At 43.4% G+C, this 56986-nt stretch carries 41 protein-coding genes (1 of these 41 running past the window's edge); 19 read left to right on the forward strand and 22 right to left on the reverse strand.

The genetic code is table 11. The features are described from left to right. The 15 genes from AB5217_RS15400 to AB5217_RS15470 all read right to left on the reverse strand — a co-directional run. Positions 1-1501 carry the start of a DUF4132 domain-containing protein gene (locus AB5217_RS15400; protein WP_368112680.1) on the reverse strand. Its footprint begins 3560 nt before the window's first position, so only the first 1501 of its 5061 coding nucleotides appear in the window; the start codon lies at positions 1499-1501; its stop codon lies off the left edge, out of view. 38 nt (positions 1502-1539) lie between these two features. Continuing rightward, positions 1540-1959: a hypothetical protein gene (locus AB5217_RS15405; RefSeq protein ID WP_004301032.1), complete on the reverse strand. Its 420-nt coding sequence runs from the start codon at positions 1957-1959 to the stop codon at positions 1540-1542. 7 nt (positions 1960-1966) lie between these two features. Next, the gene (locus AB5217_RS15410) at positions 1967-3721 is read right to left on the reverse strand and encodes a rhomboid family intramembrane serine protease (RefSeq protein ID WP_032849089.1); all 1755 of its coding nucleotides are present in this window, start codon (positions 3719-3721) and stop codon (positions 1967-1969) included. A 79-nt stretch (positions 3722-3800) separates the two neighbouring features. Beyond that, on the reverse strand, positions 3801-5507 hold the full coding sequence (locus tag AB5217_RS15415) for an acyl-CoA dehydrogenase family protein (protein WP_004301030.1): 1707 nt from the start codon (positions 5505-5507) through the stop codon (positions 3801-3803). Between the two features lie 6 nt (positions 5508-5513). Continuing rightward, a complete protein-coding gene (locus AB5217_RS15420; RefSeq protein ID WP_004301029.1) occupies positions 5514-6533 on the reverse strand; it encodes an electron transfer flavoprotein subunit alpha/FixB family protein in 1020 nt (339 codons plus the stop codon). Positions 6534-6535: 2 nt separating this feature from the next. Then, entirely contained in the window at positions 6536-7408 is an 873-nt protein-coding gene (locus AB5217_RS15425; protein ID WP_368112679.1) for an electron transfer flavoprotein subunit beta/FixA family protein, read from the reverse strand. A gap of 262 nt (positions 7409-7670) precedes the next feature. Then, positions 7671-8201 carry a GNAT family N-acetyltransferase gene (locus tag AB5217_RS15430; RefSeq protein WP_004327067.1) on the reverse strand — a complete coding sequence of 177 codons (531 nt, stop codon included), beginning with the start codon at positions 8199-8201 and terminating at the stop codon, positions 7671-7673. A gap of 8 nt (positions 8202-8209) precedes the next feature. Continuing rightward, positions 8210-10084 carry an alpha-L-fucosidase gene (locus AB5217_RS15435; protein ID WP_055167429.1) on the reverse strand — a complete coding sequence of 625 codons (1875 nt, stop codon included), beginning with the start codon at positions 10082-10084 and terminating at the stop codon, positions 8210-8212. A 39-nt stretch (positions 10085-10123) separates the two neighbouring features. Beyond that, entirely contained in the window at positions 10124-10804 is a 681-nt protein-coding gene (locus tag AB5217_RS15440; protein ID WP_004307137.1) for a hypothetical protein, read from the reverse strand. 136 nt (positions 10805-10940) lie between these two features. Further along, positions 10941-13787 (reverse strand): TonB-dependent receptor, encoded by a 2847-nt coding sequence (locus tag AB5217_RS15445; protein ID WP_032843858.1) that lies wholly within the window; start codon positions 13785-13787, stop codon positions 10941-10943. A 23-nt stretch (positions 13788-13810) separates the two neighbouring features. After that, positions 13811-15169 (reverse strand): DUF4925 domain-containing protein, encoded by a 1359-nt coding sequence (locus AB5217_RS15450; RefSeq protein ID WP_032843857.1) that lies wholly within the window; start codon positions 15167-15169, stop codon positions 13811-13813. 28 nt (positions 15170-15197) lie between these two features. Continuing rightward, complete coding sequence (locus AB5217_RS15455) at positions 15198-16451, reverse strand: DUF4925 domain-containing protein (RefSeq protein WP_004307134.1); 1254 nt, start codon at positions 16449-16451, stop codon at positions 15198-15200. A gap of 296 nt (positions 16452-16747) precedes the next feature. Beyond that, a complete protein-coding gene (locus AB5217_RS15460) occupies positions 16748-19594 on the reverse strand; it encodes a TonB-dependent receptor (RefSeq protein WP_004321615.1) in 2847 nt (948 codons plus the stop codon). A 39-nt stretch (positions 19595-19633) separates the two neighbouring features. Beyond that, positions 19634-21010 (reverse strand): DUF4925 domain-containing protein, encoded by a 1377-nt coding sequence (locus AB5217_RS15465; protein ID WP_224440854.1) that lies wholly within the window; start codon positions 21008-21010, stop codon positions 19634-19636. Between the two features lie 33 nt (positions 21011-21043). After that, the gene (locus tag AB5217_RS15470; protein WP_004301019.1) at positions 21044-22408 is read right to left on the reverse strand and encodes a DUF4925 domain-containing protein; all 1365 of its coding nucleotides are present in this window, start codon (positions 22406-22408) and stop codon (positions 21044-21046) included. A gap of 237 nt (positions 22409-22645) precedes the next feature. On the opposite strand from AB5217_RS15470, the gene AB5217_RS15475 reads away from it, so the two are divergent. The 7 genes from AB5217_RS15475 (at position 22646) to AB5217_RS15505 (ending at position 30471) form a co-directional block, all read left to right on the forward strand. Further along, entirely contained in the window at positions 22646-23497 is an 852-nt protein-coding gene (locus tag AB5217_RS15475) for a helix-turn-helix domain-containing protein (RefSeq protein WP_004301017.1), read from the forward strand. Positions 23498-24164: 667 nt separating this feature from the next. Beyond that, positions 24165-24944 (forward strand): polyphosphate polymerase domain-containing protein, encoded by a 780-nt coding sequence (locus tag AB5217_RS15480; protein WP_004307130.1) that lies wholly within the window; start codon positions 24165-24167, stop codon positions 24942-24944. A 17-nt stretch (positions 24945-24961) separates the two neighbouring features. Continuing rightward, positions 24962-25636: a DUF4956 domain-containing protein gene (locus AB5217_RS15485; protein ID WP_004301013.1), complete on the forward strand. Its 675-nt coding sequence runs from the start codon at positions 24962-24964 to the stop codon at positions 25634-25636. Between the two features lie 4 nt (positions 25637-25640). Then, positions 25641-26420: a DUF2490 domain-containing protein gene (locus AB5217_RS15490; RefSeq protein ID WP_004307129.1), complete on the forward strand. Its 780-nt coding sequence runs from the start codon at positions 25641-25643 to the stop codon at positions 26418-26420. 18 nt (positions 26421-26438) lie between these two features. Continuing rightward, positions 26439-28433 carry a carbohydrate-binding domain-containing protein gene (locus tag AB5217_RS15495; protein WP_004307128.1) on the forward strand — a complete coding sequence of 665 codons (1995 nt, stop codon included), beginning with the start codon at positions 26439-26441 and terminating at the stop codon, positions 28431-28433. Positions 28434-28531: 98 nt separating this feature from the next. Beyond that, on the forward strand, positions 28532-29746 hold the full coding sequence (locus AB5217_RS15500) for a sensor histidine kinase (RefSeq protein WP_004301009.1): 1215 nt from the start codon (positions 28532-28534) through the stop codon (positions 29744-29746). Next, positions 29743-30471 (forward strand): LytR/AlgR family response regulator transcription factor, encoded by a 729-nt coding sequence (locus tag AB5217_RS15505; protein ID WP_004301008.1) that lies wholly within the window; start codon positions 29743-29745, stop codon positions 30469-30471. Before AB5217_RS15500 ends, AB5217_RS15505 begins: the two co-directional genes overlap by 4 nt. Positions 30472-30475: 4 nt before the next feature. On the opposite strand, the gene AB5217_RS15510 is transcribed toward AB5217_RS15505, so the two are convergent. The 3 genes from AB5217_RS15510 to AB5217_RS15520 form a co-directional block, all read right to left on the reverse strand. Beyond that, positions 30476-31660, reverse strand: a complete 1185-nt coding sequence (locus tag AB5217_RS15510) for an aminopeptidase C (RefSeq protein ID WP_004301007.1) — start codon at positions 31658-31660, stop codon at positions 30476-30478. A 134-nt stretch (positions 31661-31794) separates the two neighbouring features. Then, complete coding sequence (locus tag AB5217_RS15515; RefSeq protein WP_004307127.1) at positions 31795-33000, reverse strand: hypothetical protein; 1206 nt, start codon at positions 32998-33000, stop codon at positions 31795-31797. After that, positions 32997-34322, reverse strand: a complete 1326-nt coding sequence (locus AB5217_RS15520) for a DUF4270 family protein (RefSeq protein WP_004301005.1) — start codon at positions 34320-34322, stop codon at positions 32997-32999. Before AB5217_RS15520 ends, AB5217_RS15515 begins: the two co-directional genes overlap by 4 nt. A gap of 191 nt (positions 34323-34513) precedes the next feature. On the opposite strand from AB5217_RS15520, the gene AB5217_RS15525 reads away from it, so the two are divergent. Both AB5217_RS15525 and AB5217_RS15530 read left to right on the forward strand, forming a co-directional pair. Beyond that, entirely contained in the window at positions 34514-35572 is a 1059-nt protein-coding gene (locus AB5217_RS15525) for a Kelch repeat-containing protein (RefSeq protein WP_004301004.1), read from the forward strand. After that, a complete protein-coding gene (locus AB5217_RS15530; protein ID WP_004301003.1) occupies positions 35553-35882 on the forward strand; it encodes a DUF4907 domain-containing protein in 330 nt (109 codons plus the stop codon). The genes AB5217_RS15525 and AB5217_RS15530 overlap by 20 nt, the downstream gene beginning before the upstream one ends. A gap of 105 nt (positions 35883-35987) precedes the next feature. Here the strand turns inward: AB5217_RS15530 and AB5217_RS15535 are convergent, their stop codons facing one another. Next, positions 35988-36515, reverse strand: a complete 528-nt coding sequence (locus tag AB5217_RS15535) for a hypothetical protein (RefSeq protein WP_004301002.1) — start codon at positions 36513-36515, stop codon at positions 35988-35990. 184 nt (positions 36516-36699) lie between these two features. On the opposite strand from AB5217_RS15535, the gene AB5217_RS15540 reads away from it, so the two are divergent. Both AB5217_RS15540 and AB5217_RS15545 read left to right on the forward strand, forming a co-directional pair. Further along, the gene (locus tag AB5217_RS15540; RefSeq protein ID WP_032854767.1) at positions 36700-38922 is read left to right on the forward strand and encodes a cation:proton antiporter; all 2223 of its coding nucleotides are present in this window, start codon (positions 36700-36702) and stop codon (positions 38920-38922) included. After that, positions 38903-39748, forward strand: coding sequence for a patatin family protein (locus tag AB5217_RS15545; protein ID WP_004321607.1), 846 nt, complete (start codon positions 38903-38905; stop codon positions 39746-39748). Before AB5217_RS15540 ends, AB5217_RS15545 begins: the two co-directional genes overlap by 20 nt. A gap of 87 nt (positions 39749-39835) precedes the next feature. On the opposite strand, the gene AB5217_RS15550 is transcribed toward AB5217_RS15545, so the two are convergent. Then, on the reverse strand, positions 39836-40858 hold the full coding sequence (locus tag AB5217_RS15550) for a helix-turn-helix transcriptional regulator (protein ID WP_032843854.1): 1023 nt from the start codon (positions 40856-40858) through the stop codon (positions 39836-39838). Between the two features lie 212 nt (positions 40859-41070). Between AB5217_RS15550 and AB5217_RS15555 the strand changes: the two genes are divergently transcribed. Then, positions 41071-42951 carry a DUF4980 domain-containing protein gene (locus AB5217_RS15555; RefSeq protein ID WP_032843852.1) on the forward strand — a complete coding sequence of 627 codons (1881 nt, stop codon included), beginning with the start codon at positions 41071-41073 and terminating at the stop codon, positions 42949-42951. A 170-nt stretch (positions 42952-43121) separates the two neighbouring features. On the opposite strand, the gene AB5217_RS15560 is transcribed toward AB5217_RS15555, so the two are convergent. Together AB5217_RS15560 and AB5217_RS15565 are read right to left on the reverse strand one after the other, a co-directional pair. Further along, positions 43122-43994, reverse strand: a complete 873-nt coding sequence (locus tag AB5217_RS15560) for an aldose 1-epimerase family protein (RefSeq protein ID WP_032843851.1) — start codon at positions 43992-43994, stop codon at positions 43122-43124. Between the two features lie 36 nt (positions 43995-44030). Continuing rightward, positions 44031-44906 (reverse strand): Bro-N domain-containing protein, encoded by an 876-nt coding sequence (locus AB5217_RS15565; protein WP_032843849.1) that lies wholly within the window; start codon positions 44904-44906, stop codon positions 44031-44033. Between the two features lie 304 nt (positions 44907-45210). Here AB5217_RS15565 and AB5217_RS15570 point away from each other — a divergent pair, with 304 nt between their 5' ends. The 7 genes from AB5217_RS15570 to AB5217_RS15600 form a co-directional block, all read left to right on the forward strand. Next, a complete protein-coding gene (locus AB5217_RS15570; protein ID WP_032843874.1) occupies positions 45211-48324 on the forward strand; it encodes a SusC/RagA family TonB-linked outer membrane protein in 3114 nt (1037 codons plus the stop codon). 27 nt (positions 48325-48351) lie between these two features. Then, a complete protein-coding gene (locus tag AB5217_RS15575) occupies positions 48352-50064 on the forward strand; it encodes a RagB/SusD family nutrient uptake outer membrane protein (RefSeq protein ID WP_032843848.1) in 1713 nt (570 codons plus the stop codon). A 26-nt stretch (positions 50065-50090) separates the two neighbouring features. Beyond that, positions 50091-51476 (forward strand): DUF4960 domain-containing protein, encoded by a 1386-nt coding sequence (locus AB5217_RS15580; protein WP_032843846.1) that lies wholly within the window; start codon positions 50091-50093, stop codon positions 51474-51476. Positions 51477-51493: 17 nt separating this feature from the next. Then, positions 51494-53062, forward strand: a complete 1569-nt coding sequence (locus tag AB5217_RS15585; protein ID WP_032843845.1) for a glycoside hydrolase family 32 protein — start codon at positions 51494-51496, stop codon at positions 53060-53062. Between the two features lie 100 nt (positions 53063-53162). Next, positions 53163-54998, forward strand: coding sequence for a DUF4980 domain-containing protein (locus tag AB5217_RS15590; protein ID WP_032843843.1), 1836 nt, complete (start codon positions 53163-53165; stop codon positions 54996-54998). 318 nt (positions 54999-55316) lie between these two features. Beyond that, entirely contained in the window at positions 55317-56486 is a 1170-nt protein-coding gene (locus AB5217_RS15595; RefSeq protein ID WP_004307083.1) for an MFS transporter, read from the forward strand. Positions 56487-56521: 35 nt separating this feature from the next. Further along, on the forward strand, positions 56522-56986 hold a 465-nt coding region (locus AB5217_RS15600), incomplete at its 3' end, for a PfkB family carbohydrate kinase (protein WP_368117368.1).

Raw genomic sequence — 56986 nt, forward strand, 5'->3', positions numbered from 1 at the left:
CCTGTAGCGGACTGGTCGGTGGAGCTAATACAACACCGATATAGCCTGCCCGCATATAAGTATCCAGAGAGGGCAGATAGCTGCAAAGATCGTCTTTCAATGCAGAATTATTAGTCATCCAGGTGATATATGCCATTTTGAGAACGATTTCCGAACGGGTGAGTTCTGTGCTTTCCCAAGGGAATACATAAGGAGAATAAATCTCTTTGGCAGAGATGGACTGATAGATTTGCTTCAGATATTCATAATGGCGGACCGCCTCTTCTTTGCTATCAAAATAGTCGTGGAGTGACGGGGCGTCTTTGTGCCCTCCGTACCGGCTAAGATAGAGACCGGACAGATACAACGGTAAGATAGCCGCCACCACCGACGGTTCCTTATACCATCTTTCAAAGGCATTTTTACTGATGCGGTGGTTCATGCCGGAGTATTGCGTACAGCGTAAGAAATAAAGTAATGTCTGTACCTGGTATTTAGCACCTTTCTTGATAATTTCCGGTACGAGCGTCTGAATCTCTTCCGTATTATAGAATCCGATGCTCCATAAAGCCAGATAGAGTTCGACTGTATCTTTGCTTTGAAGAGCACTGTGTGCTTGTTTCCGGTCGTTCAGAAAACGATGGATCAGTTCTACATATTTATTGGTGATACGTTCGCTGCTGTCTTGTTCTCCGATACCCGTACTGACTGCAATACCGCGTTTCACGGAAGCAAATCGTTGCAGGCCGTTGTCGCAGATGACCGAGAAAAGATGGAGATAACTTTCGGGACAACCTTCGTCCATCGTTTCCACGATAGCTTGGCGGAGACCCTCCTGTAACTTGGCTGCCAGAAGTAACTTCCCTTCCAGTTCCAGCAAGGGGCGGTATCCACTTACTGCGATAGCCTGGAGATGTCCCTGGTTGAGGCGGTTGGCGTTATTCTCACTGGTCAGCACATTGTTGAGGTATTCAATGACAGTCTGGTTGCCTTCTGCTATTTGGGCGGCCATCCAGTTTTGGCAGTTCATCGAATCCTTGTATGCTTCTATTTCTTCCGGAGTGTTTCCTCCGTTCAGTATGGCTTGAACCGTAAATCCGGTGGCGCGCAGTTTCAGAAACTGGGTCAGTGCATCTATAACGTGGCCGATATGCAGAAGAGGATTTGCCGACCGTTGTGACCGGCGCGAGTATCCGTGAGTGTACGGGCACCGTGCTTTGAGCTTCAGATAGGTGTGGAACAGGTGGGCGTACTCGTCTCCCAATAGATAGCGGAGTAGCTTGTTCAATTTACCATCGAAAAGATTGGCAACGCTTTTAATCTTCTCTTCTTGGATAATATAGATGATGCAAGGCTCTAATTTATCGCTGTATGCACCATACCGGGTATCCATGTTGAAGTATTGCATAAATACATCCAACAGTGCCATTGTCTCTTTGTCTAAACTGGTTCTCTTTTTCGTTAACCTTTCCAGGTACGGAGCAATCCGTTTATTTAATGCGTCATTGTAAATCAGTCTCATGATTCTTTTCGTTTTAAATGTGTTTTATAGGATAATGATTACCATAATCTTCCCGACAGCATAGCGAGCCGGATGAAGGTTAAGGTAGATTCTTCTTTAAGTTGGATGGGAGAGGATAGGTCTCCGGTTTCCGTATCATCCATGAAGATACGGAAAATTCCGTCCTCATAGGATTGCAAAGCATTGGTGATGGCTTCGACTTCTGCGGCAGGTTTGCCATTATAGTTTACTGCAAACCCTACTTTGCCGGAAGCTGTTTTATTTTCCACTTCTTCCTGTGTGAGGTATTTCAGCACTTCGCTCTGTTGCAAGCGTTCATTGTATTCGCAGACTTGCCAACTGACGATGGCTTCGATCAACCCCTGTACATTGACAGGCGGAACAGGAAAATCGATAGGAATCTTTTCGATACTGCACTTTCGCTTTCCTAACTGTTTGATTTGGATATATACTCTCATATTCTCTTTATTGGGTGATCTGGATACTTGATGTAATGGCATTCAGATCGGTTTCAGCTTCTTCGTCATAGACAAGCATGACAATGGCAAAAGATCGTTTCTTGCTCTCTTGAAAGTAATGCAACGCTATTTGTTTTACATCCTCTCCCGGTTCATCAGGAGCCCCGATGTGCAGGGGATTCGTGATCTTTGTCATGGGGAGTCCGTTGATGTTGACATTGCTTAGTTGGTAATCTTCTGACGGTTCCCCTTGTGCATTTCTTGGGAGAGTGAGTGATAACTCTTTCATGTGTTCAAACTCCTTCTGCGTGTCGTAGGTGAGGGCGGTAATCGTTAATTGATTCCCTCCGTTGACCAGCATGAGTAATGGAGGTTCCGCACCATCAATAATTCCTTTTGCTCCTGCTATTTTTATCCAGTTGGTAGGATACTGGCAACTGAATTTGGTGGCTGCATCATAATAAGATAGCCACGTATCGTCATTGCCGACAGGCGTATATGCCGGAACTTTCCTACTGGAAAGATTGTCCGTAGCATTCACAGCGGAATGATTACTGTTCTCGTTTTCCTCTTCCAGTTCACCATTCAGATAGGCTTCCACAATGCCGCTTTCCCATTCATTGCGTATCTCCGGGTAAAGAGGAGGAACGTTTTTGCACAGGATCATGAAGCTGAACAGGAATATACAGAATATACCAAGCTCCCCGATGATGGAGACAGTCCGCTGTGCATCGGGTTTCTCGAACTTGTAGCCGACCACGTATATAATTCCCAGAACAAACCCGCTTAACAACCCGCCAATATGGGCGGCATTATCAATGCCGGCTTTCATCCCGTAAACCAGATTATACCCCACAAAAATGAGGATGCTGGTTAACAATGCCTTTCGTTGTTCTTTGGCGATGCGATGAAAGAGGAGGAATGCAAGGAATATACCGTAAAGTCCGAAGATAGATCCGGAAGCTCCGGCGCTGATTGTCTCACCGTGCATATACAGGCTGAATGCAGCCGAACATAATCCGGTTAGCAGGTATGAAACGAACATACGGCGTCCTCCTATCAGTTCTTCCAACAGAAGTCCTACATACATGAAAGCATACATGTTCATCAGGAGATGGAAAGCTCCGATATGTATGAAGTTGCAAGTCACTGTGCGCCACCAGTCACCGGTCAGAGTCAGCGGTCCGAAGTCGGCTCCCCATTTCAGTAGTGACAGAGTGGAAGGAGACATAATACCCACTCCGGAAGCAATCATTACAATGAATACAAGAATATTGATGTCTATCAGGATGGGAGTTGCTATAAATCCTTTGCGGGGAATGAAGAAAGACAGGAAAGAGTTCCTCTTCTTTTCTTCCTCTATGTAGGCTTTTTCTTCTTCTGTGAGCGGGCGGTTGAACTCTTCTTCGAAATCTTTGGCCCTTTGGGCTAGTTCTTCCGGAGTGAGTGAGGCTTTTATTTCTTCCATTGTTTCCCGTAACTTCTGGATATTTTTTCTGTTCTTTCCATAATCAACAAATTGTACGGAAGAAGACTGACTGCGAACGGATACTTCCCCGTCACTTCCCTTTTCTATGGTAAAGGTTATTGCCTCTCCATGGGAGTGTATACTGAACGGGACTTCAAACCGGATTCCTTCCGGAGTTACTTCCTCGATATTCCACTCAAGTTTTTGAGAGGCTTCGAGAGCCAATATAAGGATTTCCGTGTTTGATAAACCTGGCAAATACAGTTTGTCATTATATGAAGGTTTGAGTGCCATATTTCTATCTCTATCTACATTCATCAATTAAAAAATTACTTATCTCACTGACAAATGTATAGAATTAGTCGATTATTTGTTACTTTTTGTAGAACGCCAAATCTTCTTTGTCGAAGTTTTCGATGAAATTTGTATGCTTTTCTACTTCCGCTTCTGCATAGTTCAAATATACGTGTGCAGATTTGGAGAACAGTTCAGAAGACTTGCTGGCATCTTGAATCAGTAAGTGACACATGATAATATCAGCAGCCATTTCCACCAGTTTGCGAGCGGTGAAGTCAAGCAATTCCTGATCCTGTACTTCTTTCACAGCGTTGGTACTTGCTTCAAATTTGTCAGCCATCTTCTTCAGGCGAGACATCAGCGGTTCCATTTCCGGTGAACAAGGAATGGCCTCAAACTCGCGGATAGTAGCGATGTAAGAACCATTAGTCACGTAACGGATAGCGGCTACAGTCTGCAACTGGGTAGTTCCTTCGTAGATGCTGGTGATACGTGCGTCGCGATAGATGCGTTGGCAAGCATATTCCATCATGAATCCTGAACCACCGTGAATCTGGATACAGTCATAAGCGTTCTGGTTAGCATATTCAGAGTTCATACCCTTAGCCAGCGGAGTAAAGCTGTCTGCTAGTTTGGCGTATTTTTTCTGTTCCTGACGTTCTTCCGGAGTCAGTTTACGTTCGCGGGAAATATCATCCAATGCTTTGTAAATGTCTACGTAGCGAGCTGTTTGATACAGCAAAGCACGTCCGGCATCCAACTTACCTTTCATGATAGCCAGCATATCGTATACTGCCGGGAATTCGATGATTGCTTTACCGAATTGCTTACGGTCTTTAGCATAAGCCAATCCCTCATTGTAAGCAGCTTGGCTCAATCCTACGGACTGCGCAGCAATACCCAGACGGGCACCGTTCATTAAAGCCATAACGTATTTAATCAAACCGAGTTTGCGGTCACCGCAAAGTTCAGCTTTAGCATTCTTGTACACCAGTTCGCAAGTAGGAGAACCGTGGATACCGAGTTTGTTTTCGATACGACGTACGTTCACACCACCCTCATTCTTGTCATAGATGAACATAGAAAGACCACGACCGTCTCTTGTACCTTCTTCCGAACGAGCCAATACCAAGTGAAGATTAGCATCACCGTTTGTAATAAAACGTTTTACACCGTTCAGCAACCAGCAACCGTCTTTTTCGCTATAAGTTGCTTTCAGCATAACTGCCTGTAAGTCGGAACCTGCATCCGGTTCGGTCAAGTCCATAGACATCGTTTCACCTTGGCATACGCGAGGAATGAAACGGCTGTGTTGGTCAGCGTTACCGAATTCGTACAGTGTTTCAATACAGTCCTGCAAAGACCAGATATTTCCGAAACCGGCGTCGGCAGCAGCCACGATTTCTGCACACATGGTGTACGGAGTGATCGGGAAGTTCAAACCGCCGAATCTGCGTGGCATGGTCATACCGTTCAGGCCGGCTTTCACCATAGCGTCCAGGTTCTGTTTGGTTCCGGAAGCATATTCTACGCGACCGTTAGCACAGTGAGGACCTTCTTCGTCTACACCTTCTGCGTTAGCAGCAATGATTTCTCCTGTGATTTCTCCTGTAATCTCCAATACTTTGTCGTAAGAGTCTACAGCATCTTCGAAGTCCAGCGGAGCGTAGTCGAATTCATCTTTATCTCTGTAATTGCGTTCTTTGAGTTCGCAAATACGTTTCATCATCGGATTGTTCAAGTGAAACTTGAGTTCCGGTATGTCTGTATAATAATTAGCCATCTTTCCTTACTTGCTATTTTGTTTATAATACTTAATCATCTTCGGCACAACTTCTTCGATACTTCCGTTGATTACGTAATCGGCAATCGTATTGATCGGAGCATCCGGATCGTTGTTAATGGAGATGATGATACCACTTTCCTGCATACCGGCGATATGCTGAATCTGTCCGGAGATACCGCAAGCGATGTAGAGTTTTGGACGAACCGTAACACCAGTCTGACCGATCTGACGATCATGGTCTGCGAAACCAGCGTCAACAGCAGCACGGCTGGCACCTACTTCTGCGTGAAGTTCTTTAGCGAGGTCGAACAATAGGTTGAAGTTTTCTTTCGAACCTACACCGTAACCACCGGCTATGATGATCGGAGAACCTTTCAGGTTGTTCTTTGCCTTTTCTACATGGCGTTCGATGACTTTCACTACATAGTCCGTGTCGGCTACATACTTTTTCACGTCGTGACGGATTACTTCTCCCTGATAAGTCGGAGAGAGGATTTCTTTCTTCATCACACCTTCGCGAACGGTTGCCATCTGCGGGCGGTGTTCCGGGTTCACAATCGTAGCAACGATGTTACCACCGAATGCCGGACGGATTTGATATAACAGGTTCTTATAAGTCTTACCTTCTTTTTTGTCTTCGTGGTCACCGATTTCAAGTGAAGTACAGTCGGCAGTCAATCCGCTGGTCAGAGCAGAAGAAACGCGCGGACCGAGGTCACGACCGATAACGGTAGCACCCATCAAACAGATTTGCGGTTGCTCTTCTTTGAAGAGGTTCACCAGGATAGCTGTGTGAGGAAGTGATGTATAAGGGTAAAGGCCTTCACCGTCGAAAACGTGAAGTTTATCTACTCCGTAAGGAAGGATTTGTTTTTCAATATCTTTGAGGCCGCTTCCGGCAACTACAGCTTCGAGCTGACAGTTCAACTGGTTGGCTAACGAACGACCTTTGGTCAGAAGTTCGAGGCTAACGTCTGCAACGTTACCTTCTTCTATTTCGCAATATACAAATAAGTTATTCATGATTATCCGATGGTGTGGTTAGCTAATAGTTCAACAATCAGGTCTTCCACGTCACGGTCGCTGCCGCTGATGGTTTTGCTCTCTTTAGCCTGGAACACGATGTTCTGGATGGCTTTCACTTTTGTCGGCGAACCGGACAGACCGCATTGTGCAAGGTCACCGTTTACGTCGGCTACACTCCATTCTACCAGATTCAAATAATCACGCTTGTCATACAAATCGGTATAATCAAGGTTACCTTGTTGTTTTTCGGTAACTGTTTTGGCGTGTTTGTATTTCTGAACCAGTTTCGCATTGCGCGGACGGCAAGGAGCGGCAGAACCGTTTATGGTAATCACGATAGGCAGCGGACCCTCTACAGTTTCTACACCACCGTCGATATGACGTTTCACCTTGATTTTACCATCGCCCACTTCCAGAATTTCTTCTGCGTATGTGATTTGCGTCAATCCTAGCTTCTCTGCTACCTGCGGACCTACTTGTGCCGTGTCACCGTCGATAGCCTGACGACCACCAATGATAATGTCGCAATCACCGATTTTGCGGATGGCAGTAGCCAATGCGTAAGACGTAGCCAGTGTATCTGCACCAGCGAAAGCACGGTCGGTCAGCAAGTAACCGTTATCTGCGCCACGGAAAAGTCCTTCACGAATAATGTCGGCTGCCCGTCCCGGTCCCATGGTCAGGATGGTTACGGTAGAGCCTGGATGAGCATCTTTCAGTCGAAGAGCTTGCTCGAGAGCATTCAGGTCTTCGGGGTTGAAGATAGCGGGAAGTGCCGCGCGGTTAATCGTCCCGTCGGCTTTCATGGCATCTTTCCCAACATTACGTGTGTCAGGAACTTGTTTTGCCAATACAACAATTTTCAAACTCATGCTATAAATTTTAGTATTAGTATTTCTACAAGTTAGCAGCCAGTAGTCAAGTAGTAATATCTTGCTATCCAAACTATCCGGTTAACTATCAGCGTGCAAATTTACTCAAACGCTTGGTTCTGACAAGAAATCCGAGTAAAAAATGCACAGGTTTAAGATTTTTGAGCAAAAGAGGAGGGTTTTTATAGATTTAATTCAGGGTTGACAAAGCGTTTATGGGCAGTCTGCCGGATTGTCCGGCAGACTGTTGATGAATTCCGGATTATTTGATAAGTTCGTAATAATGTGCATTCGTGAAATTATCATTCTTGAAAATAGCCTTTTGCATAATTCCTACTTTCGTGAATCCCACTTTCTCTAATACCCGCATGGATGGGGAGTTATGCTCAAATACGACTGCGAATACACGTACCTTATCAGTGTGTTCGAAATAATAGTTTATGGCTTCTTTCAGGGCGTCAGTAACGATTCCCTGGTTCCAGAAAGGTTCTCCAATCCAGTAGCCTACTTCTGCACTAAAACGTTCTACATCCGTAGCGGGTACAAAACCGATACTTCCGACTGCTTCTCCGTTTACCTCAATGCAGAAATCTTGAATGTTTTCTTTCGCTTGTACCATAGCGAGAAAAACATTAGCATCTTCCTGACTATAAGGATAGGGGAGACCGTCACGGCAGTTATCCCAAATATTCTTGTTATTGAGATATTGGGCTAATGATGCTGCATCTTCGGTTTGCCAGGTACGGAGAGTATAGTTTTTCTTCTGCACGATAATTCCTGTTTTCTGTACCATATCATCTTTTATTGTATACCAATTTCAGCTAACCCCATCGGTTCACCGTCATGTATCATCCGTGTTGCTTTCAACTGAATATAGCGAGCCTTGACCGGAGTAAAGTAAACCGATTGCAAAATCGGATTGCTCTTTATATTGGAAAATTCATCTTTGGCTACTACCTGGTTGACTGCATTGCTATCCATACCTACAGATATTTCGTAGGCCGCGATCAACCCTTTATTATATTCACTCTGGTCGGGGAGATAGTGGAATGAGGTAATCGTGCGTTCTTCTCCCAAGTCAATCAATAGTGTATTTCCATTGATGAAACAGGTGGTCTGGTCGTTTTTATCCATGCCTTTCTGTGCTTCCTCTACATCTACTCCAACAAGGGTGAACGGGTAACTTTTCAGTTCTGCAGCTTTCGCTGTGTATGTATCCGAAGTCTCTCCTGCATAATATGCTTCAATGTTATTAATACAGAGACAAGCCCGTGAATCCGTGAAGCGGACACGAATCTTATCCGTAGTGATTGTTTCGAAACGAAGGAGCCGTTTATATCCGATAGTGGTAGTCTCCTCATTGAGCTTCACAGGGATCCATTCGCCTGCCTGGTTATATTCTACAACGAATGATTTGACACGTTGTCCGAGAGGAATATATTCCTGCAACATCATACGGTTGATCTTTTCTGCCTGAGGTAAATCGAATTCAATAGTGGCTGAAATGACATCATCATTGGTAGCCCAATAAGTATCATAATCACCGTCGGTCACAGCTTTGGCGGAGAATGTTCTTCCGCGTTCGTCCGATGCTTTGGGAGAGAGTCCTGCCAGCAGATTGTGTGCCAGTTGTTTTTGTACATTCTGGTGGAAGTTTACGGCATTGGCAGAGTCAGTAGGGTGAATCAATCCGTCACGGTCTACCGGGAAGTTTAATAATAGCGTTGCGTTATGTCCTACGCTGCGGTAATATAAATCAGTCAGTTCGTCTACTGTTTTCACACGGTCGTCTTCTTCCGGATGATAAAACCATCCCGGACGGATGGAAACATCACACTCAGCAGCTACCCATTGGTTACCATCGGCATGACCATATTGCAGTTCACGATACTTGGGATAGCCCGGATAAACTTCTCCTGCACGAAGAAAAGACCAGTTAGTAGCTCCGGCAAATCCGTGTTCGTTGCCTACCCAACGACAGCCCGGACCTCCATCCGAGAAGATGACAGCTTGTGGCTGTAACTCATCAATCATCTTGTAAGCTCGCGGATAGTTATAATAAGTCTTGCGGTCGATTGTACGGCTGTCTTTTGCTCCGCCATACCAGCCGTCTCCACCGTTGGCACCGTCAAACCAGATTTCAAATACATCACCGTAGTTGGTCAGTAGTTCGTTGAGTTGTTTATAGAAGTATTCTACATATTCGGGAGAGCCATAATTGGCCTGATGCCTGTCCCAGGGCGAGAGATAGACTGCGAATTTAATGCCATACTTTTTGCAGGCATCCGACAGTTCGCGGACAATGTCTCCTTTTCCGTCTTTGTACGGAGTATTGCGGATACAGTACTCTGTCAGTTGCGTAGGCCACAGACAGAATCCATCGTGATGTTTCGCTGTCAGGATCACTCCTTTCATGCCGGATTTGACAAATGTCTGTACCCATTGCTCACAGTCCAGACGGGTAGGGTTGAATGTTTTAGGATCGGAGTCTCCATATCCCCATTCACGGTCGTTGAATGTGTTAAGTCCGAAGTGTACAAACGCATACGTTTCCATTTTTTGCCATTCCACCTGTTTGGCTTCGGGAATGGGTAAGATAGCTTCCGGTGCTTTTACCGAATTACAGGCACTTAGTAGAAAAAGACCTGTTGCGAAGATAAGAAAGTGTTTTTTCATGGGGGTGTTTATTAGTTAATAATTGAATGTAAGAATCATCTACAATGTAATTCCAACTACAAAATAAAGTTGCTCTTCATAAGGGTTGGCTATTAGCTTTCCGAAGATGGGTAAAGAGAAATTGGACGTTATTTTAATATCTTTTGTTGCAGATAATCCGATATTGACTACATTGAATTTGTCGGAGTACATACTTTCCCAAGGAGTGAAACCTGCTTCGATATTCATATTTACATCCTTCACGCTGAACGGGTAACTCAACTCGCAGTAACTGGACCAGGCACGTTTCCCGTTTTCCCGGTAATCGTTTCCGGCAAAGGTAGTGTACCAGCTTACTGACAATGGGAACTTTTCGCTAAGCATATAGCCGGCTCCTACCTCGAAAGTGTGCCCGGTAGAGTGCGAACTGTAATTGAAGTATTTAAAAGGTTCCTCTTCTGTCTGGGTAAAATAGTTATTGGCGTAAAGAGTCAGGTTTTTGTATTCGTACTCTAGTGATAAATCTATTTCATTGTTCTTTTCGCGAAATTCGGTAGAACCCCATGCGTAAACGGTCAGTCCTTTCCAGTTGAGGCCGAGTGAAGGCTGCACACTTGCATTGCCGCTATCCATACCGCGCCAAATATAACTGCTTACAAAATCAGCAGTTACAAAAACTTCTTGTGCCTGTGCAAAGGCCGTACAAAACAGGATGGCAATAAGTAGGATTTGTTTTTTCATTTTATCGGTTATTTCTTCTCGTTTTCGGGGGGTAAAGATACGCAATATATAGATAAATGATGACAGATGAGGAGAAAAAAGAAAACGGCTGCATTGAGCAGCCGTTTCTTAAGTAATTGTGAATCTTGAAAGTTAGTTAGAAAGTGACGTCCATTTTCAGTACGAAAGTACGTGGAGCAGCAACTGCCATTGGGCGGTAGCTGTATTCTTTATTCAACAGGTTATTCACCATAAACTGGAAAGCTACTTCTTTTGTGGCTTTTACTCCGAAGCGCACGTCAACAGTGGCATAGTCCGTATTATGTTTTTTCCAGTAAGTAGCCAGTGTCTCTCCTTTTGAATAACCGAAAAGGATGCCACGTACATAATCCATCAGGTCTTTCTGCTGTTTCTCGCGTTCGTCCAACATCAGATAGTCAACTGCCAGAATTTTGCTCTTCCATGCTACATTGGCACCGACATTGATACGTTTCCACTGGAAATCTACCGTAGCTTTAAAACTGTGCTTCGGGCGATATTTAAGGTACTTACCTGTGTTCGATTTCTCTTTCATCTGAAGAGGATCGGTATAAAGCCCCTCTACTGCATTACGTTCCTGATAGTCAGCATCGCATGGCTCCGTGTATACATATCCCAAGTTATAGAACAACTTCGTGTTCTTATTGAAATTATACACGCCGTTCGTTGAGATTTCTACTCCGTAAATCTGGGCTTTCGATACATTGTGGAACTGGGCTCCGATACCGAACCCTTTGCCATCTGTCAGCATCTGGAATGCATCGCCTATGCTATTAATCATCGTGTAATTGGCATTGTTGAACAGCCCGAACTGGAATTCAACCATGTCTTTATATTGTGTATAGAATCCTGCAACATCCACAAAACCCTGGAAATTACCAACTTTATATCCTTGCTTAATTCCTAATTCCGCATTAAATCCTTTCTCCGGTTTGATGTCCAGATTAGGATAAACGCCAACTCCACCAATATCCTTGCGCAGGTATTTTTCATTGATAGACGGATTACGGTAACCCTGTCCGAAGCTGGCACGGATAAAACTGTAATCAGCCAACTGATAATTTAACCCTGCACGGAAGACCGGACGGAACGGAACTTTGGTTCCGAAGATTTTAGTTTCGGCTTCACGGTGATGATTATTCACCCGATAATATTCGGCACGTACACCGGCAGATACACTCAAACGATCCCAGAAGCGCTGATCGTATTGGAAGAAAGCAGCTATATTATCACTTTTGTATACCTCATCCATTACAGCGGAGTCATAGCGGATATGTTCCAGGGTTACTCCGGTAGTGATTTGTGCACCGCCTTCCCATTTCTTATTGAACTGGTAGTCGAGGTAGTAATCGAAGTTCTTATCAGTCTGTGTTTTTGGAGTGTTTCGTGACGGATTGATAACATTTGATAACCACGGAATCAGATCACTCGGTAACTGTCCGTTCGTAAGTCCCCCTAAGTCACTCGGCACTCCGTTGTCCATTACCCAAGAGATCAGATCGCAATAATCGGCAGTCGTCGCATTCGGGAAAATATTGCCTAATGAGGTGAACACTCCGTTCATGGCATCTTCCAGGTTGCCGTTGACAAGTCCGGAACCTATACCTACCAATGCAGGATAAAGTGAACTGTAATCGCCACCGGCTATATTCTGTATCGTTTTGGCATCAGTTCCCATATTTCCCAGAATATCAGTGATGGAAGTTCCTTGGGTAGGGCGTACGATATTATCGGCACTGTAATAGAAACGTCCTTTAATCTTATGTGACGTACCGTTTTCCGGATTCACATAGTTGATGAACGGATCGATATGGAAATTATTCTCTTCACGTCCCATGTTGGTGAAAGGAGACGGTTTGTACACTTCCGTTGGTGAACGCCAGATAAAGAAGTCACCATATTGATTGGAAAGGAAATCGACATTGAAACCATAATTCAACAGTTTCATTCCCATATCAGGCTGATGATAAGTGAGGCTCCCTCCCATACGGAAACGTTTGTTGTATCCCTGTTGGCGGTATCCTTCGTCAGTGAAAAGATTGATTCCTCCGCTGACATCGAAATTGCCGATACGACGGGAGTGGGAGAGGTCGAATCCTTCGTAAATAGGATTCCGTATACCGCTAAGAAGACTTCCGCGCAGGATCGGTTTAACAGAATATTTATCATCTTTCCAGAAACTCTTGTCGCTCCATTGGTATTCGTCGTTTTCCGCATCACCATATACTCCCACATAAGCACTGAAACGTGTTTTCGGAGTCAGTCCCGGACGTGCAGTACGGATGTTGATAATGCCGTTCAAGGCTGATGACCCGTACAACACGGAGGAAGCTCCTTTAATAACTTCCACCTGTTCTACATTTTCCAAAGGTATGGTGTTCCAATTGATTTCACCGGTTTTTGGATTCAGGGTACTCATGCCGTCTATCAGAATCTGGCTGCGTGCACCTACACCGTAAGTCCATCCGCTGCCACCGCGCATAGAGGGCTGTTTGTCTACAATGTCTACACCGGGCAATGTACGGAGTGTGGAAGAAATATCTGTCGGTGCCTGACGGGCAATATCTCCGGCTTTCACCACATCCATGGAAACAGTAACGTCACTCAACTTCTGTTCAAAGCGTCCGGCACTAACCACCACTTCTTCCAGTAGCTTTGTGCTTTCTTTCATATAAACGTCTTTCGTGATGACTTCACGCTTATTGATAACAATTGGCATCAATACATCTTCATAGCCTACATAACTGAATACAAGATCGACTCCTCCCTCGGGCAGTTTGATTTCATATTCTCCATTGATGTTGGACACTGCTCCCTGATTGCCATGGAGTTTGTATGTGACGGCTGCGCCTACCAATGGCTCATTGGTTCTGGCGTCGTATATATGTCCTTTCAAGGTTTGGGCAAAGCTGCTTCCGAAACCGGTTAGGGATAAAAGGATTATCAGAGTATATAATTTCTTCATTGTTCTTATTCTTTAATAGTATATTAATTTTGAGGTACGAGATCGAGTCCCAAGTCAAAACTTTGAACTAGCAATGCACATTCCGGCCAAGTGATAAATAGCATATCTATTAGCGGTTCGAGAAATCCGGCAAGTCCGGCCATTTCCGGTGGTAATAAACTTGGCAGCATTTTTAATACTATGGGATGAAAATCTCCAAGAAGCTTTAATATCGGAGCTATTCCTTCTTTATCAAGGTAAATGTATGAGTGACCATTTTGTATCTTGATGTGCATAGGTATTCCGTTTGATAACCAATCAAAGAACGTTGCAAAAGATTGATCGTTCATGCTAACGATAAAACCTAGAATCTCATTTTGCAATTGACCGTTTACTGTTTTCAGAAGACTCTTAAGTTTTAAGGCATCCATGCTGAAGATGGCATCCGAGATGGAGCTTATGATGTTTTTGTCGATCACTTTTCCACTGCCGGAAGCAACCTGTGAAATGATTGCCGGCAGATCGAGCTTTATAACAATCTTGCCATCCCTTTGAAACCAGTATGCCAATCCTTTGGGAGAAGTCGTATATTGATAATCTTTAATGGCATCCGTAATCATATCCTGGTCCTCTATATCCATATTTAAAAAGGCAGTCAGAACATTACCGATAAATAAATCCTTGTTTTCCTCGTTAAAAGCATCTCCCGAATAATTGGCAATGATATTTCCATCCGGTTCCAATGTTATATCTTTCAGGATGCAAGGCAACAAGTATCCTAATAATCCCTGCAGAACACTTCCCATGTTTTGACCGTTGTAGCTGGTTTCTGTGGCTTCTTCTGTTTCCGGAAATCTGAAGTAAATGGCACATGAAGTCATCTTGTCATCTTTTTCTTCCCATTGATATCCATTTCCCTCATCTGCAATAACCTTTCCTGTTCCATGCTCTACATCTGCGAAACGATAGTTCTTAGCCCATAAATTAGCATTTGCCATCGTTACGTCAGCCAGATTTAATATAAGTCTGCCTTTCACTACGCGTCCCTCATAATTAAAGGTGCTTTGGGTGGTAGTACCGATGCCTTTGCCTTGAAAAGAGTATCCCTCTGCATCTCCTGTGAGAGGTATATGAGTCAGCTTTAATGCCTTTTCTCCCGGAAGAATATCATAAAAAGTAAGATTAGCTGTCTCACCCTTTACTGTGCTGAAATCTACCGATTTCCCAGTCATATTTTCGCCGTTGTATACCAAAGTCAAGGTAGGATTCGGATTCGAAAATTTATTGGAATAATTGGCCGTTACGTCTACAGGATCGGGGCCTGGATAATCTTCACTACAAGAAGTCAGTATTCCTGTTACACTCGTGAATATAAGCGATATTATAAGTGAAATCTTTTTCATTATCATTCTCTTTTATAGTGATTGGTAATTATTTGGTCGATGGAACTAAGTCCAATCCTAAATTGAATAATTGCATGAGTTTCCATTGTTCAGCAATCATAGCCAAATCCAATGAAAGTCCTCCTAAATCGACTTTAATTCCGGATAGTATGTTGATGACAGGAGTTAATGTCTGATAGTCCAGGTATAGATAGGTATGTCCATCTTTGGTATGGGTTATATTCATGGGAATACCATTTTTGATGCAATTGAATAAAGCGGTAAAAGAGGCATCGTCCACCATTACCAAGTAACCTAATATATCATTATTCACAATTGCATTAAGAGTGGAAAGCAGACTTTTGAGGCGAATGGGGTCCGTTTTGAGAATGGCTTCAGTAATCCCGTTGATAAGCTCACCATCTATCTGTTGCTGGCTATTCTTAATGATTTCTGTAATGATTGCGGGAATATTTAGTTTTAATATTAACTTGTTATTGGCTTGTCCCCAATAAGCTAGTCCATTAGGAGATTTCTCATAAGTACGGTTTTCTATAACGGTTTGAATTTGTTTTTGAACAACTTCTGCTTCATCGCCATTCAAAGGTAAGAACAGTAACTCTTCATTTATTGGATCTGAAGAGTAATATGCTGTAATAGTACCATCCTTTTCCAGTTTGATATCTTTTATTAATTGAGGTATGAGCGTCTGAAGAATACCCGGGGCAAGGTTACCTAAGAGATACATTAATGAAGCTTCGTCAGTTCCTATCCCTTCTTTAGGTTTCATATCGAAATAACAGGCACCTTTGTACTGTACAGGATGAAATTCATTCGTAAGATCCTGAACCATTTCATAAAGAGCGAAGTCGTATTTGTTAACCAGCTTTTGGGGATCAGCCATTACCACATTCAAATCCAGCTTCATCGTTTTCGGAGTAATGCTACCGCTGTATTTCACCGTAGCTCCTCCCATCGTGATATTTGTTCCGCTGAAAGTGTAATACCCTTTCTCTTCATTCTCATACAGTTGGATATGACTGATAGGAGTTTCCTTTTCTCCGGGAATCACATCATTCAGTGTCAGTGTTCCCGTTTCACTATCTCCTGTCTTGAAACTGACAGTTTTTCCAACGAGTTTCTCTCCACTGTAGGTTAGGTCTAGCGTATATGGTTTAATATACGAGCCATATTCCTGACTAATTTCTCCCGGCCAAAATAGCTTGTCATTGTAAGTCTCTTCGCATGATGTAAAGAAAAATACCGCGCAAGCTACATAAAATAGTTTTCGTAGGTTTCTCATTTTGCTTTTTGTTTTTATTGCGTATTTAATAAAACTTTGCAAAGTTCGACTAACAATTCTTTATTGTCAAGGTCTGTTTTTTATTTTAATGTTCTATTTTTAATTGTGTATGGCGAAAGTGCTTAAAATGAGAAAATAAATGTGTTCTATTTTTAATATTGATTGTTCTTCTTTTAAGAATGGCTGTAAAAAGAGAATGAAGAGAGCTCTAAAAAAGCAAACGGTTTCCCACCTGTTTTTCACAGGTGAGAAACCGTTCGTTTTTTTCTTCTCTATTTCCGACTCTTGCGGAAAGTTTAGAATGTAATATCCATCTTTACAACAAAAGTACGTGGAGCGGCAACTGCCATCGGGCGATAGCTATATTCCTTATTCAGCAAGTTGTTTACCATAAACTGGAAAGCAACCTCTTTCGTGGCTTTTACTCCAAGACGCATGTCAACGGTGGCATAGTCCGTATTGTGCTTTTTCCAGTAGCTCGCCAGACTTTCTCCTTTGGAATAGCCGAAAGCAACGCCACGAACATAATCCATCAGGTCAAGTTGTGTTTTCGGACGTTCATCCATCATCAGGTAGTCCACAGCGAGGATTTTGCTCTTCCAGGCAACGTTGGCACCCAGATTGATACGTTTCCACTGGAAATCTACCGTGGCTTTGAAGCTATGCTTCGGACGATATTTGAGATACTTACCTGTGTTCGATTTCTCTTTCATCTGAAGAGGATCGGTATAAAGTCCTTCTACCGCATTGCGCTCCTGATAATCAGCATCGCGTGGTTCAGTATATACATATCCTAAATTATAGAACAACTTCGTGTTCTTATTAAAGTTATAAACACCGTTTGTCGAGATTTCCACTCCGTAGATCTGGGCTTTCGATACGTTATGGAACTGTGCTCCAATACCGAAACCTTGACCGTCAGTTAACATTCGGACAGCATCGCCGATACTGTTAATCATCGTATAATCGGCATTATTGAAGAGGCCGAACTGGAATTCAACCATATCTTTATACTGTGTATAGAATCCGGCAACATCTACAAATCCCTGGAAATTACCGATTTTGTATCCTTGCTTAATCCCCAATTCCGCGTTAAATCCTTTTTCCGGCTTAATGTCCAGATTCGGATAAACACCGACTCCACCGATATCCTTGCGCAGGTATTTTTCATTGATGGACGGATTACGGTAACCTTGACCGAAGCTGGCACGGATAAAGCTGTAATCGGCCAACTGATAATTTAATCCTGCACGGAACACCGGACGGAATGGAACCTTGGTTCCGAAGATCTTTGTTTCCGCTTCACGATGATGATTGTTCACCCGATAATATTCGGCACGTACACCGGCAGATACACTTAAGCGATCCCAGAAACGCTGGTCATACTGGAAGAAAGCGGCTATGTTATCGCTTTTATAGACCTCGTCCATGATGGCGGAATCATAACGTACATGCTCATAAGTGGCTCCCGTAGTGATTTGCGCACCACTGTCCCATTTCTTGTTGAATTGATAGTCGAGATAGTAGTTCGTACTTTTGTCAGTCTGCGTTTTCGGAGTGTTTCGTGTTGGGTTGAGCATACCGGATACCCAGGGGATCAGATCACTCGGTAATTGTCCGTTCGCAAGTCCGCCCAAATCACCGGGTACCCCGTTGTCCATCACCCAGGAGATCAGATCGCAATAATCGGCAGTTGTTGCATTCGGGAAAATATTGCCCAATGAGGTAAATACTCCATTCATGGCATCTTCCAGATTTCCGTTGATAAGTCCCGAACCGATACCGACCAAGGCCGGATAGAGCGAACTGTAATCACCGCCTGCAATATTCTGAATAGTCTGGGCGTCTGTTCCCATATTTCCCAGAATATCACCGATGGATGCTCCCTGGCTGGGGCGCACGATATTGTCGGCACTATAATAGAAACGGCCTTTAATCTTATGTGACGTACCATTCTCCGGATTTACGTAGTTGATAAACGGATCGATATGGAAGTTGTTGTCCTCCCGTCCCATATTGGTAAAAGGAGAGGGCTTGTACACTTCTGTCGGCGAACGCCAGATAAAGAAGTCTCCATATTGATTGGAAAGGAAATCAATATTGAAACCATAGTTCAACAGTTTCATTCCCATGTCCGGTTGATGATAGGTAAGGTTACCTCCCATACGGAAACGCTTGTTGTATCCCTGCTGACGGTATCCTTCATCGGTGAAAAGATTCATGCTCCCGCTGACATCAAAATTACCTATACGACGGGAGTGGGAGAGATCGAATCCTTCGTAAATTGGGTTTCGGACACCACTAAGAAGACTTCCGCGTAAAATAGGTTTGACCGAATATTTATCCTCTTTCCAGAAACTCTTGTCACTCCATTGGTATTCGTCATTTTCCGCATCACCATAGATACCTACGTATGCGCTGAAACGTGTTTTCGGAGTCAATCCCGGACGTGCGGTACGGATATTGATAATACCGTTCAGAGCCGACGAACCGTACAGTACGGAGGAAGCTCCTTTGATAACTTCAATCTGCTCGATATTCTCCAAAGGCACGGTGTTCCAGTTGATTTCTCCTGTTTTGGGATTTAGCGTACTCATTCCATCCACCAGAATCTGGCTGCGTGCACCCACTCCGTAAGTCCATCCGCTGCCGCCACGTATAGACGGTTGTTTGTCTACGATGTCTACGCCGGGCAATGTACGGAGTGTGGAAGAAATGTCCGTTGGTGCCTGACGGGCAATATCACCGGCTTTCACTACATCCATAGAAACGGTAACGTTACTGAGTTTCTGTTCAAAACGTCCGGCACTGACCACTACTTCTTCCAGTAGTTTGGTGCTTTCTCTCATGTAAACGTCTTTGGTCACTACTTCACGTCTGTCGATCACAATAGGCATCAGCACATCTTCGTAGCCCACATAACTGAAGACCAGATCGACTCCGCCCTCGGGCAGTTTGATTTCATAAGCCCCGTTGATGTCCGACACGACTCCCTGATTACCTTGTAATTTGTACGTAACGGCTGCTCCTACTAATGGCTCATTGGTTTTAGCGTCATATATATGTCCTTTCAGCGTTTGAGCAAAACTGTTCCCAAAGCTGATGAAGCATAGTAGCAAAGTTAGAATATATATTTTCTTCATTGTTCTTGTATTTTCTTGTTTATAGAAAGGTGCTTCTTATTAGTTGTTGACTGTAAGGTCTATACCTATATGCAGTTTGGTGATGGTAGACCAACCCTTATAAAGCGGCATGATATAACTGTCGAACAGCATCGGACCAAAATTGGGAATACCTGCCATCAAAGGTTCCAGACTGGGGAGGAAAGGAATGAACGGAGTCAATGCATCTTTGGTTACGTACAGATAAGTGTGTCCGTCTTTCTTCTCCATTTGCATGGGGATTCCCTCTTTTATCCAGCCGAACAGCATTTGGAAAGTGGCGTTATCCAGACCTGCCAGCATGGATAATATGGAATTATCCAGTTGACCGCTGATAGTACTTAATATATTCTTGAGTTGAACCGGATCTGAATTCAGGATAGCGTCTGTCAATAAAGCCATCAGATTCTGATCGATACTTTTCCCCTGCGATTTCATGACTTGAATGATAATTGCCGGAAGATCCAGTTTCAGATAGAAATGATCGTTCTTCATATACCAGTAGGCCAGTCCTTTGGGAGATGGAGCATAAATCCGGTTTACCCCCTCCGTGGCATTGATAATATCCTGTTGCTGGAAACCTCCCATCGGATAAGGTAAGAATAACTTATACATAACGAATGTAGCGACTTTATTCATAGATTCGGGATCTTCCATGTTTATTTCACTGAACTTCTGCTCTCCCAGCATCATTTCATCCGTTGTATAATTGGCTGTGATGTATCCGTTAGGTTGTAAGGTGACGTTATCGAGAAGCTGTGCCAGAAGATAACCACCCATTCCTTTCACCAGCCCTGTCATGACCGCATAAAGGAAACTGCCATCACTGCTTAGTTCAATATCCATGTCTACATAAAGAGGTGCGGCAATCATTTTACCATCGGATTCCCCCCATTCGTACAGGCCGGTATCCGAATTGCGGATCATATCCTTTCCTCTGCCGTATATGATGTCGCTAAGTGCATAAGTGTTGGCCATTTGTGCGCTGTTCACCATCTTTATATTGGTCAGGTTCACTGTCAACTGGCCGTTTTCTACACGTCCGCTATAATTAAAGGTACTGCCGGTTAAATTTCCCGTGCCGTTGCCGGAAAAAGAGTAACCGTTAGCATCTCCGGAAATAGGTATATCAGTCAGTTTGAGTGTTTCTTCTCCGGGAAATACATTATAAAAAGTAACATTAGCCGTTTCTCCTTTCACTGTACTGAAGTCGACTGCTTTGCCAGTCATTTCATCCCCATCATAAGTTAATGTCAGGTTGGATTTGCTCAAGTATTTATTCGAGTAATTCGCTGTTACGTCCACCGGGTCCGGTCCTGGATAGTCTTCACTACATGAAGTCATCAAACCTGCCGTTCCGATGAGGCTGCTTATAAATAGTATAGATAATTTCTTCATATTCTTTATTTCTTTCATATTCATGGTTGATGTTTATTTCGGGGGTAAAAGGCCTAGTCCCAAATCAATCGTATTGGCAGAATTCCATAGGTAAGGCAATCCATTCTCGTCATTTGCCATGAGGTATCCGAGTAGATTCTTGAAGGTCGCATTGCTCGCCATGCTTTCCGGAAGCAATCCTTCCACTATCGGCTGCAATCCGGGTAATAACTGAATGAAAGCCGTGGTCGATTCTTTGGCCAGATAAAGATTGGTATGCCCGTTCTCTTCTTCCATTATGTTAAAGACAATGCCCTCGGTCAGCAAGTAGAATACTTGCCGGAAACTAGCATCATCCATATTAGCAATGATGCCGAGGAACTGATTGTCGAGTATGGCATTTAAAGTTCCAAGCAACTTTTTCAATTGAATAGGGTTCGACTTGGCAAGAGCTTCCGTAATGCCTGAAATCAGTCCCGGATCTATGGGAGTCTCACCGTCCTGGGTAGTCAGACCGATGATGGCCGGCAGATTGAGGTTCATCTTAATCTGTCCGTTGTTTGCTGCCCAGGTAATCAGATTGATGGGGGAAGCCGCCCATGTGCGATCTGCCAGCACACTGGTAATGTCGCTCTCTTTTAATGTACCAAGCATGAACTTGATGACAAATAGGGCAATCGTCCCCGTATCTTTATCGGGATCTATGTTACTGATAGGGATACTGCCAATATATACCGGACTGGTAGTGTAATTGGCGATCACGTTACCGTCGGGTTGCAAGGTGACTGATTGAAGAAGTTGCGGGATGAAATAGCAAAGCGCATTCTGAACCAGTTTCATTCTCATGAACAGTGTGCTGCCCGATTTGGTTAATTCTACATCGTCCAGATGGACATAGAATGCTCCGGTCAATATTTCACTCGATGATTCTTTCCATACGTATTGTCCTCCACTGGTTCCGACAATCATTTTCTTGCCTTTCGTAAAGCCGGATAAACCGTAACTTTTTCCCCATTTACTTTGTGGCATTGCTACATTCAAATCCAGTTTCATCGTTTTCGGAGTGAGGGTTCCGCTGTATGTCACCGTTGCCCCTTTCATTGTGATATTCTTTCCACTGAATGTATAGGAATCTCCCTGTTCGCATAAATCGATTTGGATAGGAGTTGTTTTTTCTCCCGGAATAATGTCGTTCAGTGTGATGGTTCCTTTTTCACTGTCGTCTGTTTTGAAATCGACAGTTTTTCCAACAAGTTTTTCTCCGCTGTAGGTCAGGTCTAAAGTGGCTGGTTTGATGTATGAGCCATACTCCTGGTTGAGCTCTCCCGGCCAGAATAGCTTGTCATTATAGGTTTCCTCGCAAGATGTAAGGAGGGAAGCTGTACAAGCTACATAAAGAAGTTTTTTCAAAGTTCTCATTCTCTTTTAGGTTTTATTTTAATGTATTATTTAAAACAGTGCAAAGTACGGTGAATAGGTGACTGCCGTCAAGCTCCATTCTTGGGATTCAATGTTCTATCTTTGTTATTTTCTAAAAAACACTCCTAATAAAGAAGAAAACAATGTTCTGTTTGTAAGATATAAGATACCATTTTTGAACTCTTTGTTTGGAATTCGGATGGAATGGATATTTTTGATAAACTAAAAAACTAGACGATGATAATAAACGACTCCTTTCCCAAATTTGACCTTCCGATTGATTTTATAGCAGATGATAGTATCACTGGGGATATTTTAAACTATTACAGTAATTTCCCATGCAAAATAAAAGCCGGTGTCTTTGTACTCTGTACCGAAGGGATGGTGAAAGCTACCATTAATTTGTTGGAGGTTGTCATTCGTAAGAATGATTTTGTAATTGTCCTTCCTAATTCGTTTATTCAGATACACGAAGTTTCGTCTGATACCCGCATTTCTTTTGCCGGTTTTTCATCCGATTTTATGCTTTCCGGCAACTATGTGGAAATCCTGCTAGACTCTATGCCTATGATCTTAAATAGCCCTGTCATTTCTCTGCAAGACGATATTGCCGGCTTGTATCGAAATGTATATCTTTTGCTGATTCGTGCTTATACACTTCCACATTCATTGGAAAATAAAGACATAATACGCTCCATACTGGCTATTTTCTTACAGGGAACGAAAGAACTGTATAAACGCTATGGCAGGAAGCTTGACGAACCTTTGAGAAGAGAGCAGGAGTTGTACAGGCAGTTTATACAGCTGCTGATGGCTCATTATACCAGTGAGCATGAAGTGGCATTTTATGCAGAAAAGTGTGGAGTTACTGCAGCGCATTTCTCTAGTGCAATTCGGAGAGCAAGCGGATACAGTCCGTTGGCAATCATCACGGAGATTATTATCATGAACGCGAAAGCACAACTGAAAACCACCCGGTTGCCGGTAAAAGAAATAGCATTCTCTTTGGGCTTTAACAATCATTCCTTTTTCAATAAATACTTCCGTAAACAGGTGAAGATGACTCCGCTGGAATATCGCGAGAAATAAATCTTTGTTTGCTTAAAATTGGGCTATACATAAAAACAGGATGTTTTATACATTTTCCCTGCTTTAATTAGAACCGGTGTGAGGGCAGCAATTCAAAAGGAGCTTAAATGTTTGTTTGAAGAATGTGAAAAGGTAGCACTTTGCTGATAAATCATTCTTTTTGCACTAATCTTACGTCAGAATCGGAATAAATGAATCTCTCTTTTTCTGATGTATAGCTATTTGCCAGATCAGCAATCAGCGAAGTTAGAAGTGAAATAGCTTGGAAACGACTCTTATTTCAATCTACAAATCCTTGCTCACCGATGAACGGTAGCTTGGTCGGTGAGCAAGGAGGCGTTCCTCACCGACCAAGGATACCTTTCATTAAAAGAACGGACGTTTTCATACAATGAAAAACGGTCTGTTTATCCTTTATTTATGCATAATAAGGGGGGTGATGTGCATATTCTTGCACTAAATTAGGCATTTTATTTTCTATTTGATTCGATTCATGACCATTGCTGAATAATAGAATCTTAAAAATAGAACAGAACTGTTTATTGCTGTAATACAGTCGATTCACCGATAAGAATCCCCCGTTCATTGATTTTTTTTCCTTTTTCTGCTTCTCTGTCATACATTTGTTACAGTATTGTAACATTTGCTACTCTAATCCCCTATGAATATGAACGAGACATGTAATGTGACCACCGCACTTTCCGCTTTCTCCTCCATTTCTTTGGAAGAGATGAGTACCATCCGTTTGATGAACCGTACCGACACAAAGTATATCGTTTCACTCTCTGCCCTGATGGACGTATTGCAACGGGCAAGTAACTGTTATCGTGTGCAGGAGGTGCAGGGAGAACGGAATATAGTTTATCACACTACCTATCTCGACACTCCCGATTACGCCATGTATCTGGCTCATCAAAACGGAAGAGTGATCCGTGAGAAAATCCGTGTAAGGACGTATGTCTCTTCCGGTCTGACTTTCCTGGAAGTGAAAAATAAGAATAATAAAGGGAGGACAGATAAAAAGCGGATCCGGGTACAAGGAGTAAACTCGTTGCGTCAGGATGGAGGAGAAGAGTTTCTTCGCAATTATGCCTGGTATGAGTTGTCTACCTTGAAACTTCTACTGGAAAATCATTTTCATCGTATTACATTGGTGAATAAGGCAATGACAGAACGGCTGACCATCGATACCGGTGTGCATTTCCATCATCTCATAACCGGAACAGAAGCAAGATTGGAAAATCTTGCCATCATAGAACTGAAGCGCGACGGGAGAACTTATTCACCCATCGGTGAAATACTGCGCGAACTGCATGTGCGGCCTTCGGGAATTAGTAAATATTGTGTGGGAACCGTACTCACAGCCGGGAACTTAAAATATAATCGGTTTAAACCCAAGTTGAGAATGGCACAGAAGATAGCAAAGAAGCAACTAATGAATATTTAATATAAAACCTGAATAATATGTTTGATGAACTAAGTGATATTACATTAATAGAAACACCATTGATGGATAGCGCAGGTTTCCTGGAATTGTTGTTGCGATTCTGCTTCAATTTACTGGTGGTATCCTGCATTATTCATCTGTTTTATTACCCCAAGAGCAAACGGCGTGATTATTATTTCACCTTTACGCTGATAAGCATCAGCATTTTCCTGATGATTTTCTTATTGGGAAGTGTCAAACTGAAAATAGGTTTTGCGCTCGGTTTATTTGCCATTTTCGGTATCATTCGCTATCGGACCGAGTCAATGCCCGTGCGTGAGATGACTTATCTTTTTGTTATCATTGCCATTTCGGTAATCAATGCTCTTGCCGTAGAAATCAGTTATGCCGAACTGGTATGTACCAACTTGCTTTTCATTGTCAGTATATGGCTTTGCGAAAGCAATCGCTGGCTGAAACATATCTCCTGTAAATTGATTCAATATGACAGGATAGAACTGATAAAACCCGAAAGAGAATTGGACTTATTGCGCGATCTCCGCGAACGGACAGGACTTGACATTGTTCGTGTGGAAGTGGGACATATCGATTTTTTACGGGATACAGCCATGCTGAAAATCTACTATGAACCGCTGAAAGATGAGATAAATACGATTGATACGTTGACCCGCTTACCTAAAGAAAATGAATAAGGAAATGGAAGATAAGTCAGGCAGAGAAAGTAAGAAGAGACTCTGGGATACAGGCAGATACCTGGTTGGTTGCCTGTTATTGTTGTGTATGGCAGGGAAGAGTTATGCACAGGGAGATGATTTCGGCGTGTGGACCAGTGCGGAAGTGAAGAAAAAGATATTCTCCGGTTTCGATGCTTCTCTGGAAGGTGAATTCCGTACAAGAGACGGATTGCAGACGGTGGAACGCTGGTCGGGTTCGGCAGGTGTTTCCTATAAGATGTTTCGTTGGCTGAAAGCATCCGCAGGATATACGTTTATTCATTATTACCATCCGATGGAAGTCACTAAAAAAGGAAACTATATCCCCGAATATTGGCAGCCGAAACATCGTGTAAACTTGTCATTAACAGGAAAGGTGGACTGGCGCCGCTTCACGTTTTCCCTTCGTGAACGGTGGCAATATACTTATCGTCCCAGTCAGTCGGTTCCCAAATTCGATGGTGATGACGGGAGTGTGAAGAATGATGAATATATCAGTGGAAAAGGAAAAAATGTGCTTCGTTCCCGTCTTCAGGTGGAATATAATATACGTAAATGTGCTTTTACGCCTTATACTTCATGTGAACTTTCATATTCGTTGAATGAGATCGGTGCTTTTGAAAAGTTGCGATGGACATTGGGGACGGAATGGAAACTAAGTAAGAAACATGCTCTCGATTTTTATTATCTGTATCAGAATAAGGCAGACGACGATGAGGCAAACGGGCATGTGATCGGTGCAGGATATTCATTTAAGTTTTAATATATAAAACGAGAAATTATGAAAAGAATAGTGTTGTTTTGGATACCGCTTTTATTGCTGTTGTTGGTGAATTGTACGACGGAATCATTCGATTTCGGCGATCAGGAAGGAATATTGGTCGAAGGTTCGGGAGGTGGAGGAAGCAGTCAGCCCAACCCGACGATTCCCGAGGGATCGGAAGACTTATTGGGATTTACAATCGCTTTTGATGAAAGTGATAGGACGACGTATGGAAGCATGTCGGAAACGGTCACTTCCGATGATGATTTTATAGAGAACTCCCAATTTGCCTCCGTGGTGACGATTACCTATAATGGAACGACTGCCACGGTAGGTAATGGAGTTTCCGGAGTGGAAGTATCTTCCAATGGGGCGCATATTGTGGTCAATTCTACGGTCAGCGGAGTAGAGTATGTGTTGAACGGGACTACTACGAACGGCTCGTTCAAGGTATACAGCGAAAAGAAATTCAAATTATCACTGGCGGGGGTGTCTATACTCAATCCGGTAGGTGCTGCCATTAATATCCAGTCTTCCAAACGTGTGTTTGTGGTATGCGCGGATGAAACAACGAATGTGTTGACAGATGGGTCTTCTTATACGGCAACTACTGATGGAGAGGATATGAAAGCCTGTCTGTTCAGTGAGGGGCAGCTCATTTTCAGTGGAGGCGGTTCACTCACAGTTACCGGAAATTATAAACATGCCATCACAAGCGATGATTATGTGCGTTTCCGTAGCGGGTGTAATATTACGGTAGTTTCGGCCAAAAAAGATGGAATCCATACCAATGAATCTGTGATTATCGGCGGCGGAATACTGAATATATCTTCAGACGGCGATGCTATTCAGTGTGAAGAGGGAGGAATTACGATGACCGGAGGCTTTGCAAAACTCTCTACAACGGATAATAAAGCGCATGGGTTGAAATCCTGTCTGGATGTGGTAATCAGTGGCGGTGCTATTCAGGCACAAGTGGCGGGAGCAGCCTCCAAAGGAATATCCTGTGATGGTAACCTGACCATCTCCGGAGGAAAGCTGACTGCATTCACTTCTCAAACCGCTCTTTATGAAGATAATGATTTAAGTTCGTGTGCAGGAATTAAATGTGACGGAAATATCCTGATTACAGGAGGGGAAATCGCTATTCAGAGTACAGGTGGAGCCGGTAAAGGTATCAACTGTGACGGTTCGATTACCATCAATGACGGCACGGTGAAAGTGATAACTACCGGTACGCAGTGTGTATATGGCAAGCTCGACTCGTCGGCAAAAGGAATCAAAGCGGACGGTGCGTTGACAATCAATGGAGGAACGGTGCTTGTGAAGGCTACCGGTGGGGAAGGTAGTGAGGGTATCGAGAGTAAAAGTGTGTTGACTGTCAATGAGGGTACAGTTGCCGCGCTTTGTTACGATGACTGTATGAATGCAAGTAACAGCATTGTTCTTAATGGTGGCAATATTTATTGTTATAGTTCCGGAAATGACGGCATTGACTCTAATGGTACGTTGACCATTACGGGGGGAGTGATCGTATCGTCGGGTACTACTTCTCCCGAAGACGGATTCGATTGCGATCAGAATACCTTTAAGATTACCGGGGGGATTGTTCTGGGTATTGGAGGAGGAACAAGTACACCTACATCAAGTGTATGTACGCAACGCACTGTGATCTATGGCGGTTCGGGAAGTAACGGAGAAATACTGAATATCCAGTCGGCCGACGGAACCAGCGTACTGACCTATCAGATTCCCCGTGCTTATTCTCAAATGACGGTATTGTTCAGTAGTCCGAATCTGACCTCGGGCGGTAGTTATACTATCTCAAAAGGAGGAACGGTTTCCGGTGGTTCCGAGTTCTTCGGGTTATATTCGGGAGCCACTTATTCCGGTGGCACGCAGGCGGCAACATTTACTGCCAGTTCGATGGTGACACAAGTCGGCAGCACTTCCGGCGGTGGCCAGCCCGGTGGTGGAGGCGGTGGACATGGACCTGGTGGATGGGGATGGTAAACAGCAGTTTACCGTCGAAATCCGTTCTTTGGTCGATTCTATTTGTGATAAAACAGGTTCGGTTTTATCTTTGTTTCGACAATCAGAAGCAATGAGGCATGAAAAGACTGCGTAAACAACACGTGCTGGAGCAGAGTATTTACGGAGCTATCTGGATCGTAATATTTCTTCTTCCGCTGATAGGCGGATACTTTGCCATGAGTGGAGGACTTGAACGGGAGGAAACCCGTATGGTGATCCGCGAATCATGGTTGAGTATCCTTCCTTTTTTCGTGCTTTTCCTGTTAAATAATTATGGGCTGGTTCCCTATTTTCTTTTTAAGAAAAGGTACTGGCAATATACTGTTTCGTTGATTTTTGTAATAGGAATGATTTGTTGGCTTTCTCCGTTTCCTTCTGCCAATCATTTCCCCAAAGATTTCAAGCGAGGAGAGTTGCCTCTTCGTATGAAGGAGAACCGGAGGGACCAGATTATTAAGACGAGAGAAAAGGCGAGGGAGGAAGGGGATGTGCATTGGCATGAATCCAATCCCGAACAACGTCCTAGGGGAATGGGAGATCCAAATGGTCCCGGAAGATTTCCAAAACCGACTCCTTTTCCTTATCCTCCTTTTGTGCTCCGCTATCTTATTCATTTCATCATTGCCTTTTTGATGGTAGGGTTCAATATCGCCATCAAACTTTTCTTTAAATCTTTCCGTGATGAAGAAATGCTGAAGGAACTGGAACATCAACGTTTGCAGTCGGAACTGCAGTATTTGAAATATCAGATTAATCCTCATTTCTTCATGAATACGCTCAATAATATTCATGCGTTGGTGGATATTGATACGGGGAAAGCGAAAAGTACGATTGTGGAACTTTCTAAACTGATGCGTTATGTGCTTTATGAAGCGAGTAATAAAACGATTTTGCTTTCACGTGAGGTTCAGTTTCTTAAAAATTACATTGCCCTGATGAGTTTGCGCTATACCAACAAAGTATCTATTCAGATGGATTTTCCGGCCGAAGTGCCCGAAGTGCAGATTCCTCCTTTGCTTTTTGTCTCTTTTGTGGAAAATGCTTTTAAGCATGGAGTCAGTTATCGGAGCGAGTCTTTTATTCATGTCTTGATGCAGTTGGATGAGGGCAACCGGCTTTCATTCCGTTGTTCCAACAGCAATAATGGTTCGGCTGACGAACAGCATCATGGCATCGGACTCGAGAATATCCGTAAGCGGTTGAGGCTTTTATTTGGCAATGATTATACGCTTTCCATTACCGAAGAGGAACATAAATTTGATGTCTTACTTATTATACCTTTATTAGAATGAAATGTATAGCAATAGATGATGAGCCGTTAGCATTGACGCAGTTGTCGGATTATATATCCCAGGTACCTTTTTTGTCTTTGGTAAAGTCATGCCAGGATGCGTTCGAGGCAATGAAGATATTGTCCGAAGAGGAGGTTGATTTGATCTTTGTGGATATTAATATGCCCGATTTGAACGGATTGGATTTCATACGTTCTTTGGTGAACCGTCCGTTGGTGATTTTCACTACTGCTTATTCTGAATATGCGGTAGAGGGTTTCAAACTGGATGCCGTAGATTATCTGCTGAAACCGTTTGAGTTCCAGGATTTATTGAAAGCGGCGGATAAAGCCCGCAGGCAATTTGAATATCGTTTGTTGGAACAACAGGGTGAAATAGGAAATGCTTCGCAGATAAAAGGAGATTCATTATTCGTGAAGAGCGATTACAGAGTGGTTCGCATCGATGTGAAGAATATCCGCTATATTGAGGGGATGAGTGAGTATGTGCGTATCTTTGTGGAAGGAGAGGACAAGCCTGTAATAACGCTTGCCAGCCTCCAGAAAATGGAAGAACGGCTTCCCACGCATTTCATGCGGGTCCACCGTTCTTATATTGTCAATCTTCGCAAGATTACCGAAGTTTCCCGTCTTCGCATTATCTTTGATAAGAATACTTATATTCCTGTCGGTGATAATTATAAGGAGAAATTTACGGAATACATTGGGAAATTAAGCCTTTCTTAAATAATTATTTAATTCCCAGTTTTTTGGCAATTTCTTTAGGAAGTGCATCTTTATGCACCAGGATATTCATTGTCTTGTAGGCAACGAATGCTTTGGAAGCATACCAGATACCATCATATTTGCCTGATTTACCCCAAGAGTTTTTCACCATGAAGTATTCTTTTCCGTTCTGGTCTTTAGCGATGCCGTAGATTACCATTCCGTGGTCGTCTGTTGTTTCCCAGTTGTCAAAAGCAACTTGACGCATTTCCTGGGTAATATCCTTTTCAGGGAAAGGTTTGGTGAATAGTTCTCTGCGTTTGTCGGCGGCAGTCAATCCTGTCCAACGGGCCATGTCTGAACCGGACAGTTCAGATTCTTTGGCTGCATCTGGCATTACGGCGATACCGTCACGTGAGAATCCTTGTTCGCTGACATCGCTACCCCATGCAAAGGTATAGCCTTTCTTTACAGCATTGTCCATAACAGCCATCAGTTCTTCGATAGGCAGGTTGTAAGACAGACCATTACGCCAGTTATCCTGAATTTCGATGGCGAATTGAGAATAGAACGGATGGTGTGTATAAGAAGTCAGTGATACATAGTCGTTATAGTTCAATCCCAGTGATTCGGCAAAAGTCTTCGGAGTATATTCTTTGCCTTTGTAGGTGAACTTCTCCGGACATGCTCCTAGGTAAGTGTCATAAATGGCACTTAGTCCGTTTTTCCATACCGGAGTCAGTTTGCTTAATTTACCTTTTGCAATCGCATTGATATAACCGGAAGCAACAGCATCCAGCTCATTATGTACCGGCAGCGTATCACCATACATAATACCCGGCATCACTTCTTGCGGAACGATACCATAATTCTTGATGCAATACATTACATCATAAAAACTTCCACCCGGAGAGAAAGAACTGTCACCGTGATAACGTACATAGTTTACTCCGCGATCCTGCATCGTTTTGTGTACAACAAACATTTCAGACAGGTCGTATTCACCTTTACCTAAACGAAGTAGTTCTGATTCAACAAATCCGAGAGTTGAGAAACTCCAGCAAGTACTCGAACGATTTTGGTTCTTGATAGAAGTTATCGGATTTTCTTTCACTGTCGTGAAAACAAAACCTTCTTCAGGTTTTGCATCTTGTGCCATAACACTTAGGCTGAACAGGCCTAAAGCAGCAATAAGGATTGTCTTTTTCATTCCTATGAAATTAATATTAAATTGTTTTGGCTACAAATATAGGAAAGTTTCACCACAGAGTAACACAGAGTTTCACAAAGTTTTCTCTTTTTTCAAATGGACAGCTATCTTAATGACTTCCGTTTTATGACATTTTATTGTATCTTGGCGCGGTAAGTTCGCTCGGAGAAAGTAATATTCAGGAACAGGGAAAGGCTGTTTTCTTTTTGCATACCGTTAGGAATTTTCATCTGGCCTTTATATTTCAATCCGATAGAAAGGACGTTGTTATTGCGCAATCCGAAGTTAAGTCCGGTACTGACGTAATATTCGGTTGCCTTTTTCTTTTGAATGACGATATAGGAATTATTAATACCTGTTCCCAATAGGATGCTGACCGGATTACGATAGACATTGCCCAATGTATATCTTCCACCGACTGATAACCGGTGTTGATTCTCAAAACTGACATTGGATTGGGAAGATTGCATCCGGCTCCAGTCCACATATTTGTAGTCGATGGTTGCCATCCAACGTAGAGTGTTGTAGGAAGCTCCGAGCCCAAAGAATTGAGGAAGACATTGGCGATAGCGTTTCAGGCTTTTTTCAATATCATCTCCTCCCGAACTGCTACTAACGTATAAGTTATTATCCTGCTTAAAATCCTGCGAGTAACCATATACGGCACCGGCAACGAAAGAACGTTCGCGGTCTATAGCCCATTTATACTGTACACCGAAATCCGCATAAAAAGTATGTTTGTAGGAGCTGGTTTCTTCTGTGGCAGTACCTTGCGTCTCCGTTTGTGTGATGGTCCCCGTCACATAAGAAAGATTGGTGCCGACAGAAAATCTTTTTCCGAAAAGGTAAGCCGTGCTGATACCCATCTTGGAAAGTCCTCCTTCACCCTGAAAGAGAGAAGAGATAGTACCTCCATTGGTGCCTGCCACTTCTTCATCCAGCGTGATGGCATATCCCACACTGCTGACGGGAGCCATGAAAATTGCTCCATACCAGCGTGGCATAATCCGGCAGCCGATACTTAGGTTATTCAGATTTCCGGTGACGGAACGGTTACTTGCTCCTCGTTGCGAATAAATCTGGTATGCTCCCATGATACCGGCATCGATCTGGAAGCGTTGTTCGGTCAACTCTGTGAGTGAAGCCGGATTGGCATTGTTAAGGAAATTATTTCCTCGCAATGCAATGCCTGTGCCGCCCAGTCCGGCATATTGCCCGCCTTCCCCGGTAGAAAGTTCTCCCAGTCCGAACATGGAAGTAGGGGAGTTCGTTGTATTTTGTGCAATAACTATAGAGACAGGAGTATAGAATGCCAGAAGGCAAAACAAAATCTTTTTCATTGTTGATAAGTTTTGTAAAGTATGATAAGTTTGGTATTCTTTTTATTGGCGGTATGTTCTCCGTCGCCGAAAATAACGCCTTGAAGTGTGGTATAGAACAAGTTGTCCGGAAGAAATAATTGTAGTTTCTGACGATCATATCCGGTAGTTCCCAGGTTTGTTTGCAGGAAAGAGGTGATGTCAAAAGAGTAATAAGTCTCCTCATAAGACATCTCGTCGACTACTAGATTTCCGCTTTGTACGGAACTCCCGGTGAGGTCGGTGATTACACTTTGCGTCACATTTTCATTGTTGGCGGTGTAGAGAGCCAGGCTTTTGGGCAACGGGTACATGCCGTCATAAGTTCCTTTTACCGGATATAACTGTAACGTTGCGCTCTCGATAGTCACAAGCTCTCCTTTTTCGCAGAGATTATTTAAATGTGGGAAGTCGATGGTGACATACATACCTGTCATTCCCTGCAGGTAGACCTGATGCTCGCTTTTTCCGGAAGAGTATTCATTGCCGTCCCCACTTTGCAGGTTGGCTATCGGGATGTTTGAGCGGTCTTGTTCTATTTTGTTGTAAGTCAGCGTGTTGCTTGTATTGAAAACCAGTGTTTTTTCGTTCAGTGTTTCCGTAATCTGGTGATAGTAGACCGTGATGCACATACTGGAGTCGTTGACTTGAAATCCGCTGATACAAGCGTCATTTGCATCGGGTATAAAAGCAATTCCCTTGAAATAATCATGGAAGAAATCCTGGGATTGCACCCATCGGCCATCATTCAGCATCAAGTTGAACCATTCTTCTCCCCATGCATCCGGCAATCGTATTTCCAGTTCTTCGCTCGGTGAGCCCGGAGTAGGACGAAAGTCGAAAGATGCCAGTGGAGTTTCGTTGTAATAGGCAGTAGTAGTGTTGTATAGGTACCCTCTATCGTCCAGTTCTATATTCTTTGTCAGTTCATGCAGATGAATGCGTTGGGTTTTTAGTGTATCTCCCAGGTAATTGCCCGAAGAATACAGGCGTATGGTGATCGAGTCGAACTCATATTGGATGTTTTCATCAAAAGAATAGGAAGGTACTTCATACTCTGCGTAAAAAGAGGCGGTAATTTTCCCCCATAAGTTGTCGTCACGGTATCCTATCTGGCAAACCGTATCTCCCGAAGTGGCTATGGAGTCGCTTAATACTGTACTAAGTAATACCGTACAAGTATCCATCTGTTCGTTGAGGAATGAACTTTGTACCCATTTCGCTCCTATGGACGATGAATCGTCTACACAAGCGAAAAAAGAAAGAGATATAAAGAATGAAAAAAGTAGTATGATTGACTTCATGTAGTAAAATGAAATTGGTTTTGTACCGGCAAAAGAAGAGGTTTTAAATAGTCCTCCAAAAAACTATCGACTAAATCTCTGTATTTGTCGACCTGAATTTTGTTGGTAGATAGAATGTCTTTATTTGTCGATAGTTTTTTTATGCGTGCCCGTTGCCGCCTACATTTGCGGTTGTAATCAACGACATATTTATGAATACGAAAATGAATAAATTACTTTGCATGATGGTGGTGCTGCTTTCATTGGCGGCATGTACGGATGATACTGAATATACGGCAGGTGTGTGGTATCGCCGTTCTGATTTTGATGGTGTGGCGCGTACGGACGCAGCTGGTTTTACGATTGGTAACGTAGGGTACCTCTGCACCGGATACCGGGGGAGTACCAAAGACCGTTTGAAAGATTGCTGGGCGTATGACATCGAGGCTAATTCGTGGACACAGTGTACATCAATGCCCGATGCGGCTCCTGCCCGAAATGCGGCTACAGGTTTTGCAGTAGGTACCAAAGGATATATTGCTACCGGTTACGATGCGACAAAAAAGGATTATCTGAATGATTGCTGGCAGTATGATCCTGCCACAAATTCCTGGAAGGAGATGGCTTCTATCCCGGATGGAACTGATGGGACTAATATCTATGGTAAACGGTATTATGCACTTTCTTTCGGCATTGGTCAGTATGGGTATCTGGGTACAGGTTACAACGATAATTATCAAAAGGATTTCTGGAAGTTCGACCCGTCGGTGGGAGATAAAGGAGAATGGACAGCCATGAGTGGATTTGGCGGACAGAAGAGAATGGGCGGTATGGCCTTCGTCATAGATGATATAGCTTATATCTGCGGCGGTGAAAATAACGGTTCGGATGTGACGGATTTCTGGTGTTTTAATCCGGCAACGGGTACTTGGAAAGAATTGCGCGAACTTTACGATAAGAGTGATGATGATTATGACGACGATTACACTTCTATCGTCCGTTCTTATGCTTGTGCTTTCGTGATCGACGGTAAAGGATACATTGCTGCGGGGCAGACTGCTGGTGGTAGTTATCGTTCCAATTATTGGATTTACGACCCTCTGACAGACCTCTGGGATGGGGAAGATTTGACAGATTTCGAAGGAAGTACACGCTCGAAAGCCGTATGCTTTTCTACTGGAAAACGGGGAATTATAGCTACGGGAGGAGCTTCTACTTATTATTACGATGATACTTGGGAGTTGAAGCCTTATGAATATGAAGAGAAATAAAAAAATAATAGGTATTAGTTGCTTTGTCTTGCTGCTTTTAGTGGGAATCATGTATGTGTATGTGCATCCGGTAAATAGATACCGTTTGGAAGTGACCCGGGTTGGAGGTAGTGGGTACGGCTATAAAATTTATGAGAGAGAGCGTTTGATAATTGTTCAACCTTTTATCCCGGTTGTTTCCGGGAAAAGAGCTTTTCAATCGGAACAGGATGCCCGATGTATAGGAAACTTAGTGCTGGAGCGAGTGAAAGCCGGGGATGAATTTGCCATATCAAAGGACGACTTGGATAATTTAGGAGTTGTTTATTAATGCCACCTTATTGGCACAATCATGCCACCTTACTGGCACGACTGTGTCAATGTGGTGGCACTGTTGTGCCAATACGATGGCACAAGGTAAAGCATTAAGTACAGATTATTTTTTCTCTTCTTCTTTGGATGCTACTACATAATCTTCTTTGATAAACTCATCATACACACGCTTGGGATGATCGAATGGTGCGGTTCCATTCTTTTGTTCATTGAAGTTTTCCCGGCGGAATTGTTTCAGTTTCAGGTTATCTTCCGCATACTCTCTCAATTTCCTATGCTCATTTCCGTAGAGCGAACTTTCGGTCACATCAGAATTGAGTAGGTTTTCTTTAGGAGTAATAGTAGGTAGGAGCACTTGTTCCAACAGACCACGATAGGCACCGTTATATTCGCACCATACGATATCGTTGGTTACAAATATACGATAGGAGTACTTTGACCATGCGGTTTTGATTTCAATAGATGTAGCATAAATTTCAATGGTAGCTTCTGAACCATACGCTTGGTCACGGATCACAACGGTCGTCCGACCGCTCAGTTCTTCCTTCACGGAAGTTTGCCACTTATCAGAGTGTAAGATTTCTTCGATAATTTCCGGCAAATTTTCTTTAATCTCAAACTGTATTCTCATGGTGCTTGCCTGCGGGCAGGACTTTTTTGATTTTTTCCTCCTTAAACAATTAAGCTAGCCTAAAGTTACATAGATTGAAGCAAAAAAACAAGATTTTATTTGAGAATTTGTTATTTTCGCCAAACTATCTGCCTTTTTCGTTTGTTTTTACCATAAATATGCACAAATCGTAAAAATAAAGTTTATGCGGAACAGGGCCCGGAAGAATTATGTCATTTATGTACTGATGTTACTCCTGTTTGGAGGGTTGATTTATGTTGCTATTGAAGAGGGTGACCGGTTTTCGCACTATGCGGTAAATGCGCAGAACATGGTACAGGGGAATCCTTTCACTATGTTTCTCCAGTTTATACAGGATAATCTTCATCATCCGCTCACTACCTTGTTGATTCAGATTATAGCCGTACTGCTGATGGTGCGTCTTTTTGGCTATTTGTTCAGTCTGATCGGGCAACCGGGAGTGATTGGAGAGATTGTTGCCGGTATTGTGTTAGGACCTTCCGTACTCGGCTTTTTCTTTCCGGATGCTTTTCATTTCCTTTTTCCGGCACACTCGCTTACCAATCTTGAACTGTTGAGTCAGGTGGGACTGATCCTTTTTATGTTTGTCATCGGTATGGAGCTGGATTTCAGTGTACTGAAAAATAAAATCAATGAAACGCTGGTGATTAGCCATGCCGGAATCTTAGTACCCTTCTTCCTGGGCATCTTGTCTTCTTACTGGGTGTACGAAGAATATGCAGCTGCCCAAACTCCGTTTCTTCCATTTGCCTTGTTTATAGGTATTTCTATGAGTATCACCGCTTTTCCGGTATTGGCACGCATCATTCAGGAGCGGAATATGACGAAGACTCCTTTAGGAACGCTGACCATTGCTTCCGCTGCCAATGATGATGTGACAGCCTGGTGTCTGTTGGCAGTGGTGATTGCTATCTCCAAAGCAGGAAGTTTTGCCAGCGCACTTTATTCAGTAGGACTGGCAGTTGTGTATATTGCAGTCATGTTTCTGGTAGTTCGTCCGTTTTTGAAGAAGGTAGGAGAAGTATATGCCAACCGGGAAGCAATCAATAAAACATTCGTGGCATTTATTCTGCTCATTCTTATTATTTCTTCTTGCCTGACCGAGATTATTGGTATTCATGCACTGTTCGGGGCCTTTATGGCAGGGGTAGTGATGCCGTCCAATCTGGGTTTCCGAAAGGTGATGATGGAGAAGGTGGAGGATATTTCATTAGTATTCTTTTTACCTCTGTTCTTTGCCTTCACCGGATTACGCACGGAAATCGGTTTGATAAACAGTCCGGAGTTGTGGATGATATGTTTACTGTTGGTGACGGTTGCTGTTGTCGGCAAACTGGGTGGATGTGCCATTGCCGCCCGTTTGGTGGGTGAGTCGTGGAAGGATAGTTTGACGATAGGGACATTGATGAATACACGGGGATTGATGGAGCTTGTCGCTTTGAATATCGGTTATGAAATGGGAGTTCTTCCTCCCTCTATATTCGTAATTTTGGTCATTATGGCGCTAGTTACGACCTTTATGACTACTCCTTTGCTTCATTTGGTGGAACATATTTTCGTACGTCGGGAAGAAAAATTATCTTTGAAGCACAAATTGATATTTTGTTTCGGGCGTCCGGAATCCGGGCGTGTGTTGCTTTCCATTTATGATTTGTTATTTGGGAAGCATTTGAAGAAAAATCATTTGATTGCAGCACACTATACGGTGGGTACGGATCTGAATCCGTTGAATGCCGAACATTATGCCAGCGAGAGTTTTGCTTTGCTCAATCAACAGGCAGCGAAATTAAATATCCAGGTAGATAACCATTATCGGGTGACAGACAAACTTGTACAGGAAATCATCCACTTTGTCCGTAACGAACATCCTGATATGCTGCTTTTGGGAGCCGGGAGTCATTATCGTTCGGATATGCCGGGAACTCCGGGAGCAATTTTATGGTTAACGCTCTTCCGGGATAAGATTGATGAGATTATGGAGCAGGTGAAGTGTCCGGTGGCCGTATTTGTCAATCGTCAGTATCGGGAAGGCGCGACAGTCAGTTTCGTACTTGGTGGAATGATTGATCTGTTTCTTTTTTCCTATTTGGATAAGATGTTACAGAACGGACATTCGGTACGTCTTTTTCTTTTTGATACGGACGATGAAGAGTTCCGTGGACGCATTGACGATTTGCAGGTGCGTTATCCGGAACAAACGATGATAGTGTGCTTTGAGGGAGTAGAAGATTTAGTGACTGAAGAGAAAGACGGATTATTGATAATGAGCCATCTTTCTTATACGAAATTATCCGAGGATGAGGCTGTGATGCGTGAATTGTCATCTTTGCTGGTAATCCGCCGGAATAAGAATACGGGAGATAAAAATGAAGGACTTGAAAATTGATGAATCTACGGGATTAGTGTTGGAAGGCGGGGGAATGCGTGGAGTATTCACCTGCGGTGTGCTTGATTATTTTATGGATCACGATATCCGGTTTCCCTATGCGATAGGAGTGTCTGCGGGTGCGTGCAACGGGTTGTCGTATGCATCACGGCAACGGGGACGTGCCAAATACAGCAACATTGACTTGTTGGAGAAGTATGATTATATCGGTCTGAAACATTTGCTCAAAAAACGTAATATACTGGACTTTGATCTATTATTCAATGAATTCCCCGAACATATTCTTCCTTACGATTATGAAACATATTTTGCTTCACCGGAACGTTTTGTGATGGTGACTACGAATTGCATCACGGGAGAAGCCAACTATTTCGAAGAGAAAAAAGACAGTCGCAGGGTGATTGATATTGTCCGCGCATCCAGCAGTCTCCCTTTTGTATGTCCTATTACTTATGTAGACGGGGTTCCCATGCTCGATGGAGGAATTGTAGATTCCATACCTTTGCAAAGAGCCATTACGGATGGCTGCACGAGAAATGTTGTGGTACTCACCCGTAATCGGGGGTATCGGAAAGATTCGAAAGACATTCGTATCCCTTCGTTTGTATATCGGAAATATCCGAAGTTGCGCGAAGCGTTAAGTCGGCGGTGTGCTGTTTATAATGAGCAGTTGGAAATGGTAGAGCGCATGGAGGATGAAGGACAGATTATTGTTATTCGCCCGTTAAAACCTGTAGCCGTAGACCGCATCGAGAAAGATGTGCAAAAGCTGACAGAGTTTTATCAGGAAGGGTACGAATGTGCGAGAGCCTTACTTGAAGAATAAAGTCTCCATAGTTGAACAATAGACAGGCTCTCCATGCTTTTTTGTTTTTTTTGAATGTCAGATAGGATAATTGGGCGTGTTCCCTTTTCATTTCGAATGGGTATATTGTTCAGCAGCCTTTTTTAGTTTCCTACCCATCAATTCTACCAGAGTCTTCGGATAAAGAACTTGTATTCCCTCGGCATATCCGAAGAATACTCGTTCTAACTCATGGTTGATGACGACTTCAATTTCCAGTATGACACTTCCGTCAGCCAATCTTTCCACCACTTGCTGGCTGCGGTGTATAGGCTTGGTTATGATGTAAGGTGCTTCGGCAGCGGCTACCTTGAAACCGATTTTCTCCGCTACGCTTCCGGAGTTTTTAGTGACTCCTACCAGATCATCGAAGAACGTGTTCGGATCGAAGAACGTATTTTTTATGTAATGTTCTTGTGGCAGAACTTCCAATGATTGTATTCTGTCCAAAGCTAAATTTTGCAAGATCCGTCCGTTTCCTCTGACACCATAAACGAACCACCGGTTGCGATATTCTTTTAATAGATAAGGATAAAAAATAAAGCTGTTGGCCGAACGTGCCTTGAACGAACGATATTTGAGCTGTATCGGATGCTCGTTTACAATCGCGTGATAGATCGTATCCAGATAATCCAGTCCTTTCAACGATTCATTCTTTTCAAAGTCAATGATAGGAGTGGTTTTCATCCGGGCAGAAGCAACGTGATCTTCCAAGCGGTTGATAATATCGCTCATTTCCGTAAAATAGGAGAAACCTTTAAACTGCCTCAACACTTCCACGGCTTCCGACATCGTTTTCAGGTCTTGTTCGTTCAGCGGAGTTTGTGTAATGCTGTATTCCGGATCTTCGTATTTATAGTATTTATTTTCGTACACCACAATCGGAGCGTTATAACCCAGCTTCTCGCTGCGCATCATCTGTATATCCATTTGTACCGTACGTTTGCTTATGCCTTTATCGATGCCTTCGTATTCATAAAGAGCATCCGAGCAAGCATCTACCAAATCTTCCAACGTCCAGCGTCGATAAGGATTACGCAGACAGTTATCAATTGTTTTATAACGGATTAAGGCATTTCTATTTGCTGGCATAAGTAGAAGAATAAAGATTGGCTTCAAAAGTAGAAAAATAAATTCAGGAAAACAAAGAGGTTACAGGTCTTTATTCTTGGATGATAAAAGAAAATTCTTAGGATTTGTATCAAATTTGATACCCTTTGAAACAAAGTTTATAGACGAAGGCGAAGATACCTCCTATCTTTGCCTTCGTCTTGTTAGATATAAACTAGGAATACTTTGTTGCCATGAAAACAAACCCTTGGATGAAACTATGTAAAGGTGCAATACTTGCGTTAGCAGTCTCTTATGGACTGACTTATTGCCACACTACTAAAAGCAAGTTGACCTTGGAACAGAAAAGCGATAGCCTGACTGTCATCCACATCACTAATCCGACTAATTATATATTGCTTCCTATAGAAGAGGAAGCAGCGGAAAGTCAGGTTCTCCTCAATACAGGAGAAGCTGCCGATACCGATATGGATATTCGTTTGGCACAGAATCAAGTGGATTATTTTGTTCCCTTTGCTTTGCCTGCCGGAGTGAAGACTGCCACCGTGTGTGTTCGTAATAAATCAAAGGATGCACTTTGCTGGAAAGAAATCAAACTATCTGATACTTTTGATACAGCCAATACGGAAAAGTTCCGCCCTGTTTACCATCATACTCCTCTCTATGGCTGGATGAATGATGCCAACGGATTGGTGTATAAAGATGGAGAATATCATTTGTATTTTCAATATAATCCTTACGGCTCTAAATGGGGAAATATGCATTGGGGACATTCTGTCAGCAAAGACCTGATGCATTGGGAACATCTGGAACCAGCTATTGCCCGTGATACATTGGGACATATCTTTTCCGGTAGCTCTATTGTCGATCAGGAGAATATAGCGGGTTACGGAGCAGGGAGTATCCTGGCTTTTTATACTTCTGCCAGTGATAAAAACGGGCAGATCCAATGTCTTGCTTTTAGCAAGGATAATGGACGGACATTTACTAAATATGAGAAGAACCCCATCTTGTGCCCTGCTGATGGTTTGAGAGATTTCCGTGACCCAAAAGTGTTCCGGTATGAACCGGAAGATAAATGGGTGATGATTGTCTCCGCCGATAAAGAAATGCGTTTCTATGACTCTAAGAATCTGAAGGACTGGAACTATATGAGTAGTTTTGGAGAAGGATACGGGGCACAGCCTTGTCAATTTGAATGTCCGGACATGGTGGAACTTCCGGTGGATGGAGATCTGAACCGTAAGAAATGGGCATTGATAGTGAACGTCAATCCGGGATGTTATTTCGGAGGAAGTGCTACCCAATACTTTACAGGAAACTTTGATGGAACGAAATTCAGTTGTGACAGTCAGCCGAATGTCACGAAATGGTTGGATTGGGGCAAAGATCACTATGCTACCGTTTGTTTCTCAAACACTGGAGAACGAACGATTGCTGTTCCTTGGATGAGTAACTGGCAATATTGTAATATTGTTCCGACAAAGCAATTCCGTAGTGCTAACGCTTTGCCGCGTGAGTTAAGTCTTTATACACAAGACGGTGAAATTTATCTTTCAGCAGCTCCGATACTGGAGATAAAGACTCTGCGAAAAGAAAAGAAAGAGATTCCGGCATTTACGGTTGCCAATGATTGTCATATTGATTCTTTATTGGCTGATAATGATGGTGCTTATGAACTGGCATTGGAAATTACCGCCGGGGAAGCGGAGATTATGGGATTCAGCCTCTTTAATGATAAAGGGGAAAAGGTGGATATCTACTTCAATCTTCCGGAAAAGAGATTGGTTATGGACCGGACGAAAAGTGGTATCGTGGATTTCGGAAAGAAGAGTGTACTTCATGAAATAGAGGTTCACGACCGCAGAAAGACGACTTCCATCAATTATATAGATGATTTCGCATTAGCTACCTGGGCACCGATAAAGAAAGAGAATGAATATACGTTGGATGTCTTTGTTGATAAATGTTCTGTAGAAATATTCTTGAATGGAGGAAAGGTAGCAATGACTAATCTTATCTTTCCATCGGAACCATACAACCGTATGTGTTTTTATAGCAAAGGAGGTTCATTTCAAGTAGATTCATTCAAGGCGTATCGGTTGGGTTTATAATAGAAATAGAAGTTACACAATAGGTGTTTACATAGATTCAGTGAAAGCAACAAGTATTGATTGCTTTTTAAGGATTCATAGGTTAGATTTATAAGTTAGGTTTTGTAAATTAGAATTAGGTGTTTGGTAGCTGTCAGATGTGAAATCCGGCAGCTACTTTTATTCATTAATTATTCATCAATTTCAATTGTATATCCTCCTTGGAATATCTCTTCCGGTTGTAAGTGCTGCATCCAGTCCTTATCTTTATATTCACCAGTATAATGTGCGCGGTCGCAACGTCCGTACCAAGGTTCGATGCAGACGAAAGGAGCATTCTTTGCAGGTGGAGACCAAAGACCGACTACCGGAGCGTTAAAATGTAAACTAAGATAAGCCTGTTTCTCTTTATTATATAAGGTAACTTTACGGACCTGTTCATTCTCCAGTATCAAAGCATCTTTATCAAAAGTATGCGTGTCCAGTGGTAATAATCCGTCTGTCAACTCTAAAGAATATTCTGTGGAAGGATCAGCGCATCCCTTTTCTGAAATGAGAATATATTTCAAACCGTTTTCCTTGTCAAATCCGAAGAACCCTCTTTCAGAATTGCTTGCATCGAACTCCGGCCAATAGAAAGCTGGATGTGCTCCAATCTGAAAGTACATTTCCTTGTTGCCGTTATTCTTTACTTTCCACATAACTTCAATTTGCTTTCCCTGAATGCGATAGCCTATTTCCAGACAGAATGGAAAAGGGTATTTCTGCAAAGTCTCTTCATTGCTGACAAGACGGTAACGCACTTCATCCTCTTTTTCAGTAACAATCGTAAATTCCATGTCACGGGCAAAACCATGTTGAGTAAGCGTATAAGGAATCCCCTCGTTACGATACTCATTTTCCCATACGCTCCCAACAATGGGGAATAGGACAGGAGAGTGACGTTTCCAAAAAGCAGGATCGGCTTGCCACAGATATTTTTTTCCATTGGCGAAGATACTGCAAAGTTCAGCTCCGTGAGGAGATACTTGAATCGTGAGTTGTTTGTTGGAGATTGTTTTCATATCGTTTATTTATTGGATTATTTTGAGGGTAATTTTTCATTTATCTTTCGGTTCATCTTTCAATCCGTCTTTCAATTCGTATTCAGATTTACCTTTCAGTAGAATACCACTTTTTGCATTAAGAGGAGAGATTACTCTCTTGCCCGTTTTAGCCTCCAGTTCCAGTCGGGCATTGCGGGCAACTTCTCCACCTTGTTGAGCAATATCTATGTGGTCATTGAATGTTTCGGGATCGCTGATTTCGGATATTTCTTTAGTAGAAAGTTCGGCAAGCATATTTAATACCAATTCTTTATTGGTCATATTATCCCGTAGGTTTTCTTTTTTCAATCCTTTAAATTGTTTGTACTCTTTAGATGTCATATCCGACCAGGTCTGATAGATTACATCCGTTAATGTGGCAAATTGAACGCCTTCTTGCAGACCTCGTTTTTTCCATTCGTCAGTAAGGTCTTTACGGATTTCAATTGATTTCAAACGTTGGTTAATCCAATTGTCGGAATACCCCAAGCGTTTATAATCTTGTAGAGCCTGTTCGATGGATAATTCGGGGTCTTGTATTTGATTGAGCCGTTCACTGGCAACTTGAGCCATCCATAATTTGAATGGTTCTGCTTTTGGGGAGGGGATGGATTGGATAAGGCGGAGAAGCTGTTCGGTGTCGGCGACATCGGTAAGGCGCATTTTGCCATCAACTGCCTGCATTTTCAACTGGTGACAATTTGTCACCGTTTCATTTCCCTCTTCTTTAAGTCTCTGTTTCAGCTTATTCCAATATTTACGTCCATCGGTACTTTCAGTTAAAATGCTAACCACATCTACTATCGAAAAATACCACTTCTCTTGTTCATCATCCCATACCGTACGTACTTTTTTTTCCTCAAAGAGCTTTAATGCTTGTTGTTTAGTCATGAATTCTGTTTTTAGAATCTTTAATTGGTTGTTATCTTAATGAAGAGTCTTCTCAATTTGGGGGCTCATATCACTACACAAAGATACCACTTTCAATCAACATAAGAGAATATAAATCTCATTTTTCTCATAGCAAGAAGAAAACATGTATAAAACCCTATAAAATAGCGTGCTATGCAACAATTGTTATAGCCTTTGAAACATTTTTTTCAGTCGTTTGATATAAATCAACCGTAATTTGCATTATCGATATAGATAAAATTCGTACTTTTAATTTAATAACATCAAACTAATGCATCGTATTATGAAGAACAAAAAACTTCTTTGCAGCGTTTGTTTCCTGTTTGCTTTCATGTCAGTCCTTTGGGGGCAAAACATAACAGTGAAAGGAAACGTTACTTCTAAAACGGACGGACAGCCGGTCATCGGCGCCTCTGTTGTTGAAGCTACAGCTACTGCTAATGGAACAATTACTGATTTAGATGGTAATTTCACCCTTTCGGTTCCAGCTAACTCTACTTTAAAGATTACGTATATTGGTTATAAACCGGTGACCGTAAAATCGGCTACTATCGTTAATGTATTATTGGAGGAAGACACTCAAATGGTAGATGAAGTGGTCGTAACAGGTTATACCACTCAACGTAAAGCCGACCTGACCGGTGCTGTTTCCGTAGTGAAAGTCGACGAAATCCAGAAGCAAGGGGAGAACAACCCGGTGAAAGCACTTCAAGGCCGCGTACCCGGTATGAATATTACGGCAGATGGAAATCCGAGCGGATCGGCTACCGTACGTATTCGTGGTATCGGTACGCTGAACAACAACGATCCTCTTTATATCATCGACGGAGTTCCTACCAAAGCCGGTATGCACGAATTGAACGGAAACGACATTGAATCCATTCAAGTACTGAAAGATGCTGCTTCGGCATCTATCTATGGTTCGCGTGCTGCAAATGGCGTTATCATCATTACTACCAAACAAGGAAAGAAAGGTCAGATTAAAGTAAACTTTGATGCTTCGGTTTCAGCTTCCATGTATCAAAGTAAGATGGATGTGTTGAATACGGAACAGTACGGACGTGCCATGTGGCAAGCCTATGTAAACGATGGCGAGAACCCGAATGGTAATGCTTTGGGATATAACTATAATTGGGGCTACAATGCCAACGGAAATCCGGTACTATACGGTATGAGTCTTTCCAAATACCTGGACTCGAAGAATACAATGCCTGTGGCAGATACCGACTGGTTTGATGAAATTACCCGTACAGGTGTCATCCAGCAATACAATCTTTCTGTCAGCAACGGTTCGGAGAAAGGTTCTTCCTTCTTCTCTCTGGGATATTACAAAAACCTGGGTGTAATCAAAGATACAGACTTCGACCGTTTTTCCGCCCGTATGAACAGCGATTATAAATTAATTGATGATATATTGACTATCGGTCAGCATTTCACCTTAAACCGTACTTCGGAAGTACAAGCTCCCGGCGGAATTATTGAAACTGCTTTGGACATTCCTTCCGCTATCCCCGTTTATGCTTCGGATGGTTCATGGGGAGGACCGGTAGGCGGATGGCCGGACCGTCGTAATCCTCGCGCGGTACTTGAATACAACAAAGACAACCGATACACTTACTGGCGTATGTTCGGTGATGCTTATGTGAATCTAAGCCTCTTCAAAGGATTCAATGTTCGTTCTACTTTTGGTTTGGACTACGCAAACAAACAAGCCCGTTACTTCACCTATCCTTATCAGGAAGGAACACAGACCAACAACGGCAAGAGTGCCGTAGAAGCCAAACAGGAACACTGGACCAAATGGATGTGGAATGCCATTGCCACTTACCAGTTAGAAATAGGCAAGCATCGTGGAGACGTCATGGCAGGTATGGAGCTGAACCGGGAAGACGACAGTCATTTCTCCGGCTATAAAGAAGATTTCTCTATCCTTACTCCCGACTATATGTGGCCCGATGCAGGTAGCGGCACAGCACAGGCTTATGGTGCCGGTGAAGGTTACTCGCTTGTCTCTTTCTTCGGCAAAATGAACTATTCTTATGCAGACAAATATCTGCTTTCATTGACGCTCCGTCGTGACGGTTCTTCCCGCTTCGGTAAAAACCATCGTTATGCCACTTTTCCTTCCGTTTCTTTGGGATGGCGCATCACACAGGAGAGCTTTATGAAGGAACTGACTTGGTTGGACGATCTGAAACTGCGTGCTTCATGGGGACAGACCGGTAATCAGGAAATCTCCAACCTTGCCCGTTACACTATCTACGCTCCTAATTATGGAACAACAGATTCATTTGGCGGTCAAAGCTACGGTACGGCATACGATATTACAGGTTCTAACGGAGGCGGTACTCTGCCTTCCGGATTCAAACGTAACCAGATCGGTAATGACAATATCAAGTGGGAGACAACCACACAGACGAACGTCGGTATCGACTTCAGCCTGTTCAAGCAATCCTTGTACGGTTCATTGGAATACTATTACAAGAAAACAACCGATATCCTGACTGAAATGGCAGGAGTGGGAGTATTGGGAGAAGGTGGCAACCGTTGGATTAATTCGGGCGCAATGAAAAACCAGGGTTTTGAATTCAACTTGGGCTACCGCAACAAGACTGCCTTCGGACTGACTTACGACCTGAACGGAAACATCTCCACTTACCGGAATGAAATTCTTGAACTGCCGGAGACAGTGGCTGCCAATGGAAAGTTTGGTGGTAATGGAGTAAAAAGTGTAGTCGGTCATACATACAACTCACAAGTGGGCTACATTGCCGACGGTATCTTCAAATCACAAGAAGAAGTGGACAATCACGCTACGCAGGAAGGTGCAGCCGTAGGCCGTATCCGCTACCGCGACATCGACCATAACGGTGTGATTGATGAAAAAGACCAGGAATGGATTTACGATCCGACTCCTGCTTTCAGCTACGGATTGAATATCTACCTGGAATATAAGAACTTCGACCTGACTATGTTCTGGCAAGGTGTTCAAGGAGTAGATATCATCAGTGACGTGAAGAAGAAGAGTGACTTCTGGAGTGCATCCAACGTCGGCTTCCTGAACAAGGGAACCCGCCTGCTCAATGCCTGGTCGCCTACTAATCCGAACTCTACGATTCCGGCATTGACCCGCAGCGATACAAACAATGAACAGCGTGTTTCCACTTACTTTGTTGAAAACGGTTCCTTCCTGAAACTGCGTAATATCCAATTAGGCTATACAGTTCCGGCAGTAATCTCCAAGAAGTTGAGAATGGAACGTTTACGTTTCTATTGCAGCGCACAAAATCTGCTGACGATCAAGAGTAAAGACTTTACGGGAGAAGACCCCGAAAACCCGAACTTTTCTTATCCGATCCCTGTGAATATCACCTTCGGACTTAACATCGGATTTTAATTCACTTCATTTATAAAACGAACTATCATGAAAAAGATACTATACATAGCAACCATCGGATTTACCTTGCTGACAAGCAGTTGCAACGATTTTCTGGATCGTCAGGTTCCGCAGGGTATTGTGACCGGCGATCAGATCGCTTCTCCCGAATACGTGGACAACCTCGTGATTTCAGCCTACGCCATTTGGGCAACAGGTGACGACATCAACTCTTCCTTCTCGCTTTGGAATTATGACGTGCGTTCCGACGATTGTTATAAGGGCGGTTCCGGTACGGAAGACGGCGGTGTGTTCAACGCGCTGGAGATTTCTAAAGGTATCAACACTACCGACTGGAACATCAACGATATATGGAAAAGACTGTATCAATGCATCACCCGTGCCAACACAGCCTTGCAATCACTCGATCTGATGGATGAAAAGACTTATCCGTTGAAGAACCAGCGCATTGCTGAAATGAGGTTCCTGCGCGGACATGCTCACTTCATGTTGAAGCAACTGTTTAAGAAGATCGTTATAGTAGACGATGAAAACATGGAACCGGATGCTTACAACAAGCTTTCGAATACCACCTATACCAATAACGAACAATGGCAAAAGATAGCAGACGACTTTCAGTTTGCCTACGACAACCTGCTGGAAGTGCAAATAGAAAAAGGACGTCCTACACAGGCTGCGGCTGCTGCTTACCTGGCAAAGACTTACCTATATAAGGCTTACCGTCAGGATGGAGTGAACAACAACCTTACCGGTATCGACGAAGAAGACCTGAAGCAGGTAGTGAAATATACCGATCCTCTCATCATGGCCAAAGCCGGTTACGGATTGGAAAATGATTATAGCATGAACTTCCTGCCTCAATATGAAAATGGCGTAGAGTCTGTATGGGCGATTCAATATTCTATCAACGACGGAACATACAACGGTAACCTGAACTGGGGAATGGGACTGACAACTCCGCAGATACTAGGCTGCTGTGACTTCCACAAACCGAGCCAAAATCTGGTGAATGCTTTCAAAACCGACTCGCAGGGAAAACCGTTGTTCAATACCTACGATAATGAGAACTACGAGGTTACGTCAGACAATGTAGACCCCCGTTTATTCCACACGGTAGGTATGCCGGGCTTCCCTTATAAATACAACGAAGGCTACATGATTCAGAAGAATGATGACTGGAGCCGTAGCAAGGGACTTTACGGATATTATGTTTCTCTCAAAGAGAATGTAGACCCGGATTGTGACTGTTTGAAAAAAGGTTCTTATTGGGCAAGTTCTCTGAATCATATCGTCATCCGTTATGCAGACGTATTGCTGATGCGTGCCGAAGCCCTGATACAGTTGAACGACGGACGCATTGCCGATGCCATCTCACTTATCAATGATGTCCGCAGTCGTGCAGCCGGAAGTACCATGCTGATTTTCAATTACAAAGAAGAGTACGGAGTAAACTTCAAAGTAACTCCTTATGAACTGAAAGCATATACACAGGACGAAGCCATGAAAATGCTGAAATGGGAACGCCGTATAGAGTTCGGTATGGAAAGCTCACGTTTCTTTGACCTCGTAAGATGGGGAGAAGCCAAAGACGTTATCAATGCTTATTATGTGACCGAAGCAGCCCGTTGTTCTATTTACAAGAATGCAGGTTTCACGGAAAATAAGAACGAATACCTTCCAATCCCATTCGAACAGATCAGTGCCAGTAACGGAAATTATACACAGAATTTCGGTTGGTAATCATCAATTTTAAAACAAAGAATAAAATGAAATCAATCATAAAACAACTCTATACCATCCTGTTGGTGACTGTAACATGCCTGACAGTTGCGGGATGTGGCGATGACTTCAAATCCAATCTTCGTCTGGACGGAGATGTATGGGTGAACTCTATTAAACTGGATGAATACGCAGGGACGATCGATTATCAGAATAAGACAATCGTAGTGGGAGTTCCTTACGATTATGACGTTACCCGAATGGCCGTCAGTGAAATCAATCTTTCCGAAGGTGCTACGGCGAGCATCGCTGTTGGTGAAACAATCGACTTTTCTCTTCCCGTATCTTTGACCGTGAAGAATGGCGACGTACAGATGAGCTATACGATTACCGTGAAGAGAGACGAAGCAAAGATACTGACCTTTAAGTTGAATGATACTTATGTAGGAAAAGTAGACCAGTTATCAAAAACAATCTCTGTAGTTGTTCCGCTGACAGTGGATATTACCCAGTTGAAAGGTACATTCACCGGATCAGATGGAGTCACTGTGACTCCGGCATCCGGCAGCATTCAGGACTTTACCAACCCTGTCACTTATACAGCAACTTACCGTTCGGCAGTGACTCCTTATGTAGTAACAGTTACTCAAGGAAATGTAATTCCGACTGCCTTTATCGGCACAGCTTCTTCTGTGAGCCAACTGACAAGTCCTGAAGAAAAAGCCGCTGCCCAGTGGATGATGGATAATATATCCATGTCCGAATACATCTCATTCAAAGATGTAGTAGACGGAAAAGTAGATTTAGGTAAATATACTGCAATCTGGTGGCATTTCCACGCAGACAATGGTGATAATCCTCCTTTGCCGGATGATGCGAAAGCTGCCGTAGAGAAATTTAAAGTCTACTATCAAAACGGTGGCAACCTGTTGCTGACCCGCTATGCAACTTTCTATATTAAGGACCTTAGCATTGCAAAAGACGAGCGTGTACCCAACAACAGTTGGGGAGGAAACGAAGACTCACCTGAAATTACGTCTTCTCCGTGGAGCTTCCCGATTACCGGTAGCGAATCGCATCCGTTGTTCCAGGATTTAAGATGGAAAGATGGCGACAAATCGACAGTATATACTTGTGATGCCGGCTATGCGATAACCAATAGTACAGCACAATGGCATATCGGAACAGACTGGGGAGGTTATGCCGACTTGAACGAATGGCGTAACCTGACAGGAGGAATTGACCTGGCACGTGGAGGTGACGGTGCGGTAGTCATTGCCGAATTTGAGCCGCGCGCCAACAGCGGACGCACAATTTGTATCGGCTCCGGTTGTTACGACTGGTACGGTAAAGGCGTAGACGCTTCTGCCGACTACTACCACTACAACGTAGAGCAAATGACTCTGAATGCAATCAACTACTTATGTAAATAAAAGAATAAGCAATAATTATGAAAAATATGATCTTACATATAGCAATCACCACGCTGTTGGCCTCAATGACCGCTTGCAGTGATGAGATGGATCCCGTATTGACTCAAAGAGACTGGGATGGTACAGCCACTTACTTCCAATCGACCGACGAGCATGGCTTCTCGATGTACTATAAACCGCAGGTAGGCTTTGTTGGTGACCCGATGCCATTCTATGATCCGGTTGCCAAAGACTTTAAAGTGATGTACCTGCAAGACTACCGTCCGAACCCCGAAGCTACTTACCACCCCATTTTCGGGGTGGCCACCAAAGACGGTGCTACTTATGAATCTCTCGGCGAACTGATTCCGTGTGGAGGTCGTGACGAACAGGATGCTGCCATCGGTACAGGAGGTACCATCTATAATCCGGTTGATAAACTCTACTACACCTTCTACACCGGCAATAAATTCAAACCTTCTTCCGACCAGAATGCACAGGTAGTCATGGTAGCTACCTCTCCCGACTTTAAAACATGGACCAAGAACCGCACTTTCTATCTGAAAGGAGATACGTACGGCTATGACAAGAATGACTTCCGCGATCCGTTCCTGTTCCAGACCGAAGACGGCGTTTATCACATGCTGATTGCCACCCGTAAAAACGGAAAAGGACACATTGCCGAATTCACCTCTACTGACCTGAAAGAGTGGGCGTCTGCCGGCATATTTATGACCATGATGTGGGACCGTTTCTATGAATGTCCGGACGTATTCAAGATGGGAGACTGGTGGTATCTGGTCTATTCGGAACAAGCTTCCTTCATGCGCAAGGTACAATATTTCAAAGGCAAAACACTTGAAGAACTGAAAGCAACCACCGCCAATGATGCCGGAATATGGCCGGACAATCGGGAAGGTATGCTGGACAGCCGTGCATTCTATGCAGGCAAGACTGCTTCCGATGGAACCAACCGTTACATCTGGGGCTGGTGTCCTACCCGTGCCGGTAATGATAATGGAAACGTAGGGGATGTAGAACCCGAATGGGCTGGCAACTTGGTGGCACAACGCCTCATTCAGCACGAAGACGGTACATTGACTCTAGGAGTTCCCGATGCAATCGACCGTAAATACACTTCCGCACAAGAGGTAAAAGTGATGGCTAAAGACGGAAACGTAACAGAAAGCGGTAAAACCTATACGTTGGCCGAAGGAGCTTCCGTTATCTTCAACCGGTTGAAAGTACACAACAAGATTTCCTTTACCGTAAAAGCATCCTCGAATACAGATCGTTTTGGAATCTCTTTCGTCCGTGGAACGGACTCCAAATCATGGTATAGCATCCACGTCAACGCTGACGAGGGTAAAGCCAACTTCGAGAAAGACGGTGACAATGCCAAATACTTGTTTGATAACAAATTCAATATTCCGGCGGATAATGAATACCGTGTGACGATTTACAGTGACCAATCGATTTGTGTGACTTACATCAACGACCAGTTATCTTTCACGAACCGCATCTATCAAATGCAGAAGAATCCGTGGTCACTCTGTTGTTATAAAGGTGAAATCACTGTATCAGATATTCAAGTGAGCACCTATTAATAGAAAAGTAACATCTTTTACAGTGTTTGAAACAAAAGTGATAGGCGTTTCATCCCGGAGCGCCTATCTTTGCACTGTAACAACCTTAATACCATAAAGCATGAATTTAAGACTCTCTTCCAAACAAATTCAAACCTTCGCGGTTTTATTTTGTATGATTGTGATGAATATCTCTCTATCCGCCCGTGCAGACAACTCTCCTCTATTAATTAAAGATTTAGGAGAAGGACATTGCCTCGTACGTGTCAACACTAACCAGAAGTATCTGTTGTTGCCCGTAGAAGATGCATCGCCCGATGTGCGTATCAGCCTGATTGTTAATAATAAAGAGGTAAAGAACTTCGATGTCCGTCTGGCCATCCATAAAGTCGATTACTTTGTTCCGGTAGACCTTTCCGACTATTCCGGCAAACTAATTTCTTTCAAATTTAAAATGAACTCCAACGACCTGGTTCGTGTCAACCTTTCGCCGGACAACACCGCTTGCTGCAAGGAAATGAAATTGTCCGACACGTTCGATACAAGCAATCGTGAAAAGTTCCGTCCCACTTATCATTTCTCTCCCCTTTACGGATGGATGAACGACCCGAACGGAATGGTATACAAAGACGGCGAATACCACCTTTTCTACCAATACAACCCTTACGGTTCCAAATGGGGAAATATGAACTGGGGACATGCCATCAGCAAAGACCTCGTAAACTGGGAACATCGCCCCGTAGCAATCGCCCCGGATGCATTCGGTACTATCTTCAGTGGCTCCGCCGTGATAGATCATCATAATACCGCCGGCTTCGGTGCAGGCGCCATCGTCGCCATCTATACACAAAACAGCGACCGTCAGGTGCAAAGCATTGCTTACAGCACCGACAACGGACGTACCTTTACCAAATACGAAAACAATCCTGTATTAGTATCTGAAGCACGTGACTTCCGCGACCCGAAAGTATTCTGGTACGAAGGCACCAAACGCTGGATCATGGTATTGGCAGTAGGGCAGGAAATGCAATTCTTCTCTTCCCCCAACTTGAAAGACTGGACATTTGAAAGCAGCTTCGGCAAAGGACACGGCGCACACGGAAACGTTTGGGAATGTCCCGACTTATTCGAACTCCCGGTAGAAGGAACAAATGAAAAGAAATGGGTACTGCTTTGCAGCCTCGGCGACGGTCCTTTCGGTGACTCGGCCACTCAATATTTTGTAGGCTCCTTCAACGGAAAAGAGTTTGTAAACGAATCACCCTCCAAAACCAAATGGATGGACTGGGGAAAAGACCATTATGCCACCGTGACTTGGAGTGACGCTCCCGACAACCGCCGCATCGCTATCGCATGGATGAGCAACTGGCAATACGCAAACGATGTTCCTACCTCCCAATACCGTAGCCCGAACTCCGTTCCCCGTGACTTGAGCCTGTTTACCGTAGATGGTGAGACTTACCTCCAATCAGCTCCCTCTCCCGAACTGCTGGCTTTGCGTGATGCTTCCAAGAAACGCTCGTTCAAAGTAGACGGAACACGCACAATTAAAGAAATGATTCCCGGTAATGACGGTGCATACGAAATAGAATTGACAATCGAAAATCAACGTGCAGACGTAATCGGCTTCCGTCTCTACAATGACAAAGGCGAAGAAGTGGATATGCAGTATGACATGAAAGAAAAGAAATTCTCGATGGATCGTCGCAAGAGCGGAGAGGTCAGCTTCAATGAGAATTTCCCAATGTTGACCTGGACGGCCATTGAAAGTGGAAAAGACGAATTGAAACTCCGTCTGTTTGTTGACAAATCCAGTGTGGAAGCCTTTGGTGATGGCGGACGTTTTGTGATGACTAATCAAGTATTCCCGTCGGAACCTTACACTCATATCGACTTTTACAGTAAAGGAGGAGCGTATAAAGTAGATTCGTTTGTGATCTACAAGTTGAAGAAATAAGCTTATTCTCCTTACTCTATGCGTTCTTTCCTCGTTTCTTTGGAGTAGAATACTTCTTTCCCTATAGACTAATACTTCTTTCCTTATGGAAGAGTACGTCTGTCCTAGTGGAAGAGTTCTACTAAAGTGCGGAGACACTTTCTTCAAAGCCACGGTTCCGTTAGTTCGTCACGGCCGTGGTAACCCAACAATACCGTAGCTTTAAAGTAACAAGGAACGGGAGATACACCAACTATATAAAGGACTGATGCATACATTGCCGTAGGGTTATGTGTTCCGCCCTATGGAAACAGAATTCATCATATAAAAGAAAAAATAATGGAAAACAGTAAAAACTCTTCCCTCTCCAAACTAATCCCGGTGATGCTTTGCTTCTTCGCCATGGGATTCGTTGACCTGGTAGGCATTGCCTCCAATTACGTAAAGGCAGACCTTGGGCTGTCGGACTCACAGGCGAATATCTTTCCGTCACTGGTATTCTTCTGGTTCCTGATTTTCTCCGTACCCACCGGCATGCTGATGAGCCGCATTGGTCAGAAGAAAACCGTATTGCTTAGTTTGATTGTGACTTTCGCTTCTCTGTTGCTACCCGTTTTCGGCGACAGCTATATGCTGATGTTGATTTCCTTCTCCCTCCTGGGCATTGGAAATGCGTTGATGCAGACTTCTCTGAATCCGTTACTTTCCAATATCGTGCGTGGCGACCGCTTGGCGAGTAGCCTGACTTTCGGCCAGTTTGTGAAAGCCATTGCTTCTTTCCTGGCACCTTATATCGCCATGTGGGGAGCGACACAGGCCATTCCGACTTTCGATTTAGGCTGGCGCATCCTGTTCCCTATTTATATGATTGTGGCCGTCATCGCTATTCTTCTGCTCAATGTCACACAGATTGAAGAGGAGAAAGAAGATGGCAAACCGTCTACTTTCGGACAATGCATCGCCCTGCTTGGTAAACCGTTTATCCTGCTTTGTTTTATTGGTATCATGTGTCATGTCGGCATTGACGTAGGTACGAACACTACCGCCCCGAAGATTCTGATGGAGCGCATCGGTATGGGATTGGATGATGCTGCTTTTGCAACTAGTCTTTATTTTATTTTCCGTACGGCGGGCTGTTTTCTGGGTTCTTTCATCTTGCGTAAGATGTCTCCGAAATCTTTCTTCGGCATTAGTGTGGTGCTGATGTTGATTGCCATGATCGGTTTGTTTATCTTCCATGAAAAGGCAATTATCTATGCCTGCATTGCCTTAATTGGTTTCGGTAACTCCAATGTGTTTTCCGTTATCTTCTCGCAGGCATTGCTCTATTTGCCGGGTAAGAAAAACGAAGTTTCCGGCTTGATGATTATGGGACTTTTCGGCGGGACGGTGTTTCCGTTGGCAATGGGAGTAGCTTCGGATACTTCCATGGGACAGAATGGTGCTATTGCCGTAATGACGGTGGGCGTGCTTTATCTCTTGTATTATACGTTCCGTATCAGAAAATAATTTTATAACTTTGGAAACAATAAAACCCGTATATCATGAATAATATAATTGTAGGAATGGGCGAAGCACTTTGGGATGTGTTGCCCGAAGGAAAGAAAATCGGTGGTGCTCCGGCAAACTTTGCCTATCATGTATCACAGTTTGGTTTTGACAGTCGTGTAGTGAGTGCCGTAGGCAGGGATGAACTGGGAGAAGAAATTCTGAAAGTATTCAACGAGAAGAAGTTGAAGATGCAGATTGAACAGGTCGATTATCCTACCGGTACGGTGCAGGTGACGCTCGATGACGAGGGCGTGCCTTGTTACGAAATCAAAGAGGGCGTGGCGTGGGACAACATTCCCTTTACGGATGAGCTGAAACGTCTGGCCTTGAGCACACGTGCTGTTTGCTTCGGTTCGCTGGCTCAACGTAATGAAGTGAGCCGTGCCACTATCAATCGCTTTCTGGATACGATGCCCGATATAGACGGACAGCTCAAGATATTTGATATCAATCTCCGC

It is taken from the genome of Bacteroides sp. MSSM.1001136sp1_RTP21357st2_D2_RTP21359_211015 (genome assembly GCF_040913205.1).
Taxonomy (GTDB): domain Bacteria; phylum Bacteroidota; class Bacteroidia; order Bacteroidales; family Bacteroidaceae; genus Bacteroides; species Bacteroides ovatus.

Bases quoted from the DNA above. Each gene is read 5' to 3' on its own strand.
- AB5217_RS15405 (WP_004301032.1), bottom strand. From the start codon at position 1,959: ATGAGAGTATATATCCAAATCAAACAGTTAGGAAAGCGAAAGTGCAGT.
- AB5217_RS15410 (WP_032849089.1), bottom strand. From the start codon at position 3,721: ATGGCACTCAAACCTTCATATAATGACAAACTGTATTTGCCAGGTTTA.
- AB5217_RS15415 (WP_004301030.1), bottom strand. From the start codon at position 5,507: ATGGCTAATTATTATACAGACATACCGGAACTCAAGTTTCACTTGAAC.
- AB5217_RS15420 (WP_004301029.1), bottom strand. From the start codon at position 6,533: ATGAATAACTTATTTGTATATTGCGAAATAGAAGAAGGTAACGTTGCA.
- AB5217_RS15425 (WP_368112679.1), bottom strand. From the start codon at position 7,408: ATGAGTTTGAAAATTGTTGTATTGGCAAAACAAGTTCCTGACACACGT.
- AB5217_RS15430 (WP_004327067.1), bottom strand. From the start codon at position 8,201: ATGGTACAGAAAACAGGAATTATCGTGCAGAAGAAAAACTATACTCTC.
- AB5217_RS15435 (WP_055167429.1), bottom strand. From the start codon at position 10,084: ATGAAAAAACACTTTCTTATCTTCGCAACAGGTCTTTTTCTACTAAGT.
- AB5217_RS15440 (WP_004307137.1), bottom strand. From the start codon at position 10,804: ATGAAAAAACAAATCCTACTTATTGCCATCCTGTTTTGTACGGCCTTT.
- AB5217_RS15445 (WP_032843858.1), bottom strand. From the start codon at position 13,787: ATGAAGAAATTATATACTCTGATAATCCTTTTATCCCTAACCGGTTTC.
- AB5217_RS15450 (WP_032843857.1), bottom strand. From the start codon at position 15,169: ATGAAAAAGATTTCACTTATAATATCGCTTATATTCACGAGTGTAACA.
- AB5217_RS15455 (WP_004307134.1), bottom strand. From the start codon at position 16,451: ATGAGAAACCTACGAAAACTATTTTATGTAGCTTGCGCGGTATTTTTC.
- AB5217_RS15460 (WP_004321615.1), bottom strand. From the start codon at position 19,594: ATGAAGAAAATATATATTCTAACTTTGCTACTATGCTTCATCAGCTTT.
- AB5217_RS15465 (WP_224440854.1), bottom strand. From the start codon at position 21,010: ATGAAGAAATTATCTATACTATTTATAAGCAGCCTCATCGGAACGGCA.
- AB5217_RS15470 (WP_004301019.1), bottom strand. From the start codon at position 22,408: ATGAGAACTTTGAAAAAACTTCTTTATGTAGCTTGTACAGCTTCCCTC.
- AB5217_RS15475 (WP_004301017.1), top strand. From the start codon at position 22,646: ATGATAATAAACGACTCCTTTCCCAAATTTGACCTTCCGATTGATTTT.
- AB5217_RS15480 (WP_004307130.1), top strand. From the start codon at position 24,165: ATGAACGAGACATGTAATGTGACCACCGCACTTTCCGCTTTCTCCTCC.
- AB5217_RS15485 (WP_004301013.1), top strand. From the start codon at position 24,962: ATGTTTGATGAACTAAGTGATATTACATTAATAGAAACACCATTGATG.
- AB5217_RS15490 (WP_004307129.1), top strand. From the start codon at position 25,641: ATGGAAGATAAGTCAGGCAGAGAAAGTAAGAAGAGACTCTGGGATACA.
- AB5217_RS15495 (WP_004307128.1), top strand. From the start codon at position 26,439: ATGAAAAGAATAGTGTTGTTTTGGATACCGCTTTTATTGCTGTTGTTG.
- AB5217_RS15500 (WP_004301009.1), top strand. From the start codon at position 28,532: ATGAAAAGACTGCGTAAACAACACGTGCTGGAGCAGAGTATTTACGGA.
- AB5217_RS15505 (WP_004301008.1), top strand. From the start codon at position 29,743: ATGAAATGTATAGCAATAGATGATGAGCCGTTAGCATTGACGCAGTTG.
- AB5217_RS15510 (WP_004301007.1), bottom strand. From the start codon at position 31,660: ATGAAAAAGACAATCCTTATTGCTGCTTTAGGCCTGTTCAGCCTAAGT.
- AB5217_RS15515 (WP_004307127.1), bottom strand. From the start codon at position 33,000: ATGAAAAAGATTTTGTTTTGCCTTCTGGCATTCTATACTCCTGTCTCT.
- AB5217_RS15520 (WP_004301005.1), bottom strand. From the start codon at position 34,322: ATGAAGTCAATCATACTACTTTTTTCATTCTTTATATCTCTTTCTTTT.
- AB5217_RS15525 (WP_004301004.1), top strand. From the start codon at position 34,514: ATGAATACGAAAATGAATAAATTACTTTGCATGATGGTGGTGCTGCTT.
- AB5217_RS15530 (WP_004301003.1), top strand. From the start codon at position 35,553: ATGAATATGAAGAGAAATAAAAAAATAATAGGTATTAGTTGCTTTGTC.
- AB5217_RS15535 (WP_004301002.1), bottom strand. From the start codon at position 36,515: ATGAGAATACAGTTTGAGATTAAAGAAAATTTGCCGGAAATTATCGAA.
- AB5217_RS15540 (WP_032854767.1), top strand. From the start codon at position 36,700: ATGCGGAACAGGGCCCGGAAGAATTATGTCATTTATGTACTGATGTTA.
- AB5217_RS15545 (WP_004321607.1), top strand. From the start codon at position 38,903: ATGAAGGACTTGAAAATTGATGAATCTACGGGATTAGTGTTGGAAGGC.
- AB5217_RS15550 (WP_032843854.1), bottom strand. From the start codon at position 40,858: ATGCCAGCAAATAGAAATGCCTTAATCCGTTATAAAACAATTGATAAC.
- AB5217_RS15555 (WP_032843852.1), top strand. From the start codon at position 41,071: ATGAAAACAAACCCTTGGATGAAACTATGTAAAGGTGCAATACTTGCG.
- AB5217_RS15560 (WP_032843851.1), bottom strand. From the start codon at position 43,994: ATGAAAACAATCTCCAACAAACAACTCACGATTCAAGTATCTCCTCAC.
- AB5217_RS15565 (WP_032843849.1), bottom strand. From the start codon at position 44,906: ATGACTAAACAACAAGCATTAAAGCTCTTTGAGGAAAAAAAAGTACGT.
- AB5217_RS15570 (WP_032843874.1), top strand. From the start codon at position 45,211: ATGAAGAACAAAAAACTTCTTTGCAGCGTTTGTTTCCTGTTTGCTTTC.
- AB5217_RS15575 (WP_032843848.1), top strand. From the start codon at position 48,352: ATGAAAAAGATACTATACATAGCAACCATCGGATTTACCTTGCTGACA.
- AB5217_RS15580 (WP_032843846.1), top strand. From the start codon at position 50,091: ATGAAATCAATCATAAAACAACTCTATACCATCCTGTTGGTGACTGTA.
- AB5217_RS15585 (WP_032843845.1), top strand. From the start codon at position 51,494: ATGAAAAATATGATCTTACATATAGCAATCACCACGCTGTTGGCCTCA.
- AB5217_RS15590 (WP_032843843.1), top strand. From the start codon at position 53,163: ATGAATTTAAGACTCTCTTCCAAACAAATTCAAACCTTCGCGGTTTTA.
- AB5217_RS15595 (WP_004307083.1), top strand. From the start codon at position 55,317: ATGGAAAACAGTAAAAACTCTTCCCTCTCCAAACTAATCCCGGTGATG.